This window comes from Acidithiobacillus ferriphilus (assembly GCF_018854775.1).
Classification (GTDB): Bacteria; Pseudomonadota; Gammaproteobacteria; order Acidithiobacillales; family Acidithiobacillaceae; genus Acidithiobacillus; species Acidithiobacillus ferriphilus.
On record NZ_JAAZTY010000028.1, the window covers coordinates 1 to 40,976 of the forward strand.

General features: G+C 55.8%; 37 protein-coding genes and 1 pseudogene. 3 read left to right on the top strand and 35 right to left on the bottom strand.

The features are described from left to right. Positions 1 to 161: 161 nt before the first annotated feature. From HF921_RS02380 to rfbA, 15 genes are all read right to left on the bottom strand, one after another. A complete protein-coding gene (locus HF921_RS02380; RefSeq protein WP_215893236.1) occupies positions 162 to 1,448 on the bottom strand; it encodes an NAD(P)/FAD-dependent oxidoreductase in 1,287 nt (428 codons plus the stop codon). A gap of 8 nt (positions 1,449 to 1,456) precedes the next feature. After that, the gene (locus HF921_RS02385; protein ID WP_215849431.1) at positions 1,457 to 2,410 is read right to left on the bottom strand and encodes an NAD-dependent epimerase/dehydratase family protein; all 954 of its coding nucleotides are present in this window, start codon (positions 2,408 to 2,410) and stop codon (positions 1,457 to 1,459) included. Beyond that, the gene (locus tag HF921_RS02390) at positions 2,407 to 4,836 is read right to left on the bottom strand and encodes a hypothetical protein (RefSeq protein WP_215893237.1); all 2,430 of its coding nucleotides are present in this window, start codon (positions 4,834 to 4,836) and stop codon (positions 2,407 to 2,409) included. The genes HF921_RS02385 and HF921_RS02390 overlap by 4 nt, the downstream gene beginning before the upstream one ends. A 28-nt stretch (positions 4,837 to 4,864) precedes the next feature. Beyond that, on the bottom strand, positions 4,865 to 5,602 hold the full coding sequence (locus tag HF921_RS02395; protein WP_215849429.1) for an SDR family oxidoreductase: 738 nt from the start codon (positions 5,600 to 5,602) through the stop codon (positions 4,865 to 4,867). Between the two features lie 2 nt (positions 5,603 to 5,604). Beyond that, a complete protein-coding gene (locus HF921_RS02400; RefSeq protein ID WP_215849428.1) occupies positions 5,605 to 6,909 on the bottom strand; it encodes an FAD-binding oxidoreductase in 1,305 nt (434 codons plus the stop codon). Next, positions 6,906 to 8,336, bottom strand: coding sequence for a UbiA family prenyltransferase (locus HF921_RS02405; RefSeq protein ID WP_215849427.1), 1,431 nt, complete (start codon positions 8,334 to 8,336; stop codon positions 6,906 to 6,908). Before HF921_RS02405 ends, HF921_RS02400 begins: the two co-directional genes overlap by 4 nt. Then, positions 8,326 to 12,150, bottom strand: coding sequence for a glycosyltransferase (locus tag HF921_RS02410; protein WP_215893238.1), 3,825 nt, complete (start codon positions 12,148 to 12,150; stop codon positions 8,326 to 8,328). Before HF921_RS02410 ends, HF921_RS02405 begins: the two co-directional genes overlap by 11 nt. A 205-nt stretch (positions 12,151 to 12,355) precedes the next feature. Beyond that, positions 12,356 to 13,105: an ABC transporter ATP-binding protein gene (locus HF921_RS02415; RefSeq protein ID WP_215849425.1), complete on the bottom strand. Its 750-nt coding sequence runs from the start codon at positions 13,103 to 13,105 to the stop codon at positions 12,356 to 12,358. Further along, positions 13,105 to 13,914: an ABC transporter permease gene (locus HF921_RS02420; RefSeq protein ID WP_215893249.1), complete on the bottom strand. Its 810-nt coding sequence runs from the start codon at positions 13,912 to 13,914 to the stop codon at positions 13,105 to 13,107. The genes HF921_RS02415 and HF921_RS02420 overlap by 1 nt, the downstream gene beginning before the upstream one ends. 121 nt (positions 13,915 to 14,035) lie before the next feature. Beyond that, positions 14,036 to 14,362, bottom strand: a complete 327-nt coding sequence (locus HF921_RS02425; protein WP_215861009.1) for a type II toxin-antitoxin system PemK/MazF family toxin — start codon at positions 14,360 to 14,362, stop codon at positions 14,036 to 14,038. Further along, the gene (locus tag HF921_RS02430) at positions 14,349 to 14,579 is read right to left on the bottom strand and encodes a hypothetical protein (protein ID WP_035192016.1); all 231 of its coding nucleotides are present in this window, start codon (positions 14,577 to 14,579) and stop codon (positions 14,349 to 14,351) included. Before HF921_RS02430 ends, HF921_RS02425 begins: the two co-directional genes overlap by 14 nt. Positions 14,580 to 14,766: 187 nt before the next feature. After that, positions 14,767 to 15,909, bottom strand: coding sequence for a dTDP-glucose 4,6-dehydratase (gene rfbB, locus HF921_RS02435; protein WP_215893239.1), 1,143 nt, complete (start codon positions 15,907 to 15,909; stop codon positions 14,767 to 14,769). A gap of 19 nt (positions 15,910 to 15,928) precedes the next feature. Then, positions 15,929 to 16,816: a dTDP-4-dehydrorhamnose reductase gene (gene rfbD / locus HF921_RS02440; protein ID WP_226834291.1), complete on the bottom strand. Its 888-nt coding sequence runs from the start codon at positions 16,814 to 16,816 to the stop codon at positions 15,929 to 15,931. A 5-nt stretch (positions 16,817 to 16,821) separates the two neighbouring features. Next, on the bottom strand, positions 16,822 to 17,370 hold the full coding sequence (rfbC, locus tag HF921_RS02445) for a dTDP-4-dehydrorhamnose 3,5-epimerase (RefSeq protein WP_065413268.1): 549 nt from the start codon (positions 17,368 to 17,370) through the stop codon (positions 16,822 to 16,824). Next, on the bottom strand, positions 17,367 to 18,251 hold the full coding sequence (gene rfbA, locus HF921_RS02450) for a glucose-1-phosphate thymidylyltransferase RfbA (RefSeq protein WP_215893241.1): 885 nt from the start codon (positions 18,249 to 18,251) through the stop codon (positions 17,367 to 17,369). The genes rfbC and rfbA overlap by 4 nt, the downstream gene beginning before the upstream one ends. Positions 18,252 to 18,459: 208 nt before the next feature. Between rfbA and HF921_RS02455 the strand changes: the two genes are divergently transcribed. Continuing rightward, positions 18,460 to 19,836: an MFS transporter gene (locus HF921_RS02455; RefSeq protein WP_064218177.1), complete on the top strand. Its 1,377-nt coding sequence runs from the start codon at positions 18,460 to 18,462 to the stop codon at positions 19,834 to 19,836. Positions 19,837 to 19,849: 13 nt separating this feature from the next. Here the strand turns inward: HF921_RS02455 and HF921_RS02460 are convergent, their stop codons facing one another. The 20 genes and pseudogenes from HF921_RS02460 to HF921_RS02555 all read right to left on the bottom strand — a co-directional run bounded on the left by HF921_RS02460 (position 19,850) and on the right by HF921_RS02555 (position 37,525). Then, entirely contained in the window at positions 19,850 to 20,551 is a 702-nt protein-coding gene (locus tag HF921_RS02460; protein WP_215861627.1) for a TonB C-terminal domain-containing protein, read from the bottom strand. Further along, complete coding sequence (gene hemB / locus HF921_RS02465) at positions 20,548 to 21,540, bottom strand: porphobilinogen synthase (RefSeq protein WP_215893242.1); 993 nt, start codon at positions 21,538 to 21,540, stop codon at positions 20,548 to 20,550. The genes HF921_RS02460 and hemB overlap by 4 nt, the downstream gene beginning before the upstream one ends. A 67-nt stretch (positions 21,541 to 21,607) precedes the next feature. Beyond that, entirely contained in the window at positions 21,608 to 22,396 is a 789-nt protein-coding gene (locus HF921_RS02470) for a uroporphyrinogen-III synthase (RefSeq protein ID WP_215893243.1), read from the bottom strand. Next, the gene (gene hemC / locus HF921_RS02475) at positions 22,393 to 23,313 is read right to left on the bottom strand and encodes a hydroxymethylbilane synthase (RefSeq protein WP_064218181.1); all 921 of its coding nucleotides are present in this window, start codon (positions 23,311 to 23,313) and stop codon (positions 22,393 to 22,395) included. Before hemC ends, HF921_RS02470 begins: the two co-directional genes overlap by 4 nt. Before the next feature lie 73 nt (positions 23,314 to 23,386). Next, the gene (locus tag HF921_RS13405; protein ID WP_308165014.1) at positions 23,387 to 23,638 is read right to left on the bottom strand and encodes a helix-hairpin-helix domain-containing protein; all 252 of its coding nucleotides are present in this window, start codon (positions 23,636 to 23,638) and stop codon (positions 23,387 to 23,389) included. Positions 23,639 to 23,699: 61 nt separating this feature from the next. Next, complete coding sequence (locus HF921_RS02485) at positions 23,700 to 24,095, bottom strand: HIT family protein (protein WP_064218182.1); 396 nt, start codon at positions 24,093 to 24,095, stop codon at positions 23,700 to 23,702. Then, positions 24,092 to 25,384, bottom strand: coding sequence for a glutamate-1-semialdehyde 2,1-aminomutase (gene hemL / locus HF921_RS02490; RefSeq protein WP_215893244.1), 1,293 nt, complete (start codon positions 25,382 to 25,384; stop codon positions 24,092 to 24,094). The genes HF921_RS02485 and hemL overlap by 4 nt, the downstream gene beginning before the upstream one ends. Before the next feature lie 2 nt (positions 25,385 to 25,386). Then, positions 25,387 to 26,040 carry a thiamine phosphate synthase gene (thiE, locus tag HF921_RS02495; RefSeq protein WP_064218184.1) on the bottom strand — a complete coding sequence of 218 codons (654 nt, stop codon included), beginning with the start codon at positions 26,038 to 26,040 and terminating at the stop codon, positions 25,387 to 25,389. A gap of 1 nt (position 26,041) precedes the next feature. Then, a complete protein-coding gene (gene thiD / locus HF921_RS02500; RefSeq protein WP_226834292.1) occupies positions 26,042 to 26,881 on the bottom strand; it encodes a bifunctional hydroxymethylpyrimidine kinase/phosphomethylpyrimidine kinase in 840 nt (279 codons plus the stop codon). 9 nt (positions 26,882 to 26,890) lie between these two features. Then, positions 26,891 to 27,346: a PH domain-containing protein gene (locus HF921_RS02505; RefSeq protein WP_064218185.1), complete on the bottom strand. Its 456-nt coding sequence runs from the start codon at positions 27,344 to 27,346 to the stop codon at positions 26,891 to 26,893. Positions 27,347 to 27,601: 255 nt separating this feature from the next. Continuing rightward, positions 27,602 to 28,036, bottom strand: a complete 435-nt coding sequence (locus HF921_RS13620) for a hypothetical protein (RefSeq protein WP_353736428.1) — start codon at positions 28,034 to 28,036, stop codon at positions 27,602 to 27,604. A gap of 301 nt (positions 28,037 to 28,337) precedes the next feature. Beyond that, positions 28,338 to 28,652 carry an iron oxidase gene (iro, locus tag HF921_RS02510; protein WP_064220211.1) on the bottom strand — a complete coding sequence of 105 codons (315 nt, stop codon included), beginning with the start codon at positions 28,650 to 28,652 and terminating at the stop codon, positions 28,338 to 28,340. A 59-nt stretch (positions 28,653 to 28,711) separates the two neighbouring features. Next, positions 28,712 to 29,410: a cytochrome c1 gene (locus HF921_RS02515; RefSeq protein ID WP_064220210.1), complete on the bottom strand. Its 699-nt coding sequence runs from the start codon at positions 29,408 to 29,410 to the stop codon at positions 28,712 to 28,714. Positions 29,411 to 29,432: 22 nt separating this feature from the next. Beyond that, a complete protein-coding gene (locus HF921_RS02520; RefSeq protein ID WP_064220209.1) occupies positions 29,433 to 30,647 on the bottom strand; it encodes a cytochrome b in 1,215 nt (404 codons plus the stop codon). Between the two features lie 27 nt (positions 30,648 to 30,674). After that, positions 30,675 to 31,295 carry a ubiquinol-cytochrome c reductase iron-sulfur subunit gene (petA, locus tag HF921_RS02525; RefSeq protein ID WP_215848758.1) on the bottom strand — a complete coding sequence of 207 codons (621 nt, stop codon included), beginning with the start codon at positions 31,293 to 31,295 and terminating at the stop codon, positions 30,675 to 30,677. Positions 31,296 to 31,312: 17 nt separating this feature from the next. Next, positions 31,313 to 32,131 carry an SDR family NAD(P)-dependent oxidoreductase gene (locus tag HF921_RS02530; protein ID WP_215893245.1) on the bottom strand — a complete coding sequence of 273 codons (819 nt, stop codon included), beginning with the start codon at positions 32,129 to 32,131 and terminating at the stop codon, positions 31,313 to 31,315. 5 nt (positions 32,132 to 32,136) lie between these two features. Continuing rightward, on the bottom strand, positions 32,137 to 32,820 hold the full coding sequence (locus HF921_RS02535; RefSeq protein ID WP_226834293.1) for a c-type cytochrome: 684 nt from the start codon (positions 32,818 to 32,820) through the stop codon (positions 32,137 to 32,139). A gap of 475 nt (positions 32,821 to 33,295) precedes the next feature. Then, complete coding sequence (locus HF921_RS02540) at positions 33,296 to 34,477, bottom strand: NAD(P)H-dependent flavin oxidoreductase (RefSeq protein ID WP_064219475.1); 1,182 nt, start codon at positions 34,475 to 34,477, stop codon at positions 33,296 to 33,298. Between the two features lie 17 nt (positions 34,478 to 34,494). Beyond that, a complete protein-coding gene (locus HF921_RS02545) occupies positions 34,495 to 35,226 on the bottom strand; it encodes an anaerobic ribonucleoside-triphosphate reductase activating protein (protein ID WP_215893251.1) in 732 nt (243 codons plus the stop codon). After that, positions 35,192 to 37,525 (bottom strand): annotated as a pseudogene (locus tag HF921_RS02555) (ribonucleoside triphosphate reductase). The gene HF921_RS02545 and the pseudogene HF921_RS02555 overlap by 35 nt, the downstream one beginning before the upstream one ends. Positions 37,526 to 38,397: 872 nt before the next feature. Here HF921_RS02555 and dnaA point away from each other — a divergent pair. Both dnaA and dnaN read left to right on the top strand, forming a co-directional pair. Beyond that, positions 38,398 to 39,753 (top strand): chromosomal replication initiator protein DnaA, encoded by a 1,356-nt coding sequence (gene dnaA / locus HF921_RS02560; protein ID WP_064219566.1) that lies wholly within the window; start codon positions 38,398 to 38,400, stop codon positions 39,751 to 39,753. Positions 39,754 to 40,036: 283 nt separating this feature from the next. Beyond that, the coding region (dnaN, locus tag HF921_RS02565) for a DNA polymerase III subunit beta (RefSeq protein WP_215893248.1) at positions 40,037 to 40,976 on the top strand (940 nt) is incomplete at its 3' end.

Here is a 40,976-nt window from a genome sequence, read left to right on the forward strand (position 1 = left end):
CCGTAACCATGCCGGTGAGATACGCGAAGGTGACCGCCATAGGGAAATCCACAAAGGTATTATAAAAAAAACGGCTAGAAAAATTCACGGCTGCGGCAAATCCACCCGTCAGAATGAACACGATGAATTGGCGGGAAAAGAAAATACGCATATCTCTGTACCTATAGCATCCGGGCGATATGGCGGCCCATCTGGACACTTTCAGATACGCCACGATCCTCGGGATAGTAGTAGGAAGTATCCGCCACATACAACCCTCCTATGGGGAGCTGGATAGCCGGCAGGGTATCCAGATAACCCGGACCGCAGATGGGTTGGGCGTAGCGATAACGGTTGGCGTGCATGGCCAGGATGTCCCCATCCTTCAGATCCGGATGGATGGTTTGGAGATAGTGGCGCACCTTGTCCATGAAGGTTTCATCAGAATCCTGGTACTTCGAATGCTCTCCCGGCATATAGAAGGGCACATAGGTGACGTGCTCTGGCAGTCCACACAAGTTTGTAAATTCCACCAGACCAGGAATATCCATTTGCGGATCATTAACGTTGAGCCAGAAGTTCGGGGTGATGGGCTTGGCGGTTTTGACGATCACGCAGACGACGGCGATATTCTTGAGCGCCCGGTACTGATTGAGCAAGGACTCTGGGAGGTCGGGGATCAGCCTAGGTACGAAGGGCACAGGTACGGTGCTCACGACGGCGTCGAAGTATACCGGTCGTCCCGCCACCTGCACCCCGGTGACCTTTCCGTTCTCGTGCAAGACACGTTCGACCGGGGTGTTCAGTCGAATGTTGCCCCCCGCCTGCTCGATGGCCACACGCAGGGCGCTCAACAGGGTTTCCGAACCGCCATCCAGGTAGCCAAGCTTCTCGCGCATCATGCTGTAGCGGGAGGTACCGACACGCTTGATTCGCGTCCAGATCCAGGCTGCGGATAGGGTGTTGGCGTAATCATAGAACTTGAGATCGAACAACCTGCGCCAGAGGACATCAAATGCCTCCGTACCGACCCATTTGCGGATCCATTGGGTGGCCTCCAGTTTATCCAGTGGGCGCCAGTCCTTGCGTTTGGTGGACAAGAAAGCATGCCCCCCATAGCGAATCTTGCCAATTACGCCAAGACCAGGGAATTGGAGTAAGGCGATGGGGTTTCCCCAAGGATGCACGACACCGCGATAGTAGTAACCCATACGGGTTTCCTTCCAGCGCAAGCGATCCTGAATCCCCAGTTCATCCAGGAGTTCAAACAAGGAATGGTCCGATGTGCAGATAAAATGATAGAAGCGCTCGATGGACAGGCCATCAAAGTCGAAGGCGGCGGTCATCCCGCCGATACGGTCATCTGCTTCAAAGACCGTAACCTGATGGCCATCCCTAGCGGCCTGATAAGCTACGGCCAGCCCCATGGGGCCTGCACCAATCACCGCTACGTTTTTGGGTTTTTCCATGGGATGGCCTAAAACTCCAGCTCAATTTTGCTGTAGGTGGGGTCGAGGAAGGTTTCCTGGATAGCGGCTGCAAACGGCGTGGCCTTCACCCCAAAGATGCCGGGCCAGTCGATCACCTCGAACACATCTGGGGTCACCAGAGCTTTGAGCTGGGACGTGGTGAACGGCGGGTCGCTGTCGAAGACAGCCCAGGTGCGCAGGAGGCCGGCAAAGAGCCAGTAAGGAATGTGTACGATCATAGTCCTCGCCCCAACGGCTTTGCGGATAGTACGGATGATATCGATATAGTTAATCTCTTCCATGCCCGTAATATGATAAACGCCACCGATCCGGCGTTGCTCGACGCAACTCACGATGATGTCGCAGAAGTCCCCCACATACAACGGCTGCCGCAGATACTTTCCATCACCGGGGATAGGGAATATGGGTACTCGCCGCATGAAGCGGGAGAGCCAGCCTAGGTGCTTGCGGTCAAACCAGCCAAACATGAGCGTCGGCCTCAACACGATATTGTCCACGCCGCTCGCCACGACCATATCCTCTTGCTCTTTCTTGGTCTGGGTATAATAGTCATCTGCCTTGGATTCCAGGACGGAAGAGCTGATGTGGACGATGTAGGGCACTTGGTACTTTTTTATCACATCTAGCACATGCCGGGTGGAGGTCACGGTGTTGCGAACGTAGGAGTCCCGTTCTTTGGCCCCGATCTGCGCCTGGAGCATAACCACGGTATCCGCCCCTTCAAAGTGCTTGGACCAAGGTCCAGGCGCAGCGAGATCAGCCCACTCCGCCGTGATGTCGGGGTGCATCTGCTGCAAAACGCCTAGATTGTGCCTGTGCTTGTCGAGCACCACAATGTTGGTGTACCCCTTGGCCTTGAGTCGGGGGATGAGATTCTGCCCAACCAGTCCAGCACCACCGGGGAGAACGAGTTTGCATTCCTTGCTATCAGTTTGATTCATTTTTGGTCCTGTACATGATATTTCAGGGCAATACGTATGGCCTTACCGGGGAGAGGTCCCTGCGGTCCAATCAATTCCTGCGGATATCCAACTTTTTCCGGCCAGACCCAGAGCGCGTCTGGCTTGTCTCCATCAAGGTGGCGAATGGTCAACTTCACCATTTCGTCGGGCTCTACCTTGAACGGCGATTTGAGCGGGATTGTGAAAAAAGAATTATCGTGGGATTCCGAAAGCGGCCTCCCCCCCTGCACACACGTTGATTTGTCGCAAACTTTCACTTCGAGCTTTCCGGTTGCTGAATTACCGTAGTTTCCTTGGTACACGCTCACTGAAGATACTTGTGCCAAAACATCTAACTGCTGCTTCGGTACAGAGAACTCAACCGTAGCCTTTTGATCGTTTTCAAGCGGCAAAGGTGTATTACCAATAGATTGAACGGTCGTTTTGATCTCGCCCCATAAGATTTTAAATTGGTGCGGCGGCATCACTGAAAAAAACCGAATTGAGATGTGCTTGGCGTAATCGATGGTTTTCGATGCTGTTACCAGTTTGAAAGCAACGATTCTCTGCAATCCGGATGCGTTTCCGGAAAATAATCGGCCAGCCTCATTCTGTGAGCCGATAAAATATTTCACGAATAGATGATCGCCGCCTAGCGGATAAATAAATCTATATGGTCCTTTTATTGACCCATCCGCAAGTCTGAATAGTATATGGACCTGATTCGGCTTGTATAAAATATTCATTATGTGCCCTGCTATAGTAGTCCGCACCCCCAGATCAACATAGCTCGAGTGTGCTGGCATCGGCACCCATTTATTAAATAACCCAATTTTTAGCCCATCAACCTTGGTCAATTTTGGTTTCACGCACTGATTACGGCTAAGAACAGTGTAGGGGTTGCTGGGATACTGTGTTTTATAGCATGTCAGAATCGCTCTGAATGTTGCCGGTTCATCAAATATCGGGTACCTACCATCAATACTTGCAAAGGTGTATAAAATCTTATTTGCACTTTTCCCTTTCCAAACCTGCTGTGCATTCAGATGATCGAGATATGGTGTATACACCGAATACGCTTGGAAGACAGGGCTTGCAACAAGATCCATACGGTAGCCCTGGGCCATCATGAGATTCCAGGGTATAATGCTCACTGAATGATTATTAACGGCACGCAGCAATGCTGAATTGAGGTGAAACTGACTCGCTATTGCGCTTGTTTCCTCATACTGTTGCACCTCTCTATGCGCTTTTGAGGAAATCAAGGATACGAAATTCTTATAATTATCTATCTCATTAACGGAAAACATGGATGCGCCGGACAGTGCGAACGTTAGAGCTAAAAGATATATACCTGCGACATTGATAGCGGTACTTCTTAGAGGCTCCTCGGAGAAAAGTACCAAGCCTACGGCAGCTACAAGCAGCACGGTTCCAAAAAACGCCATGGCATGCCCCCCACCGAATCCCGGGTCATAACGAGTAAATCCTTCCTTCCATGCCCAAAATACCATGACACCGAGAATTAAACTCTGAGACAGACGAGTATGCTCCTTTTTAATAAGAAGTATTAATGTGGCAATGATGAACAATAGCAGAATGATTAATGCGACTACAGTTTGGAGCCCTTTGCCATGAATGGACATGGCAGGTGTGTATCCACTAGCGATAGCCCATGTTCCTTGAACATATGCCAGAAGGTGGGTGATGTCCTGCCCAGCGAGCGCCCACAGTGCGCAAAACGAGATTATAAAACTGAGTAATGGAAGCAGTGAAAGAACGGATCTTCGCTTCTGTGGTTGAGCATACCACCAGAGAATCGGATAGCTAAATAATATAAAAATGGCAATAATGAGCGATGTAGATTTAATTAGAGATCCAAGCGCTAGGAGAATGCCAACAGTTAGCAAGGAAATGATGACTACTTTTTTATCTTTATCGCCAAGAGCAAGTACCAACAGGAGTATGCCGATAAAAGCAGACTGGGTCGCGAGATCTACCAAAGAAGCGCCGACCAGCCATGCAATTACTACAGGCAATGCAAATCTAGGAAATATTTTTGACTCAGGTCGCAAGCGTGAAAGAATCAGGACAAAGCCCAAACCGAAGATGATCCAACTTGCCATCCTAGCTAGGGCAGCCATACCCCACAGCATATGATCTGAGTAGAAGTATGGATTTGCTAGAAAGCCGAGTGGGCCGTAGGTGAAGAGAATAGATTGACCCCATTGCAGATGGTGCTGTAAGCCATAGCCTAACATCCATGCCCAGGACACGTCTAAGGTGTCCCCTGTAGGGGAAAATGATTCCATAAGCCAAGGCATCGTGAAGGCTAGCAAGATAGCAAATATGCCATAATAGAATAGCGTTTTTGCTAGCGTTGTCTGGCGCGGCATATAATCTTTAAACTGGTTGGGTTGCCACATGATATTTTCCTATAATTTTTGTGTGTCGTTATAGTTTCATTTTTTTGAAAAAGTTCTCTGGTATAAGTCGGATAACTACCATGATGAATTTCCAGAACCACGGAAGATAGACAACATCACTTTTCCTTTGAATGGCTCGGGAGATACCTTCGCTGATTTTCTCAGGCGACACCCACAACTTACCCTTGCGAAAACTTGCCGTCATAGGCGTATCCACGAAACCAGGCTTAATGGTGATGACTGTCACCCCAGAGCGATAGAGGCGATTTCTGAGACCTTGCAGAAAAGTCGAGACGGCGGCTTTGGCAGTGCCGTAGACATAATTACTCTGCCGACCACGATCCCCGGCAACGGAAGATATGACGACAATGGTGCCATGTTTCTGTTCTTCAAAACGATTGGCCACATGGGTCAGCAGCGAGATGAGACTGAGACAGTTCGTTTGCAACTCCTTCAGCGTTTCATCGAAAGATGACTCGCAAGCCTTTTGGTCGGAGAGCGTGCCGTGTGCGACAAGGATGGTGTCTAGTCCTCCCATCGTGGTTTCGGCCTGAGTGATCAGTTCCGAGTGCTTGGTCGTGTCGTTGGCGTCCAGCACCATAGTCTCCACCTGGGTGGCGCCACGGGTCTCGAGATCGCTGGCCACTGCAGCCAGACGCTCAGGATTCCTTGCGACGAGATAGAGCCGGTCGCCCTCTTGAGCAAACCGCCGAGCCGTGGCTTCGGCGATGGCGGACGTCGCTCCAACGATCAGTATATGGCGCATGTTTATGTCCTTGTAACGCGTCGCCAGAAGGATGACGAGAATCGTGGGTCGATGTAGCGCTGGAACTCCTCCCAGCGGGGAAAGTATTGCCGAAAATGCTCCCCGGACATCCGGGCATCCTTAGCCGGGTATACTGCGCCGCCCGCCGACGCGACGATAGTATCCAATTGATCCAATAAGTCCAAGGTGTGTTGTCCTTGGTTGGGAAAATCCAAGGCAAGTGTCGCGCCTGGGCGTGGGAAAGAAAGCAGGCCCGGCGAGAATCGGTTGCCGAAGACCTTGAGTACGGCTAGAAATGACCCGCTACGGGCGGTAGCGATTATTTCCAAAAGGGCTCGGATAGATTCTTTGGCAGATTCTGGAGGCACTACACACTGGTACTGGAGGAAACCGCGACGGCCATAGAGTCGATTCCAGTGTAGTACACCATCTAAGGGATAGAAGAATGGCTCATAGTGGGTAATGGTACGGCGCATTTTGGCAAACTGTTTACGGTAGTACAGGCTGTTGAAGGCCCGCAAGGACCAGACGTTGACCAAGGGAAACGGCATGTCTACCGGGAACCCGCGTGTCTTGCCCGGCGGGGCTGGCAACTTCTCTTGGGGAGTGGCATGGTTCCCTCGCATAAATAGACCTCTTCCCAGGAACTTTCCCTGAGCCAGACAATCGATCCAGGCAACCGTATATTCATAGTCCCGGTCTGATTCGCCCGACAGATCAAAGAAGGCATCCAGATTGGAGAAACGGATGGTTTCTGTATCCATGGCAGCGTTGGCAATGGGACGTAGCTGGATTTCCGCCCAAAGGATGGCACCAGTTAAGCCCAACCCCGCGATGGTGGCATGGAAGAGGTCAGCATTTTCGGTGACCGAGCATAGGACAACTCCCTGATCAGATCTACGCAAAGCCAATCGCTGTACATGCTGCCCGAAGGTGCCCGTGCGATGATGATTCTTCCCGTGAACGTCATTGGCGATGGCTCCACCTACCGTCACGAAGCGGGTACCTGGCGTGACGGGCAGGAACCAGCCCATAGGCACGACCAATGCCAAAATATCCGCCAGGAGGACTCCCGCTTCACAGCGCAGTATTCCTGTAGAATGATCGAAGGAGAGAAATCGGTCGAGGCCGCGCATATCCAGCAGGGCTCCACTATCATTCAAGCAACTATCTCCGTAACTGCGTCCGTTACCGTAAGGAAGCAGAAAGTGCGCATCTTTGGGGAACAGCTCATCAGCCCAGTGAGGACCATACACCATTGCAGGAATTGCCTTGGGATAACGGCCCCAGGAGGCATAGCCCTTCATATGGCGGCGAGCCAAATGAGCCCGCCAACAATTGCCGCCGTCACCCAACTACCCTTGTCTTTGGCGGCAAAGACCACGGGGTCATCGTGCATTCCCCCGCGATGGGTGATGAGCCAGATGCGGCTGATCCAGTAGAGCAAGATTGGCGGTACCAACCACAAAAATGCGGGATGGTGGTATAAGGTACGGACCTTGTCGCTGTCTATGTAAAAGGCGGACACCAACACGGCCATAAAGCCGCTGGCCACCCCAAAGCCCATCAGCATCACGAGATCTTCCACATGATAACCACGGCCATGAGTGGTCAACTGGCCACGTTGCTTCAGGACCAGCAGTTCCGAGTAACGTTTGACCAGCGCCAAGCTAAAGAACAGGAAGATGGAAAACGTTAGAAGCCAGAAAGATGGCCCTATTTGCGTTGCCGCCATGCCTCCGATGATACGAATAGTATAGAGACCGGCCAGCAGCAGGGCATCGAGCAGCACGATCGCCTTGAGCCAGAAGGAATAGCTGACGGTGAGAAGATAATAACCCACCAGCACGATGACAAAATCGGTGGGCAGCCATAAGGCGGCGATGGCAAGGGCGCAGAGCAGCAACAAGGGGATAAGGACCATCCCCTGGACCATGGATAGATCTCCTGACGCAAAAGGTCGAAGCCGCTTTCGTGGATGTAGCCGATCCGCCGACAGGTCAAGGAGGTCATTGAGCAAATAAACGCTGGAGGCACAAAGGGAAAAACTGATGAACGCCAATAATCCATTCGCCCATAAACTGACATGACTGATTTGGTGGGCCAGCAGCATGGGAATGAAGACCAGGATATTTTTCAGCCACTGATGGACGCGCAACGCCTTAGCGTAGGTGGATAAGGTCGGATGCTGATTTTCGAAAGTGTGTGAAACTGGGCACTGATTCGCCGCGCCGCGCAGGACGCCCTTTGCCGGGTTTACAACGATGGCTTTCCGGGCCATGCCCCATACCGGAAAATCCGCTCGGCTGTTACCTGCGTAATCAAAACCTTTCGCCCCATAGTGTTGGACGAGAAGGTCTCTTTTGGCGCGGCCGGAGAGGTTGTTACCCGCCTCGGTGGCATGAACACGAGTGAACACACCCAAATACCGTGCCACGCCATCTGCGAATTTACGATGGGAAGCTGTGGCGAGGACGATGGAACGGCCAGCTGCATGCTCTTTATTTAGGAAGTCCACAAAGCCAGCTTGATAAGGAAGCTTTTCAACGTCCAGGTCAACCCGCTCGGCAACTTTTTGCTTGAGTACCGATCGTCCCTGTAATAGCCAGAAGGGGATCAAAAAAGTGGTCCAGGGTCGTTGTTTCATTAGCAACAGAAGAGATTCCACCAATACATCCGAGCGGATCAGGGTGCCATCCAAGTCAACACAGAGCGGCGTTTTTTTATCGCTCATGAGCTTCCATGCCGTCCTCCATCACCTGCAGTACAATGCGTAGCGCCTGGTCCTCATGTCCCAATATCTGATGACCCCAGCGCTCGTCGAGCAGATAGGACCAGATTGCCACGGGATGGGTCGCGCCTTCCAGGCGCAGCCGGAAGAATAGACGTTCTTGACCGTGCAGAAGGATTTCGCCATGACTGAAGGTCAGTGGGAGCATGGCGTTATCCAGAGAGCTACTCAGGGTGCTATGCGCATGAGCCGTTTGATGATCCGCGTCCTGCAACCGCAAAATCAACGTGCCATTTGATGAGCCGGAGTAGTTGCCAATCAGCAAAGATATACCCTTCAGAGCACCACGAGTGCCAACAGGTACCGCAAAGCTCCCAGAAATCTCGCCACCAGGAGGCAATGTCAGTGGCTCAGAATTCGCCTGTGGAAGACCGTAAGGGATCTCTACGGATATGCATTCGGAACGCCAAGGGTGCCGCACTCTGGGCGGCCATGCCAAGGAAAAGTCTTCCCGTCCCAGTGTGAGATTCGGGTTGTAGGCGGGGTCGTTGCGGAGCACAAACCCCCAACGCCATTGCATATAGGCGTGCTCTAGCGCAAATCGGCGTAGTTTGTCAGGATGTATATCAGTGCCGCGTGATTTGGATTCGTGATGGTAGAGTAATGCCTGCGGAAGCCAGACATTCCGTAAGCCCGCTTCCCGCAAACGTAAGCACAGATCCACGTCATTGAAGGCCACAGTAAGTTCCTGCGCCATGCCCCCCACTCGATTCCAGTGATCCTTTTTCATCAACAGGCAGGCCGCAGTTACAGCACTGAAGTTTTGTACCAGAGCCGTTCGACTAAAATGTCCCCGACTTTCGCTGTGTTGCGATTTGTGCGCATGACCAGCTATGCCCCCTATGCCCAATAAGACACCCCCGTGCTGGATTGTCCCATCTGGATAAAGCAGCTTGGCGCCAACTACGCCGATATTACGACGCTGTCCCTGACCGAGCATTTCCGTCAACCACCGATCAGCAATCACCTCCGTGTCATTGTTCAGGAGGCAGACGTATTCGCCACGGGCCTGGGGAACCGCCCAATTGTGCATAGCGGCATAATCAAAAGGATGCGGATAGGACAGTACTCGTAGATTGGTGCGTCGCTGAAGCTCTGTGAGATATACCAACGTGCCGGGATCATCACTTTGATTGTCAATGACCAGTATCTCGGTATTGGGGTAATCCGTCCGATTCAAGCTATCGAGACATTGTCTGAGGTCGGACAGTCCATTGCGGGTAGGTATGATGATGCTGACCAAAGGATTTTCGTTGACTGTAAAACGAGGCAAGTGGAATGCACCATTGCAAGCGCTATCTAAAATGGCATCTTCATCCCGCCGCTCCAAAGTTTCGGTAATGGCCTTTTTCGCCGCGTCGACCACATAGGGTTTGGCCCCTAGATCACTCGCCGTAGACCCGCTGAGTATCCGCCAGTGATACAAGATGGCTGGGATATGGCGAATCTGCGCAGGGGCCAGGTCATCTGTGAAGCGAAGGACTAAATCCCAGTCCTGACTGCCTTCGAATCCTGGTCGGAATCCACCAATATTCAGCACTTGCTCCCGTTTATAAACTCCCAAGTGGCTAATATAGTTCTGACCCAAAAGGAGTTCGGGGTTCCAGTCAGGTTTGAAGTAAGGATCGCAGCGGCGGCCTTTTTCATCGATCTTGTCCTCATCGCTGTAAATCAGTTTCGCATCAGGATGACGAATAATCTCCGCCGCTACCCAATATAGGGCATGTTCGGCCAGCGCATCGTCATGATCAAGGAGTGCGATGTAGTCGCCGGTGGCCAAGGCGAGTGCATCGTTGGAGGTCGCCGATATATGGCCATTTTCAGAGCGATATGTCACCTTGATCCGTTCGTCTTCTTCGGCATACGCTTCAAGCACCCTGCGTACATCGGGCTGCGAAGAGGCATCGTCGGCGATACACAACTCCCAATGGGGATATATTTGCTCCCTGACCGACTCGATGGCCAGTCTCAGGAATTTCTCGGGTGCATTGTAGACCGGCAGAATGACGGAGATCTTTGGAGGATTCTCCCAAGTGGTGATCTGCAGATGGATAGCCTTTCGGTCCGTGTCGCTGAGCGTATCGTAGCGACGTATCCAGGTCTGGTAATCTTGTTCAGCGTGGGGTGAAAGCAGCCGTTTGCCGATGACGCGCAGCCGCCGTTTAGATCCAGCGGGTATGGAGAGTTTATGATACAGGGACCGCGCTAAGGCGTAGCGCCGCTCTTTTCCGTGCGCACCTGATGTGAACAGATAGCGAAGCATAAGAAACGGCTTTTTGATTGCGCGCAGTGGCTTGGTGATGCGCCAGGAACGTGAGCGGGTGATCATTGCCAATTCGTTGGTTAGCGCAGTATTTTCCTGCTGAAGCGCGTGTGATTGCGCTTGTAACTTGCGCGCCTGGATCTGCGTAGAATCAGCGAGATCGGTTACCTGCTTTAGCTGCGACTCTGTTTTAGCGAGTGTCATTTGGCTCTTCAGGTTGGCGTCCTCCAATGCTTTAGCGCGCTGGTGATATTGCTGCAAAAGCTGTTCGTCCTTGAAGCTGCGCGCCACTCGTTCAAGAGCGAACACATAGTCAGGCGACATGGGCCAGGACAACTCGACCTCCAGCCTGTCTGCACCGGAGATGGATGTGCTTGGAATAGGCAACACTACCCACGGATCTTCGGTTGTTGCCAGAAGGCTGATACCCAGGTCACCCAGTTGAACCGGCGAAGCCAGCAGATCGTGGTGCGCCCCGGAAATGAAACTGTCGATACCGCCATCCCAATGCCAGAGCCTTTCATCTCCCTGGAAGAGGCTGAGGCTGTACAGTCGGAGGAATCCGGGTTGATCCGATGGGTCGAGACGTAAAATATGCTTGTCGGATAAGGTCGGTAGGTCGAAACGCACAAGGCTCCGCTCTACCCCAAATGGGCGAGGAAAGGATAGACTCCGAGACACATCAAAATCTTCATCCTCCGTGCGCCAATAAGCCGAAACGTAGAAGCGGGGGCCTATGGGGGATGCTGTCTCTGCAATCGCGTCGTCAGCTAAGATCAAAGGGGCCTGTGCACCTGTAGGGATGGCCTCAACGATGAATTGGTAGGTGAGATTGTCCGTTATGCCCTGGATTTCGCGGAGTAGAGCGCCACCAATCCCTTGTGCTTGCCGGCTGGAAAACTCGGTGTGTTGGAGGTCCAACACGGTTCGGTCCACTATCTGCCCGGTGAAACCGTGGTCGGCCAATAGCCGCAGGAAGCTTTTCCGGGTGAAGAAGCGCAAATGGGTCTTGTCGAGCAGTCCTTCTTCACGATAGCGAAAGTCGCCGGACAGCAATTCCAGGAAGACGCCGATATGCCCGATGTTGGGTATGGAAATGAGGATTTTGCCGTCAGGTGTCAGATGATCCTTTAGCCGCTGGAGCACCTGGCCCGGGTCCCGCAGGTGTTCAAGCACGTCCGCACAGACAATCCGGTCATAACGTACCCCTTCCAATAGGTACCGAAGGTCTGCAGATTCCAGGTCGGTGACCATGATCCGGCGGTAAAAGGGCTGCGCGATCTTGGCGGCCTCAGCATTCCCCTCAATCCCGTCGACGCTACAGCCTTGTTGTTCGGTGAGATACTGACCCAGCACACCCACTGCGCAACCCACGTCCAGCACCGTGCTGCCGCGCGGAATGCGCCGGGCGATCTTGGCCAGGCTGTCCTCAGCACTCAGATTAAGTGGAAGACGGGAATATAGGTGTTGCTGTGCCTCTTTTCCGGTACTCATATTGAGTGATTCCGCGCCGCCCAGATAGTATTATGGCAGCTATTCGAGACCTGAAAAAATATTTTTTTCACTACAGTTTAGTTCCTTGTCGGTATTCAGTGACTCATTGGTGCTGAATTTCTATGGCCCAAGTAGCCCGGGGCGTGCGGTCTTGAAGGGCACCAGGATAGGCAATGCCGCCGAATTTGTAGTTTTTGCCACACAGTTACATGGTTGCGGAAATGGCCGAGATCGAAGCAACCACACTTTTATCAATCCGCCCCTCCTCCACCACCCGCCCCTGATCCAGACGCACATACTGGTCGCAAAATTTGCTGACCTGCTCCGCACTGTGGGAAACGAGGATGAGGGTCATGCCCTGGGCACGAAGTTCGGCGATCCTGGCGTGACATTTTTCCTGGAAGGGCTGGTCGCCCACGGCGAGGATCTCGTCGGCGAGGAGGATGTCGGGCTGCAGGTGCACCGCCACGGCGAAGCCCAGGCGCATCTGCATGCCGGAGGAGTAATTCTTGAGGGGAGTGTCGATGAAGTGGGCCAGCTCCGAGAATTCGATGATGTCCTTGACGCGCTTCTGGGTATCGCGGTTGCGAAAACCGTAGAGGCTGGCGTTGAGAAAGATGTTTTCATAGCCGCTGAGTTCGGGGTGGAAGCCGACGCCAAGCTGAATGAGTGGGGCGACGCGGCCACGGGTGATGACCCGACCCTGGCTGGGCTCCAGGATGCCGGCGATGATCTGCAGCAGGGTGCTTTTGCCGGAACCATTGTGGCCGAGCAGGCCCAGGGCTTCGCCCGGCTCCACGCGCAGGTTGATATCGTCCAGGGCGAGGAAATGCTCGCGGCGCTCGCGCTTGCTCTGGTGAAAAAGGGCGAGGAAGCGCGTCTTCAGGCCCATGGCGCGGTTGTGGCGGAGGATAAACTCCTTGCGAACGTGCTCGACGAGGACGGCGGGGAGCATCAGAGGTCTTCGACCAGATGACGGGCCTTGCGGCGGAAGAGGATCGTGCCGACGGTGAGCGTGCCGCCGGTCCAGGCGGTGGCGATAAGGACGTGACTCAGCGCGGGCAGGGTGCCGGCGTAGAGCAGGGCGTGGAAGAGGTCCATGAACTGGGTGAGGGGGTTGAGGGCGATGATTTCGCGGGTAGTAGGCTTGAGGACGTGGATGTCATAGCCGATGGGGGTGAGCCAGAAGCCGAACATCAGCGCGATTTCTACCAGGTGCTTGAGGTCGCGCAGTTCGACCTGCAGCACCGAGAAGGTCAGCACGATGCCCCAGATGAACGCGATATACAGCCCGAGCGCCAGCGGGTAGAGCAGCAGCCCCCAGTGATAGACGCCGCCCAGAAACGGATAGAGCACCACCAGGATCAGGATGGCGATGAGCCACAGCGCCAGCGTAAACAACAGGCTGGCGGTCGGCACCAGAATGCGCGGGAAGTAAATCTTCTGAATCAGACCCGAAGCGCTGGTGAGGCTCTCGCAACTCTGGCTCACGGCCTGTGAGAAGAGGTTGTAATGCAGGACGCCGATGACGAGGTAGAGGATATAGTTGGGCAGGTCGCTGCGAAAAATGTGCGTGAACACAAAATCATAGAGCAGGATGAGCGCGAGGGGGTTGCCCAGCGACCACAAAAAGCCCAGTGTTGCACCCTGATAGCGTACCTTGAGGTCTTTGATGACCAGATTGCGCACCAAATCGCGGTATTGCCAGTAACGGGCAAAGCCGGCGGCGGGGGCGCTGGACGGAGCGATGGTGTTGGTCTGCATGGTCAAAGATTGTGCTTGCTGCGGCGGGGCGGGTCAATGCCTATTACCGGCGGTGTCCTCCAGCAGCCATTGACCATTTTAGTGTTCCCGAGAATGACGACAGTGTCCGATAAAACCCCGTTCACCTGGGCATTCCCAGGTGGATCAGAATGGCGGTCTCCACGCCGGTCATATCCGCCTTGCTCAAGCTCCCCATCGGATTTTTCAGTCGGCTCTTGTCTGCCGCCATGACCTGATCCGCCATCGCCTTGCCCGGTTTGCCGGCCAGCGTGACCAACGCTTCCCCCGGATATTGGCGGCCCGTATTACTGGTAAGTGGCACCACGACCACCCGTGCCAGATTCCGGTTGGCCGCGTCATTGCTGACGATGACGGCGGGCCGGGTCTTGCGTATCTCGCTCCCTACGGACGGATCAAACTCCACCCACCAGACTTCACCGCGCTTCATCGGCCATATCCACCACCAGGGCGTTGCACCACACCAGCGCATCGGCCTCGCGCTCTTGATCCGCCGCCATCGCCTTATATCCCTCGTCCAGGGCGGTATCCAGGACATGGGGCCGGAGCAGGTCCTCGATGAACTGGCTCATGTGCCGCCTGCCGACAGTCCGGTAAAGCCCGTCGTACACGGCTTCATCCAGTGAAATGGTCATTTTCTTGTGCATGGCGTCCTCTTTTATACGTAATACTTAATACCATTATAGCACGCCTTGTCGCTTAACCTCACCTCACTCTTGGGTTTCCGCACGGCCCGCTGGCACGGTTTTCCGCCCAGCAGCGCATCCAGGGGCCACCCCAGACTAGGCAGGCGCCGCAGATACCCGTTCCTTTCAGGAATCGCGGGCATAGTCATCACGCCAATGCCCCGCCCTCGTACTGTCGTTCCAGCCATTGGCAGTAACTTCCGTCCATGACGGCGCGCCACCATTCCGGGTGCTCCAGGTACCAGAGGATGGTCTGGCGGATGCCGGTGGGGAAATCCACGGCCGGTTGAAACCCCAATTCGCGGGTGATTTTAGCGGCGTCGATGGCGTAGCGACGGTCATGACCGGGCCGGTCGCGCACATGCTGGATCAGGTCGGCACTTTTGCGGCCCTGCGCCGCCGCTGAATGCGGATAGGCCTGCAACCACCGGGGATCGCTCGCGAAGAGTTCGTCCATGATCTGACCGATCAGCAGGACGATGTCGATATTGGCCCATTCGTTGCAGCCGCCGATGTTGTAGCTCTCCCCTTCCCGACCCTGCTCCAGAATCGCGGCGATGCCTCGGCAATGGTCTTCCACATAAAGCCAGTCGCGAATCTGGCGACCATCGCCGTAGAGTGGCAGGGGCTTGTTATGCAGGATGTTGACGATGATGAGGGGAATCAGCTTTTCGGGAAAGTGATACGGTCCGTAGTTGTTGGAGCAGTTGCTGGTGGTGGTGCTGAGCCCGTAGGTATGTTGATAGGCGCGCACCAGATGGTCCGCTCCCGCCTTGCTGGCGGCGTAGGGGGAGTTGGGTGCATAGGGCGTCGCTTCGCGGAAAGGCGGGTCCTGAGGACCGAGGGTGCCGTAGACTTCATCCGTGGAGATATGATGAAAACGGTGGGGAATACGGCCTTGCGGACCATCCAGCCAGAGGCTTTTGGCCACCCGCAGCAGGTTATGGGTGCCGATGATGTTGGTCTGGATGAAGGCGTCGGGGTCGTGGATGGAGCGATCCACATGGCTTTCGGCGGCGAAGTGGACGACGACGTTGAGGTGATGGTCGGTCATCAGCCGCTCGACCAGCGGGGCGTCGTTAATGTCGCCCTGCACAAAGCGGAACCCTGCGTGCTGCTCCAACCCTTCCAGATTATGGCGATTGCCCGCATAGGTGAGGGCATCCAACGCCACCAGCGTAGTGCGCGGATGCTTGCGCAGCCAGTGGTGGCAGAAGTTGGCGCCGATGAAGCCGGCAGCACCGGTGACCAGCAGGCGTTTGTCTATAATAGGATCAACGGTGACGGACATCGGGTGCTCCTTATTGGAATCAGGCTTCTTTGGGTTCGGCCAGCATCTGCCGCAGTGCCGCCCGCCAGTGGGGCGCAGGTCCCAGCGTGGCGTAACTGGTGGACTTGTCGAGCACGGTATAGGCCGGGCGGCGGGCGGGGGTGGGATACCCGCTCGTTGGAATCATCTCTATGGGGATGCTGCGCTGCAGACGTCCCGCAGCCACGGCCTCTTCCTGAATCGCTACGGAGAAATCATACCAGGAAGCCACGCCCGCGTCGGTCCAGTGCTGAATGCCCGTAAAATCCGGGTGATCCAGCGCGCGCCAGAGCGCACCGGCGATGCCCGCGGCCCAGGTCGGGGTGCCGATCTGGTCGCCCACGACCCGTAGCACGTCGCGCTCGGCCAGAAGACGCAGCACGGTTTTGACGAAGTTGCTACCGTGGGCGCTATAGACCCAGGCGGTGCGCAGGATGAGGGCGGCGTCACCGAGGATTTCCCGTACCTGCTGTTCACCGGCGGCCTTGCTGGCTCCATAGACGCCGAGAGGAGCTGCCGGTGCGCCGGGTTGGTAGGGCGTGGATTGCGCGCCATCAAAGACGAAGTCGGTGGAAAGATGGATCAGGCGGGCGCCGCAGGCTTGGGCGGCCAGGGCACAGTGGGCGGCGCCATCGCGATTGATGGCATAGGCCATATCGGCTTCAGATTCGGCACGGTCCACGGCGGTGTAAGCGGCGGCGTTGATGAGGCAGTCGGGCCGGAAACTTTCCACCGCCGCACGCACCTTGCCGACATCACGAATATCCAGATCCTGGCGTCCCAGGGCACGCAGCATGACTGAGGGTGGCTGACTGCGTTGCAACTCCCAGCCTACCTGGCCTTGCGCGCCCAGCAGCAGCACGCGATATCGGTCAGCTTCTCCGGCCATGGGCGTCATGGAAAGGTCTCGCACGCGGACAAAGCCAGTCCTGCGGCGTCTTTACCGGCCAGCAGGGGTGGATTGCCGGCCAGCAACGGCCAGTCCACGGCGATATCCGGGTCATTCCAGAGCACGCAACGTTCCGCTTCCGGAACGTAAAACTCCGTGGTTTTGTAGAGAAAGTCGGCCGACTCGCTGAGCACATAAAAGCCGTGGGCAAAACCGGGAGGCACCCAGAGCATCTGTTGATTTTCGGCGGAGAGCGTGGCGCCAACCCATTGCCCGAAGTATGGGGAGGATCGGCGCAGATCTACGGCCACGTCAAAAACCGCGCCGCTCACGACACGCACCAGCTTGCCCTGGGGCTGACGAATCTGGTAATGCAGCCCACGCAGCACGCCCTGCTGGGAGCGACTGTGGTTGTCCTGCACGAAGTCGAGATCCAGTCCGGCATCAGCGAAGGCGCGCCGGTTCCAGCTTTCCATGAAAAACCCCCGGGCGTCCCCGAAAACTCTGGGGGTGATGAGGAAAACCTCCGGAATGGCGAGGGCTTCAATGTTCATGGCTGGCGTCCTTCGCTGAGAACGCGCAACAGATAATCGCCGTAGCCGCTCTTTTGCAAGGGGACGGCGAGACGGCTGAGGGCTGCGCCATCGATGTAGCCCATGCGGTAAGCGATTTCTTCGGGGCAGGCGACTTTGAGCCCCTGGCGTTCTTCCAGGGTGCGGATGAACTGGCCGGCATTGAGCAGATCCGCATGCGTGCCGGTGTCGAGCCAGGCCGTGCCGCGGCCAAGCACCTCTACTTGCAGGCGCCTTTCCTGCAGGTAGAGGCGGTTGAGGTCGGTAATCTCCAGCTCGCCCCGTGCCGAGGGGCGGATTTCCCGAGCCATCCTGCTGCCGTCGCCGTCGTAGAAGTACAAGCCGGTCACCGCATAGGAGGAGCGCGGAGTTTCCGGTTTTTCTTCGAGACCGATGGCCTGGCCGTCGGCATCGAACTCGACGACGCCATAGGCACGCGGGTTGGCGACATGGTAGGCAAAGACGGTGGCACCGGTATCGCGCGTATTGGCAGTCTGCAGCGTTGTGCTGATCTCGTGGCCGTAGAAAATATTGTCGCCGAGCACCAGCGCCGAGGGGCACCCCGCCAGGAACGCCTCGGCGATCAGCAGGGCTTGCGCCAGCCCTTCCGGACGTGCCTGCTCCGCATACTGGAAAGACAGGCCCCATTGGCTTCCGTCTCCGAGCAACTGGCGGAAACGCGGTAAATCGTCGGGGGTGGAGATGACCAGCATCTCCCGGATACCCGCCAGCATAAGGGTCGCCAGAGGGTAGTAAATGAGGGGCTTGTCATAGACTGGCATGAGCTGCTTGCTGACGGTCTGGGTCAGCGGATAGAGCCGGGTGCCGGATCCGCCGGCGAGGATGATCCCTTTACGATGCATTGCGCGGCCTCAAGTGAGAGAATTTATCAATGGACGGGGATACGTTGCCTATCACCTTGTTGCTGTCGCGGCAATTGTATGTGGCCGGGCGCGCCGGGGCAACCTTGGTGATGCCAGCCCGGCAGAATCGGGGTTGTCCCGGCTTGAGCGGTGGCACCTCAACGCATAAGCTAGCCCCTCTGTCCGGTCAACATAGCAAGGGATCATCATGAACAGACAGGGAGGCCTGTCCACCGCAAACGTCCGCAACCGGCCCGGGGCGGACAGGCAGCGCGGCCACGCGCTGGGTGCCGCCATGCTGGGGATGCTGCTGGACGGTTACGATCTCAGCATTATGGCCGTGGTTCTGCTCCCGTTGCACAGCGCCTGGCATTTGCACGCGACCGAAACCGGTCTGCTCATGGCCATGGCGTTACTCGGGTCTTTGCTGGGGGGCTTGGCGGGCGGCGTCTTCACCGACCGCTTCGGTCGCCGCAAACTGCTTTTCCCCAACATATTCCTCTATGTCATCGGCGCTCTGGTCAGCGCCTTCAGCCCGGATGTCTCCATACTGTTCCTGGGCCGCTTTCTGACCGGCCTGGCGATCGGCCTCGACTATCCGCTGGTGGCCACCATCGTTGCGGAATACAGCCAGCCCGCGAACCGGGGAAATCGTTTCGCCCGGGTAAACCTGGCCTGGTATGTTGGCGCTCTGCTGTCCACCGGTGTCGGCTGGGCCCTGCTGTTTACCGGCGCCGCATCCTGGCGCTGGATGCTGGGTAGCGCGGCCTTCCCCGCACTCGCTCTCCTGTGGTTGCGGCGCGGCCTCCCGGAATCGCCGCGCTGGTTGGCGCGTAACGGGCATCCCAGCGCGGCCCGTGCGGCCCTGGCCCGGCTTTACCCGGAGTACACGTCCGCCGAACTCGGCACGCAGTTGACGGCTTTTCAGGGGCATCGCCAGCCGTGGCGAGTGCTGCTGCATAGAGTCTGGCTGCGCCGACTGGTGCTCAGCATTTTCCCCTGGTTTTGCCTGGATGTGGTGGGTTTGGGCATTGGTCTGTATTTTCCCATGGTGTTGCGCAGCAACGGGTTGGCCGGCAGTGACGGGGCCGCCGCCGCCATCAACGCCGGCTTTGTGCTGATCTCCGCTCTGGGCATTGTTTATATTCTCTCCCGCCTCGACCGCTGGGGCCGGATTCCCCTGCAAAGCGCCGGCTTTGCCCTGATGTCCCTCGGGCTGGGATTATTCGCGCTGTGCTCCTGGAATGGCTGGATTGCCGGGATTTACGCGGGTGCCGCGGTCTATTCCCTGGGCGTCGGCATCGGTCCGTCGGTAACGGTGTTTGCGCTCGCCGTAGAAATTTTTCCGACGGAATTGCGGGCCAGCGCGGCCGGGTTGGCGACGGGGATTTCCCGCCTGGGTGCCTTCATTTCGGCGGTATTGTTTCCTGTTCTTGAAAAAAGCTGGGGAATACCCTTAGTCCTGGTGGTCATGGCCATCGTAGCCCTGCTGGGGATGCTCGCCACCCTGATCTATGGGGTGGAATCGCGGCAGAAAAGCCTGGAAGACCTGGAACGCGTGCATGATCGGGTGGCAACACCCTGATTGCATGGCTTTTCTACTCAAAGCTCCAGGTCCGCACTATGCGCAACGGCGTAGGCGGGGATTGCCAGATGGCGGGCAAAGCCGGAAAGGGCGCCGCCTCCCGAATGATCGTATCGACAGCGTTTACCAGCGCGACGTTCTTTGATCCCTGCCGCATCTCGATCTGCATCAGTTGCCCACCGGGGGCGATAGTGACGGCGACCACGACGCGCCCCCGCGGCAGGACGGGATGCCCTCCCGCAAAAAGATGTTTCTGAGCCAATGCCATGATTCGGCCTTCCCAGTCCTTCAGATAGGCATTCAACGCAACCGCCCGCGCTGCCGGCGACGCCGTTGACGGCGCGCCTTCCCGACGGACCGGAAGAATGCCGTCCGGGCTGCGCGACGCGGGTACCGCGGGCGAGGCAATCCGGGGGCGGAGCGGATTCGGCGTCAACGAAATCTCCACCAGCGAGCTGACCGGGGTTTTTACAGGCAGGGTTCCCGCCAGACCTCCCAACAACACGAGCCAGACCAGCACGTTGATGACCACGGAGAGCAAGACCCAGGGGAACAGGGTATCGAGGTCTTCCGGTCGCAAACGCAGGACGCGCATCATACCGACCAGTGCGGCGGCCCCAAACCAACGTATCCGGAACAGAAAACCCGATAGCGGCGCAAAAAATCCTATGGAGGGCGACGGCAGCGCGGTAGCTGCGCGTCGCGATGGCTTCATCCCAACCAATCGGCTGCAGCGAGGGCGTAATAGGTGATTATGGCGTCCCCCCCGGCTCTTTTGATGCCCAACAGCGATTCCAGGACACTGCTCTGCAGATCCAGCCAACCAGCCCGGGCAGCGGCCTGCAGCATGCTGTATTCACCGGATACCTGATAAGCCAGCACCGGCAGGTCGCAGCGCTCGCGGAGGTCACGGATGATATCCAGATACGCCATGGCGGGCTTCACCATCACCATATCGCAGCCGTCCTGAATATCCAGCGTCATCTCGCGAAACGCCTCACGCCGATTGGCCGGGTCCATCTGATAGCCTTTGCGATCCCCGAACTGCGGCGCGCTGTCCGCCGCATCGCGGAAAGGACCATAAAAAGCGCTGGCGTATTTGACCGCGTAGGAAAGTATGCCGACCTGCGGGTGCTGCGCAGCATCCAGCGCTTCGCGGATAGCCATCACCATGCCGTCCACCATGCCGGAAGGGGCGACGATATCCACGCCCGCCTCGGCATAAGAGATGGCCTGCCGTTGCAGGTTTTCCAGGGTGGCGTAATCGTCACGGTCACCGCCCGCATCCAGGACGCCGCAATGGCCGTGGGCGGTGTATTCGCAAAAGCAGGCGTCGGCGATGATCAGGAGTTGCGGATATTCGGCGCGAATGGCGCGAATGGCGCGTTGTACCAGCCCCTCCGCCGCCCAGGAGGCGGAGCCGGTGGCATCCTTGCAATGATCTTCAACGACGCCGAACAGCAGCACCCCGGAGACGCCCCGCGCTGCGGCCTCCGCGCAGAGTTGCAGCGCCGAGTCGATGCTGTGGCGAAAAACGCCGGGCATGGAGGAGATTTCCGTACGGACGCCGTCGCCTTCCACCAGAAAGACCGGCAGAATGAAATCCGCCGCACGCAGATGATGCTCACGCAACATCCGGCGCATGGCCGGGTGACGCCGCAGGCGGCGGGGCTCGTGGCGGGACGGCAGATTGGGCAGATTCATGTGAGGACAGTCCTTGAGCAGTTGGAATACGAATGCAGATCGTGGCGGGACGGCAGATTGGGCAGGTTCATGTGACAGGCTCCAGACCTTGCGCCCATACGGTCAGCGCCGTCAGCATACCAGCCGCACTGGCTTCCGGGGCAATCCAGGGGGCGGGCAGGCCGACCGTGCTGACGGCGGCGGCGGTGAGGGGACTGATGGCGATAATGGGCGTGTTCTTCAGCCAGCGTTGACCCAGCCCCCCCACCATCTGATAGAAATTATTGAAGATCTCCGGGCTGGTCACGGTGACGGCATCCAGTTCGCCGCGCGCCCAGGCATGCAATAATGGCGTCGGATTGGCGCCGGGAAGGCCGCGCCGGTAGCATAATACCTTGTCGATGACCGCACCGCGCTCGCCCAGCGTCTTCTCCAGCAACTCCCGGCCCTGATCACCGGCAAACAGCGCGATGCGCTGTCCCTGCACGGCCACCAGCTCCGGACTTTCCAGCAACCCCTCGGAGCTGAACCTCCGGGGGACCAGGTCGACCTGCAGACCAAACTCACGCAGCGCCTTGGCGGTTTCCCGTCCCACCGCCGCGATACGCGGCCCCGTCGGCCAGGACAGGTTGCGGCTCTGCAGGCGGCTGAGGGCAAAAGCGACGGCGTTGCGGCTGGAAAAAATCACCCAGTCATACGCCACCAGTTGATGCAAAGCGTCATCCAGAGACTGCCAGTTCTCCGGCGCCTCGATCTGTACGGCGGGGAACAAAATGGGGCGCGCGCCTTGCGCCTGCAACAGGGTCAGCATCTCGTCGGCCTGCGCGCGCGGCCGGGTGACCACGATGCCTTTGCCTTGCAGTGCGGTGCTGTTCATGTGTTTCGGACATCCGCGATGATCTCTGCCGCCCCCTGGGCGACGAGTGCCGCGGCGACGGTCATGCCGAGGGCAACGGGGTCGCTGCCCTTCGCCTCGGCATGGAGTACCCGGCGGCCGTCCGGAGTGGCGACCAGCCCGCGCAGGAGCATCTGCGGCCCCTGCCATTGCGCCAGTGCCGCCACCGGCAGCCGGCAGTCCCCCCCCAGCACCCGATTCATGCTGCGCTCTGCCAGCACGCAATTGTGGGTGTCGGCATCGGCCAGAGGTGCCAGCAGTTCCCGGGTCCGCCGGTCGTCGCCGCGCGCCTCGATGCCTATGGCCCCTTGTCCCACTGCCGGCAGAGAGTGGTCAATATCCAGCAGGTGGGTGATACGATCCGACAACCCCAGGCGTTTAAGGCCCGCGGCGGCGAGGATGATCGCCTCATAATGCCCCTCATCCAGCTTGCGCAGGCGCGTGGCGACATTGCCGCGCAGATCATCGACCCGCAGATGGGGGTAGCGCTCCAGCAATTGCGCCCGCCGCCGCAGGCTGGAACTGCCCACCCGTGCGTCCTTCGGCAGGGCATCAGGGTGGAGAAAGGCGTTGCTGACGAAGGCATCCCGGACGTCTTCCCGGGCCATGATGGCGACGATCTCCAGACCATCAGGCTGTTGGGCCGGCACATCCTTCATGGAGTGTACGGCAATATCCACCCGCTGCTGCTGCAGGGCGTCCTCGATTTCCTTGACGAAGAGGCCCTTACCGCCCAGCGCATGCAGGGGTGCGTCCAGAAGCGTATCCCCGCTGGTGGTCATGGCGATGATCTCGACGGTCATTTCCGGGTGCTGCCGCAACAGGGCGGCGCGGACATGCTCTGCCTGCCAGACGGCCAGCGGGCTGGCGCGGGTACCAATGCGAAGGGGGTGCGGCATATCTGGTCGGCGGCTCTAATGATGATCAGGGGATGGAATCAGGTTATTCACCTTAACAGCGCGGTTTTTTCTGTCAAGGGCGAGGCGGCGACACCCTTTGCGAAATGGCGCTCACCACCACCCTTTCGCGCAGCGACAGCGCCATCTTGGGACCCACCACCGCAGCCAGGGAGGCCGGGCCGGGAAAAGGGCCGTGCGCCGCCCGGAAAGCGACAATCGCCGCGGCCCGTTTCTCGCCGATGCCGCGCAAAGCGCGCAACCGGGCACTATCGGCGTGATTGATGTCGACGAGCGCCGGGCCATCTTTAGCCGCTGCGAACGCCACATTTGGCCCCGAAAGCGCGCAAGCAGCCCCTAGCAAAAGCCACCACCGCAACAATCTAATCCTAATCCCGCAACGCCGCGCGGACCTTATCCCCCATCGCCGCCAACACCTCCGTCGGCGTATCTTTGGCGTTGGCAAAATTCAGGTCGGGGATGGCGTTCATGGGAATCAGGTGCACATGGGCATGCGGTACTTCCAACCCCGCCACCATGACCCCGACCCGCTTGCAACCGGTCACCTGCTCCAGCGCCGGTACGACGCGCCGGGCAAAAGGCAGAAGACCGGCCAGCGTTTCGTCATCCAGCGTGAAAATATAATCATGCTCGATCTTGGGGATAACCAGGGTGTGCCCCGGCCGCACCGGGCGAATATCGAGAAAAGCCAGATAACGGTCATCTTCCAGCACTTTCTGCGCCGGAATTTCGCCGTTGATGATGCGGGTGAACAGGGTGCTCATGCGTCCTCCTTGAGAGTGGCCAGAACGGCTTCCGCGGCATCCAGGGTGGCGGCGATCTCGGCGTCGCCGTGGGCCGCCGAGAGGAAACCCGCCTCATAGGCACTGGGGGCGAGATGCACCCCGCGCGCCAGCAGGCCATGGAAAAAGCGGGCGTAGCGTTTACTGTCGGCGGCCATCACCGCATCAAAACCGCGCACCGGCTGCTCCGCGAAGAACCAGCCGAACATGCCCGGCACCTGGTTGATCTGCATCGGCACGCCCGCGGCTTCCGCCCGCTCGGCCAGGCCCTTGCAGAGCGCCACCGTCTGCGCCGCCAGGCGCTCATGGAAACCCGGCACCGTCAGCAGCCGCAGGGTCGTCAGTCCGGCGGCCATGGCCACGGGATTGCCGGACAGCGTCCCCGCCTGATACACCGGCCCGGTGGGTGCCAGGTATTCCATCATTTCCCGCGGACCACCGACGGCCCCCACCGGCAGACCGCCGCCGATGATCTTGCCCAGCGTGGTCAGATCGGGACGCACCCCGTAGAGTGCCTGCGCGCCGCCCACGGCCACCCGGAATCCGCTCATCACTTCGTCAAAAATCAACACGCACTCATATTGATCACATACGGCGCGCAATCCTTCCAGAAAGCCGGGCTCCGGCGGCACGCAACCCATGTTGCCGGCCACCGGCTCGACGATGATGGTCGCGACATCAAAGCCGAAGCGCGACATCATTTCTTCCACCGCGGAGAGATCGTTATACGGCAACACCAGGGTATCCTGACTTACCTCGCGCGGGATCCCCGCGCTCGAAGGCTGGCCGAGGGTCAGCGCCCCGGAACCGGCCTTTACCAGCAGGCTGTCGCTGTGGCCGTGATAATTGCCCTCGAATTTGATGATCTTATCGCGCCCGGTGTAACCACGCGCCAGACGAATGGCGGTCATCACCGCCTCGGTGCCGCTGGAAGTCATGCGCACCGACTTGATGCCCGGCACCAGAGAGCAAACCAGTTCCGCCATTTCCACCTCGATGGCGGTAGGCGCACCGAAGCCAAGACCCTTGTCCACCTGCGCATGCACCGCCGCCAATACTTCCGGGTGGCCGTGGCCGTGGATCATCGGCCCCCAGGAGCCCACATAATCGATGTAGCGCTTGCCTTCCACATCCCAGAAGAAGGGTCCTTCGGCATGGTCGATGAAAATCGGGTCACCGCCCACGCCGCGAAAGGCCCGGACCGGCGAGTTAACCCCTCCCGGAATGCATTGTTGCGCCACACTGAACAGCGCATGTGAAGTCTGCGTCATCATCACTCCTTACGGTCACCAAACAGAGCGGTAAAACGCCTTGCCGCCCCTTCCACGTCGTCCGCACCAAAAATGCCGGAAATCGCCGCCAGGGCATCCGCACCTGCCGCGATCAATACACCCCCATTCGCCTCCGTGATGCCGCCGATGGCAACAATGGGCAGATCAATAACCGCACGCGCCGCCATCAGGACATCCACACTGACCACCGGCGCCTGCGGCTTGCTGGGAGAGGCGAAAAAGGACCCGAAGGCCACATAATCCGCCCCCTGCGCCGCCGCCTCTTGCGCCTGCCGCACCGATCCATAACAGGAAACGCCGATAAGTATGGCGCGTCCCAACTGCACGCGCAACGCTGGCAGCGGCGCGTCTTCCGCGCCCACATGGAGGGCCGGTGCCCCGATGGCCTGCGCCAGTAGAGGATCATCATTGACGACGAAAAGGGCGTTGTACTGCGCGCAAAGTTCCCGCAACGCCCCCGCCTGCCGCCGCCGTCTCGGTGCCTCGGCCACAACGTCGCCCTTGTCCCGATATTGCAGAATACGCGCGCCTCCGCGCAGCGCTGCTTCGGCCTGCGCCAGGAAAACGGGCTCCGGCATCAGACGCGCTTCGGTGATCGCATAGAGTCCGGAAACAAGGGGCTTCTGCCCGGTCATCCTATTCCTCCCGATACCCGCGCGCCCAAAAGAACCGGTCCGGAAAATACTGTCCCTTTCCCAGCGGATGGGCATGGAGCAGGCAGGTATGGGTAAAATCCAGTGCCCGCGACACAGCCTCTTCCATGGCTAAACCGCGCGCCAGACCCGCCGCCAGCGCGGCGGCCAAGGTACACCCCGAACCGTGATAGTGGTGGGGCAGCCGGGGCTGCCGGAAGGTCCGCCGCAATACCTCACCGCGAAACAGCATATTCTCCAGCTCCGGCCCCTCGCCGTGCCCCCCGCTGATCAGTACCCACTCCGCCCCCTGGCGATTGAGCCAGGCACCCGCCGTGGGCAAATCGCTGGCGCCGGACAAGGCCAGCGCCTCAGGCCCATTGGGCGTCATCACCGTCACCTGTGGCAGCAATTGAGCAACCAAGGCTTCGCGTAATCCCGCCCCGGCCAGGGCCGCACCGCCTCCGGCCGCCAGCACCGGATCAAGCACCACGGGAATCCGCGGATAATCCGCCAGCAGCGCGCTCACCGCAGCCACCATGGACGCGCTTCCCAGCATCCCGATCTTGATGACCCGTACGGACATATCGTCGAGCACCGCACGGGCCTGCGCCACGGTATTCTCTGGACTCACCGGCGTATAGGCACGGACGTCCACCGAATCCTGAACGGTCAGCGCCGTCACTGCCGTGCAGCCATGCACGCCCAGGCTGGCCAGGGTCAGCAGGTCGGCCTGGGCGCCCGCGCCCGCACTGGGATCAGAGCCGGCGATACTGAGGACGACGGGCGGCGGCCCCCCTGCCTCCGGGTAACGGAATTCCATCCGGAACGGATCATCGCCCATTTTAGCCTTTCATGGCCATATATCGATGGATTTTTTAATCGCTTCCATTGCCGCCAACGGGTTTTTTATATACTGCAGCATAACTCCCAGATCATCACCAATAACGATTACCGAGCCGTATTTGAATAGCGAACCAAACCACGTTTGCTTGATTTTTATATCTCGAATGGACGGCGCCGGCATGGAAACATTCAGTCGCCGTGACAAACCGTATTTCATTACCAGATTACCATCGTTAACAAGACACTTTGTGGTTAACATCAATGTCGCAATATTTGCCGCATCAATGAATGACAAGACAATCATTACCGCCCCAACCATTACCAAGAACCCGTTACCAAAAACCACAAACGGAACACTGACAAAGAATATTAGCAGTGAACCTAACAAAGCAGATGGCGCCACGTTCACATCGTTCAATACCACGGCTGAAGTATTTTTCAAGCCATTCTGCTGCCCAGGCATACGCTATTCCCTCAACCCGTCTCATGGTTTTCCAAAGTAAAATAGAGCAGAGATTAATTACAAACAGTAGGAGGTCGTCCTCACCTTTTTGGATATTTCGTTGTCGTTTTTGTACACGCCATGGTGGCGCCATCATTAGTAACATGATCAGTATCGCATGGTACAACGATGGCGCACCTTAAGCCTTACCGTGTCAGCAGCCCCTCCTCATGATCCCATCACCCCGGAACGGGGGGGGGGGCGCTGACCTTCCGATCATTCCTTCACGCCTTGGATATCAACGGGCTTCCCTTGCGACAAGGATGTCAAGTAACTAACGAGCGCCACCATCTTTGGACCACTGGAGGATAACGGCATCCCGCCGAGGCCATTTGCTATACAGGAGTTGATCTGCATCTCCAGCGTGATTACCTTCCCAGCGCGTTTATTATATTTAGGGAAGGTAGCCGCGGCACCAAGAAGGCTTGGAATCTTTTTACCATTTGGGAGCATACCCTCTACGCGTCCGGCACCACGGTGACACGTCATACAGCTATTACCCTTAGTTCCCAGGGACGCCGCGGCGAACAACTGGCCCCCTTCATGAATAGCTGCTTGCATTGGCTGTTCAGCCGCCAAAGCGGGGGCTGTGAAAGCCAGTGCGCATACAGCCATCGCTACCGCAATACATGATGTCTTTCGTAAAGTCATAATATTACGCGGAGTCCCTGGCGCCTGCGCCAAGGCTGGGTAGCTCGCAAGTATTGCAAAATACCTGCCCTCCCCCGCACCTCCTTCTTTCTAGAGCTACCTTTCGGTTATAACGGCTTCCGGCGCCTTTCAGGTGGTGGCGCTGCACCTTGCTTCCACCCTCCAAACCCCACCGGTCCAAGTGTAGCTCCGCACCTCACTAATATCCACTCCGCATGGTTCGTACGCCATCGCCTATATGATTGGTACACATGGAATACTCCCCTCTCAACAGAGAGGGGAAGCCACACAATATAAGTTTTTATGCCGACTTGAGAATAAATGCCATACAGTACCCCTCAGGCACCACCGATCCAGCCACGACCTTGCAGCAGTGCGGCGCGATAAAATTCGCGCAAACAGAGCATTGCTCCTTGCCCTTGGGATGTGGCTGATATTGCAGGGAAGCCTTCGGTGTGATTCCTGGACACTTTCCAGCCGCATGCGCCGCGCCGATGGGATTTACCCCGACCACTGCCCCGGCAGCCACTACACCGGCCGTTATGGCGATGCCTTTTAAGACATCGCGCCGACTCGGGTTCTGGGGTTTTTCGGTTCCATTTTGTTCCTTGCTCATGATATTACTCCTTATATATTGACAAAAATTAAGATGTAACAGATCCAAATAACGGTTATTTATTTCACGTCTCTCCAGTACTCCTTTTTGAGGAAATAAGCAAATATAATAAACAGCGCAAGCAAGCCGAGCACCCAAGGCCCCGCGTCGTGCCGTTGTACAACAGACGGATCAGATACAAACCTTAAAAAGGCGACGATGTCAGAAACCTGCTCCTTGAATTGCTGAGGAGACTCGTCACCCGCACGAAGCACCTTCCCTTGTTCATTCACGAACCCACTATGCAGTGCAAGCACATCTGGCATTGCCACATTGGGAAATACATGATTATTCCAGCCGGATGGGCGCTGGGGATCAAGGTAGAACGAGAGCAGATAGGTATATACCCAGTTCTGACTCTTATAGCGAACTATTTGACTCAAGTCCGGCGGGGGAAGGCCAAACCATTTGTGCGCCATGTCGGTTGGCATCGCTGACACCATGTTCCCTTTATAGTTGGAACCGGTCGGCAACATGATGTACTTATGCACATCCGCCTTGGACATTCCCAGGTCATTCGTCAGAAACTCGTAACGCATAAATTTAATGGAATGACAAGCCATACAGTCGGTTGCGAACAACTTCGCCCCTGCAATTATAGTCTTTGCGTTGTAGGTATAATGCGGTGCCATCATCTTGGGCCCGTTATCTGCAAATGCTCCAGGCGCACTGGCAAGCAGCCCCAAGGCCATGCCTGCCCACACAACATATTTTTTCATAACGCCTCCTCTCTGCGCAATATCAGTGGGCACGGAAACGGACTCGCGCGGGTGGCGTCCGGGTCGGCTCAAACTTGCTCACGAATGGCAGTAAAATGAAGAATGCCACATATATAACCGCCCCCACTCGCTCCAGGATAAAATATTTAGGCAACGGCGGTTGCTCTCCAAGATAGGCAAGCATGAGGAAGTTGGCAAAAAAGATAATGAGCATAATACGAGTAATCGGGCGATACCGCGTCGATATCACCGGATTTCTATCCAGCCATGGGAGTATGAACGGGAACACTACGGCTACCACCATCAATATAATGCCACCATTCTTATTCGGTATAGCCCGCAACATGGCGTAAAATGGCGACAAATACCATGGCGGGGTAACATCAGGCAGGCTTTTCAATGGGTTCGCCGGCGTGGACATGGTGCGCTCCAGAAAAATATGATGCACCGTCGGCGCATAGAAAATAATCGCCGCAAAAATGAATAGCCATACACCGAATCCAAAGAGATCTTTCACGGAATAGTAGGGGTGAAAGGGAATGGCATCTACCGGATGTCCGTCTGGCCCTTTATTGGCCTTTATCTCAAGGCCATCCGGATTGTTAGAACCAACTTTGTGTAGATACAGAATATGGAACACGATCAATCCGACAATGACCATAAACACCACCGTCACATGCAGTGCCATGAAGCGATCCAGGGTGTCTCCGCTCATGCCGGAGCCACCGCGCACCAATGTGGTGACCCACTCCCCGATGAATGGAATAGACTTGAACAATGAGGTAATTACCGTTCCAGCCCAATATGACAGGTTTGAATAAGGCAATATATATCCAAAAAATGCCTCCGCCATAAAAGCCAGATAGATCGTATAGCCGATGACCCATACGAGTTCTCGCGGTGCACGGTAGGAGCCGTAAAGCATGCCTCTTGCCATATGTATATACAGAAGCACAAATATCAGGGAGACGCCATCGACATGCATATACTGCATAAGCCAACCATAATGCACGTCGTACATGATTCCGTATACGGAGTCATAGGCATCACGAACAGATGGTATGTAGTGTGCCAGAACCAAAAATCCTGACAGGAACTGCAGCACCACCATCAGTAAGAGCAGGGACCCGGCGTAATAAAAGATGTTGAAATTTTTTGGCGCGTAGTATTCAGCCATGTGCTCCCGCCACATCTCCGGCAATGGCGAACGTTTGACAAACCAGGTTTTGAAACTCATCTCAGCCTCCTTTATCGGCTACCACACTCAGCACAAATGCGCGAGCGGATACATGTTGGTTACAACGACGCTTTTCTTTTCCACATCGATGTCATATTCAGGGACTGCCATATTGTGAGGAGCGGGTGACCCTTTGATTACGCGGGCGGAAAGATCGTACATGGATCCATGGCAAGGACAATGAAATCCGCCGAGCCACCACGGCGCGACACTGGCTTTTTTGGGCCGGTAATGCGGTATGCAGCACAGGTGGTTGCATATCTTTATGCCGACATACCATTCCGCCACCCGTGACCTATACTTGTTTTTGCAATAGGGGGGTTGCTGCGGAATATTACAGTGGGGATCCTTCAATATGCCCTTCTGCTCCGCCTCATCCAGCGAGGCCAGCATTTCCGGGGTTCTGTTTACCACAATAACGGGCTTCTCCTGCCACAATGCCACCATTTGCATGCCCGGTTCTATGGGGCTCAGATCAATGGTCGTAGTGGCTAATGCGGCGGCGGCGGCGGTTGGATCCAGCGACTTGACCATGGGAACCGCGATAGTGCCCGCCACCGCGACACCAGATACCGTCACCAGCGCGGTAAGAAAGCGACGGCGTGTTATATTTGGAGCTTGTTTGTTGTCTTGCGCTTCGTCTGACATGATATTGGTCCTATGTGCTATTTGGTGGATTCTATTGAGATCGCCAGATCCCTTGCAGTTCTGTCATCCAAGTCGGGATTGATAAAATCTTGGGCATAAAACAACTCTCCGTTATGACTCAACACGTCACAATCCATTAATCTCGTATAGATACTGGTGATTGCTTCGGGAGGCGCATATCGCTTCATCGGCATGCCGGGATGCGTCATCAGGCGAAGCCCTGTTCTACAGGGTCCGGGATCTACGATATTCACCCGAATATTCGTTTTGGCATACTCTATCGCCCACATGCGCGCCATATGCAAAATGGCGGCCTTGCTCACCCCGTAGGCGCCCCAATAGCCTTTGGGCTTTACGCCAGACTCATCCGTTGTGAAAATGATGGAGGCGTACGCGGCCTCTTTCAATAATGGAAGGCACTGCTGCGTCACGAGAATGGGAGACTTTACGTTGACCTGAAATACATGATCCCATAGGGCCCCTTCATAGTTCTCCAGTGGAGTTAACATCCCGAGCTCTGCCGCATTATGCACTATGCCGTGCAGCTGTTTAAATTCGCTGGAAATAGCCGCGCCTATGGTTTTAAATGCATCGGCTGTCGGATCGGCGAGATCCACCACGAGAATAGCCGGCTCCGGGTACCCATAGTCGGTGATTTCATCGTAAACCCCCTCCAGATTACGCTTCGTTTTCCCCAACAAAACCACCGTGGCGCCCTGCCTGGCATACTCAATGGAGACTGCCTTACCAATGCCATCTCCCGCACCGGTTACGAGTATGGTTTTCCCTTCCAGAGTACCGTCACCCTTCGCTTTGGTGTATTCATTTTCAGTCATGGCGCTCACCGAGACCTTATATAGGCGGCCAGCGCGACGATTTGTTTTTGATCCAACCTGGTGGCTATATACTGCATAATGCCTTTATGCGTGGCGACCCGCTGTCCGGACTTGAAATAGGTTAGTTGATTGATCACATAAGTGCGCTTTTGTCCTGCCAACATCGGGAAGAAGGGAGGCAAACCTGCCAGCGTTGTACCATGACATGCCATGCACGCCGGCATTTGCATCTTGGGCAACCCCCCGAAGTACAGCTTTTTCCCCTCGGCGACGAGCTTGGGATCATAGACATGTCCTGACGCGGGCTTCTGGGAAGAAAAGTATTCGGCAACCTGTTGCGTCTGCGCGGCAGTCAACGGGGCCACCATGGCCCACATAATGGGAGATTGTGGATCCGCTCGTGTATGCGCCTTGAAATGGTCTAATTCGCGCAACATGTAGGTTTTCCATTGCCCTGCCAAATTGGGGAACATACCGCCATCTGGCGAAATACCCTGCAGGCCATGACAGGCCATACAAGAGCTCTGCACCACTGTGGGAACACCGCCTGAAGTAACCGACGAAGTGGCAGCGGTGGGAGAGCTCACTGAGGCCGTTTTAGCAATAGTGGATCCATAGGCTACCGACGTCACGGCCATAGCTATCGTTAGCACGGAAATAGCTGGTAAAAACGGTTTTTTTTGTAGCATATGTGGCACCTTAGTTGATCGGGCCAGCAACCACCAAGCTCCTATTGCAGGCTCTCGATAGTTATTAGCCGGTTATGAATAAAACCCCATGTTAATACGCCAGCGTGATCATATTGTATGAATATTGTCTGCCTATGTATCATTCAGATTTCTAGCGAATACATACATCCGTTTTATCGATTACAAAATTAATACCAGAACTTCTTTTAAGACCGTGGTTGCGCACCGCATCCACCAACCATGATGAAGTTGCAACCGTATTCAAATCCCGTCACCTCTCCATGCAAAAACGCGAACACTTTCATCTATGCGTCGATCCCAGCGGAGGCCAGATTGCCCACACCGAGACAGGGCAAGCTTTATGCCAGATCCATAGATGTTTTGGCATAAAGTAACATTATGATTAGCTGATGTATTTTGGCAAAAAATAGTGCTGTGCCCAGCGAAGACTGCCATTTTTGGCATGACCATTCCGTCATACTGCCATCACTGGCATACGGTTCTCTGTGCTTGTCCACACCGCTTCGCATAGCAGCGTCGCCACAAGGTCGCGAACGCTTCTAATTTGTTGACCAAAGGGTAGCTGTCCGGCGCCGCGAAAAAACAGCCCATGCTGCACATCACCGCGTTGTGCGGCAGCCAACTGGGCCTCAATGCAGAATTGCCCGGAGGACGAATTACCATCCTTGAACCCGCAATGTACCAAGCACTCCGTCTGACTTGGGCACAGCGAATGGTCTTGACTCGCGCAAGCACGCAGATTTTCCTCGCGTCCCAAGTAACGGCGCAACCAGGGAGTAAGCACTGCACGCGCGGGCAGACCTGCCGAGCTCATAAATGTCACGAGGTCTTTAGGCGTCGCATCGGCCAGGACACGCTTAAAATTGATGTGCGCATCGCCCTCGGTGCTTACAGCGAACGGGGTGCCCAACTGGGCCCCGCTCCCGCCGAGGGAAAATATCTCGCGCATTTCCTGAACCGAAGAGATTCCTCCAGCGGCGACGAGCGGGATCTGGTCGGCTTTCAGACCCAATTCTGCAAAGAGTTTGCGGATCGCGGGCAGGACATTTGCAAAACCATACTTGGGATTTGAAACATCCTCCAATCTGGTAGCTCCCAAGTGCCCGCCAGCGAATTGGGGATTCTCGATAACGATCGCGTCTGGAAGACGTTTCTGGCGCATCCAACGGCGCAGAACCAGCTGAACGCCGCGACCTTCGGAAAGAATCGGGATCAGCGCGACCTTGGGGAACTCCGCTGCCAGCGTTGGCAAATCCATGGGCAGGCCAGCGCCCACGACCACCGCGTTAACCCCGCTCTTGATAGCTTGAAGCACATGCTCCCGATAACCAGAAATGGCATGCATGACATTAACGGCGATAAAGCCCTCTTTTCCTGCGATCCGGCGCGCTTCCCGGATCTCGCGATCCAACGCGATCAGGTTTGCCTTGGCCGAAGCTGCTGGATCTCTCAGGCGCCGCAAGGGTCGCATCAGATCCTCGTGTAAACGTCGTAGCTCCACGCTTGCGATGGTTCCAACAGCCCCCTCCGCCGCCACAGCCCCGGCTAAGCTATGTGCTGAAACACCAATGCCCATACCGCCCTGTATCACAGGGAGCAGGGACCGTCCTTTGATCTTTAGGTATGGCAAATCCATGTCAACCACCTCATTCGCTATCTAACCAATATATTTGGTACATAGGCGCGCAACCGAGCAACCAGATCACCATCTATTGTGGTGGGACTGGCAATCAACTCCAAATCTGCACATCCTGCCTTGTTAAAGCGTTGCAACACCCACCGAGATACACCAATCATTCGCAGTTCCTGAGCCATAAGAACAAGATCCGCGCCACTTAAAATAGTATTATGTATCGTTGTTCTGATCTCGCATGAAACATTTCTGGACAGCATCCGTTCGAGAGATTCTTTTACCTTGCCACCGCTTCCTGGTATGCGGGTGATATCGGGATAACGCGCAAATGGCGCCTTGACATCAAACCCAACCCAATCCAGATGGGGGAGCAGATTTGCAAAGTTGTGTGGATACAATCCCGACGTGTGCAGAGCGACATTGAATCCCAATGCCTTTACTTGCTTAATTGCCAATAGCAACGATTTATGGACCGTTGGTTCGCCGCCACAAAAAGTTACCGCATCCAGTAATCCCTTGCGGGTAGTCAGCCACCCCATGATGGTAGACCATGACATAACCGACGATCCCTGCCCCGGCTGCAGGCTTGTATTATGGCAATAACGACAGCGACATGGACAACCTTGAGTATATATTACAGCACATAAATACCCCGGGTAATCTACCGTACTAAACTGGGAGAGACCAGCAACCGTCGGCAATGACATTGATTTATTGTCAATTATAATGAGTCGATGGAGCGCCGCCCCCATCAAAACGCTTGGTCTCGATGAAATATTTACGTTCCAAATGCTCTCCCTGCTTACCGATATTAAACGACGAGGTCGGGCGATGATATCCCATAACCCTTGTCCAAACCTCACAGGGTTGCCTTTCGCTATCACTCAATTCAACTTCTATTAATCTTTCGTTGGATATCTCAGGATACATAATATTCTCCTTTTTAGGTTACGCAGAACGCCGCCGCTTTTCTGTGATGCGTTCCTGATCACAGATGGGACAAAATGGATGCTCACCCGCCAGGTATCCATGCACCGGACAGATGGAAAAAATAGGGGTAACTGTAATGTACGGCAACCGAAATCGCTCCAGCGCGCGCCGCACCAGACGCTTGCAGCTTTCCGCACTAGCGAGACGTTCGCCCATATACAGGTGAAGAACGGTCCCCCCCGTGTATTTGGCTTGCAAAGCCTCCTGTCGTTCCAATGCCTCAAACGGATCGTCCGTAAATCCAACCGGCAGTTGCGAAGAATTCGTGTAATAGGGTTTATCCGCCGTCCCGGCCTGTAAGATATCGGAAAACCGCTTGCGATCTTCTTTGGCGAAACGATAGGTAGTCCCCTCCGCAGGTGTGGCCTCCAGATTGTACATATGACCTGTTTCCTCCTGAAAGGCGACCATGCGATTCCTGATATACTCTAAAAATTCCAAGGCGAACGCATGACCCCAGGTCGTTGTGATATCCTCCCGATCCTCCGTAAGGTTGCGGATCATTTCATTGACCCCATTAATCCCAATGGTAGAAAAATGATTGCGCAGCGTGCCCAAATAACGTTTGGAGTAGGGAAACAATCCCGTGTCCATATGGCGCTGGATGATCTTACGTTTGATCTCCAGACTGCTTTTCGCCAACGCCAACAGATCATCGATGCGCTGGTAGAGACCATTGCCATCGTTTTTATGGAGGTAACCCAATCTGGCGCAATTAATCGTCACCACGCCAATGGAACCCGTCTGCTCCGCTGAGCCGAAAAGCCCATTACCGCGTTTGAGCAATTCACGCAGGTCGAGTTGGAGCCGACAGCACATAGAGCGCACCATATTGGGCTGGAGTTCAGAATTGATGAAATTCTGAAAGTAGGGCAGACCGTACTTTGCCGTCATGGCAAACAGTCTTTCGGCGTTTTCAGAATCCCACGAAAAATCAGCGGTTATGTTGTAGGTTGGGATGGGGAAGGTGAAAACGCGACCCTTGGCATCCCCTTCGCTCATCACCTCGATATAGGCGCGGTTGATCAAATCCATCTCCACCTGCAAGTCGCCATAGTGAAACGGCATCTCCTTTCCACCGATGACCGGAACCTGTTCCCGAAGATCTTCAGGACAGACCCAATCGAACGTTACGTTGGTAAAGGGGGTCTGGCTTCCCCAGCGGGAAGGCACGTTCAGGTTATAAATAAACTCTTGAATATTCTGGCGTACCGCGTCATAGGAAAGCCCATCCTTGCGGACAAACGGTGCCAGATAGGTATCAAATGAACTAAAAGCCTGCGCACCTGCCCATTCATTCTGCAAGGTGCCCAGAAAGTTTACCATTTGCCCCACCGCACTGGACAAATGACGGGGAGGTGCCGCTTCCACCTTCCCTGGCACGCCGTTAAAACCCTCATGCAACAAGGTTCGCAGCGACCACCCGGCACAATAACCGGCCAGCATATCGAGATCATGGATATGAATGTCCGCCTCACGGTGAGCGGCACCAATTTCATCCGGATAGACATGACTCAGCCAGTAATTGGCGGTTACCTTCCCCGCGACGTTCAGAATCAGGCCACCCAACGAATAACCTTGATTGGCATTCGCGTTGATTCGCCAATCCTCCCGATCCAGGTACTCATTTACCGAGGAAACGGCATTCACCGCGGTCAGACGATCCCGGCGCAAGCGTTGATGCTGTTCACGGTAAGCGATATAGGCGCGGGCCGTGCGGTAAAAGCCTTCATCCATCAATGTTAATTCGACATGATCTTGAATCAGCTCAATCGTGGGGTCACGGTCGATAACGAGGGGCTGCAACTTGTTCAAAACCACTTCCGTAATTCGCCCAGCGACACTGGCATCAAATTCACCCGCCGCACGTCCCGCCCTGGTGATGGCTGCGCAAATTCGATCTGGATCGAAAGGTGTTCTTGTACCGTTTCGCTTAATTACCAACGGTCCCACGCCGGCGGCTGTAAACCAGTCTGTATTGCGCATTAGGATACCCCCGCATGTGGTGAAAAACTCCATCCAGCAAAGACGGTTAGCCTGCACATGTAAATATAACAGCATGTGTATATATTTTTAGTATCTTCCACCAGATATTGCGCCTTTGTCAATGCCTGTATCCGTCGCTGCCAGCGCTCATCCGGCAGGGGATTTTCTGGAACAAGGATCCTGAACAGCCTGTGGATAACTTTGTGGATATTTTATTGGCCAAGGCGTTCCGTCATGCCCGTGGAGTACCAACGCCGAACGGAACACTTCACGTAACAAAAAATATTTATATAATACAATAAATTAAACAATCTACTGAAACATGATTCAGAACAAGTTCACGTAACTGCCGTTTAATCTTTTTGTGGAAAACTTTATCAAGCCGGGCAGGATCTTGGCTGTCAGCGCGGTTAAGATTCGTCCAGGTCCATGCCTGTTTTGTGCGTTTTTCCTACCGCCGGAGCAGCGCCCCGGTCATGGCTCGCCGCATCTTTGCCGCCACCTGGTCCGCCGACAACCGTCTCGCCGTCGGCTAGCGCATGGTGCCGCGCCCAAAATTCGTTTCATTAATAGAAAAATCGTATTCGTATAAATCATCATAAAAATCATACAGAAAATATCTAATAAATTATATTACATAATAATTTTAAATAAATAAATATAATTAAAATATCATATAAACAATATGTTGAAAAATATATGGCAAGTTTACGGCTTGATAATGCCGCTATTTCATCAGAAAATTCGTCTCCGCCGAAAAATCGCCCATGCGGAGGATATGCTGGCATGCACCGCCACTCTTGGATATACTCCATCGACGGAGAATTATGATGAAATGCCCTTCCCGTTGCGGGGAGTGAGCCCACTCCGCTACCGCATGGCACAGAATATGGTAGCGACAGAGGGCACGGCACTGTTCACCTTTAGACCCTCTGACCAGGTTACGCATGAGTAGTCATCCAGCGCCATCCGCGCTGCGCAACGGCGATGCCTTATGGGCGGCGCTGTGTGTGCAGTTGCAAGAACAAACCACCGCCCAGCAGTTCAATACCTGGCTGCGCCCCCTTCGTGGCGAGTTGCATGGTAACGAGCTGCACCTTTTCGCACCCAATACCTTCGTCATGGAATGGGTGCGGGAAAGGCTGATAGATCTACTGGAAACGGTACTCGGCGAGCTTGCACCCGGAATGATGCTTCGCCTGGAACTCAGCACCGACGGCGCGGCGGCCCTAGCCCCGGCGGCGGCTACTCCAGTCACTACTGCGATCACCGATCCTCGCAATGGCAACCGGCTCAACCCGGGCTTTTCCTTCAAGTCCTACGTCGCAGGCAAATCCAATCAGTTGGCCGTGGCAGCGGCCCTGCAGGTCGCCAAAAATCCGGGGAAATCCTACAACCCTCTGTATATCTATGGCGGCGTTGGGCTGGGCAAAACGCATCTCATGCAAGCGGTAGGAAATGCCATTCTCCAACGCGATGCCGATGCCAAGGTGCTCTACGTTACTTCCGAAGGCTTCATCATGGACATGGTGCGTTCTCTGCAACACAACACCATCAATGATTTCAAGCAGCGCTACCGCAAGCTGGATGCCCTGCTCATCGACGACATCCAGTTTTTTGCGGGCAAGGATCGTACCCAGGAAGAGTTTTTCCACACCTTCAATGCCCTTTTTGACGGCGGTCGGCAGATTATTATCACCTGCGACCGCTACCCAAAAGAGGTGGATCGCCTGGAAGAGCGACTGCAATCACGCTTCGGCTGGGGGCTGACGGTCGCCATCCAACCCCATGACCTCGAAACCCGCATGGCCATTGTCCTCTGCAAAGCGGAAGAAAGCGGCATTGATCTGCCTGAAGAAGTGGCCTTTTTCATCGCCGAGAAAATCCGCTCCCATGTCCGCGAACTGGAAGGGGCGCTGCGTCGGATCATCGCCCATGTCAACTTCACCCACAAGCCTTATAACCTGGATACCGCCCGGGAGGCCCTGCGTGACCTGATCGACGTGCAGAAGCGCATGGTCAGCCTCGACAACATCCAGAAAGTCGTGGCCGAGTATTTTCATATTCGCGGCTCCGACATGCAGTCCAAACGACGCAGTCGCAACATCGCCCGACCGCGCCAGATGGCCATGTGCCTGACCAAGGAACTTACCAACCATAGCCTGCCGGAAATCGGCGAGGCCTTCGGCGGACGCGATCATACCACCGTCCTCCACGCCTGCCGCCAGATCGACAAATTACGTCAGGAAGACACCCAGATGGATGAAGATTACCGCAATCTGCTACGGATTCTTGGCGCATGATCCAGCACGCGCACAAACTGTGGATAAGGCCCTGTATAACTTATGTGCCAACTCTGTATGAAAAAGAGGGCCCTTTTTTATCCCCAAGCATACCGGCTTATCCACAACTTTCCGACAACTTGCCAAAGCCCATTCGTCTATCAAAAGTAATGGGTTATAACACCTTTCCACAAGCTAGCTGGCCATTAATAATAACAGTAGTTAAAAGGAAAAATATAAATTTTATATATAAAGCGGCCCGATCAGCCCCCTTTCAGACCTGGCACTCAAGGAGCAAACCCTGATGAAAATCACCATAGATCGCGAAGATCTCCTGCCTATTCTGGCGAATATGGCAAATATTGCCGACCGGCGACCGGTACAGCCTATTCTTGCCCATGTCCTCATCGAAGCCGCAGGGCAACATTGCCGATTCGTCGCCACGGACCTGGAAGTGCAGCTTTCCGCCGACCTGGATCATCCGGTAAATGCTCCAGGCACCTGTGCTGTACCGGCCCGCAAGCTCTATGACATCTGCCGCGCTTTACCCGAACACACACCCATAGAATTTCACAAGGACGGGGAAAAGCTGCTCCTGAAAGCCGCTAAAAGTCGTTTCACCCTGCATGTGTTGCCCGCCGATCAATTTCCCTATCTCAGTACTCACAGCAGTCGTTGTCAGGGTAACTGCAATGCCAAAGCCTTTCGCGAAGCGCTTGCCGTCACCGCCAACACCATGGCACAGAATGATGCGCGGCTTTTTCTGAACGGCGTCCTCATCGAGGTCGAAGGCCAGGAACTGCGTCTCGTAGCCACGGACGGTCATCGCCTGGCCATGATGACCCTGCCTTTTGCCAACAGTCTGGAAAGCGGAAGCTACCAGGCCATTCTGCCGCGCAAAGCCGTTCTCGAACTGCTGCGGATTCTCGATGATGGTGATATCGCATTGGAAATGTCGGACACCGGTTTCCTACTCAACGATGGCATGCAACAATTCGCCTGCAAACTCATCGACGCCAAATATCCCGATTACCGGCGGGTGATTCCTCAAGGACATCCTCGCTTCGCCATACTTAATCGCCAGACCTTCAAAAGCGCCTTGCAACAAAGCGATGTCCTGGTGAGCGACCGTAATCCGACCACCCATCTACACCTCAGCAACAACCAGATGACCCTGCGCAGTTGCAATGAGGAACAGGAGGAAGGCGAGATCCAAATCCCCGTCGAGTACCAGAATGATACTC

Bases quoted from the DNA above. Each gene is read 5' to 3' on its own strand.
- HF921_RS02380 (WP_215893236.1), bottom strand. From the start codon at position 1,448: ATGGAAAAACCCAAAAACGTAGCGGTGATTGGTGCAGGCCCCATGGGG.
- HF921_RS02385 (WP_215849431.1), bottom strand. From the start codon at position 2,410: ATGAATCAAACTGATAGCAAGGAATGCAAACTCGTTCTCCCCGGTGGT.
- HF921_RS02390 (WP_215893237.1), bottom strand. From the start codon at position 4,836: ATGTGGCAACCCAACCAGTTTAAAGATTATATGCCGCGCCAGACAACG.
- HF921_RS02395 (WP_215849429.1), bottom strand. From the start codon at position 5,602: ATGCGCCATATACTGATCGTTGGAGCGACGTCCGCCATCGCCGAAGCC.
- HF921_RS02400 (WP_215849428.1), bottom strand. From the start codon at position 6,909: ATGAAGGGCTATGCCTCCTGGGGCCGTTATCCCAAGGCAATTCCTGCA.
- HF921_RS02405 (WP_215849427.1), bottom strand. From the start codon at position 8,336: ATGAGCGATAAAAAAACGCCGCTCTGTGTTGACTTGGATGGCACCCTG.
- HF921_RS02410 (WP_215893238.1), bottom strand. From the start codon at position 12,150: ATGAGTACCGGAAAAGAGGCACAGCAACACCTATATTCCCGTCTTCCA.
- HF921_RS02415 (WP_215849425.1), bottom strand. From the start codon at position 13,105: ATGCTCCCCGCCGTCCTCGTCGAGCACGTTCGCAAGGAGTTTATCCTC.
- HF921_RS02420 (WP_215893249.1), bottom strand. From the start codon at position 13,914: ATGCAGACCAACACCATCGCTCCGTCCAGCGCCCCCGCCGCCGGCTTT.
- HF921_RS02425 (WP_215861009.1), bottom strand. From the start codon at position 14,362: ATGAAGCGCGGTGAAGTCTGGTGGGTGGAGTTTGATCCGTCCGTAGGG.
- HF921_RS02430 (WP_035192016.1), bottom strand. From the start codon at position 14,579: ATGCACAAGAAAATGACCATTTCACTGGATGAAGCCGTGTACGACGGG.
- rfbB (WP_215893239.1), bottom strand. From the start codon at position 15,909: ATGTCCGTCACCGTTGATCCTATTATAGACAAACGCCTGCTGGTCACC.
- rfbD (WP_226834291.1), bottom strand. From the start codon at position 16,816: ATGGCCGGAGAAGCTGACCGATATCGCGTGCTGCTGCTGGGCGCGCAA.
- rfbC (WP_065413268.1), bottom strand. From the start codon at position 17,370: ATGAACATTGAAGCCCTCGCCATTCCGGAGGTTTTCCTCATCACCCCC.
- rfbA (WP_215893241.1), bottom strand. From the start codon at position 18,251: ATGCATCGTAAAGGGATCATCCTCGCCGGCGGATCCGGCACCCGGCTC.
- HF921_RS02455 (WP_064218177.1), top strand. From the start codon at position 18,460: ATGAACAGACAGGGAGGCCTGTCCACCGCAAACGTCCGCAACCGGCCC.
- HF921_RS02460 (WP_215861627.1), bottom strand. From the start codon at position 20,551: ATGAAGCCATCGCGACGCGCAGCTACCGCGCTGCCGTCGCCCTCCATA.
- hemB (WP_215893242.1), bottom strand. From the start codon at position 21,540: ATGAATCTGCCCAATCTGCCGTCCCGCCACGAGCCCCGCCGCCTGCGG.
- HF921_RS02470 (WP_215893243.1), bottom strand. From the start codon at position 22,396: ATGAACAGCACCGCACTGCAAGGCAAAGGCATCGTGGTCACCCGGCCG.
- hemC (WP_064218181.1), bottom strand. From the start codon at position 23,313: ATGCCGCACCCCCTTCGCATTGGTACCCGCGCCAGCCCGCTGGCCGTC.
- HF921_RS02485 (WP_064218182.1), bottom strand. From the start codon at position 24,095: ATGAGCACCCTGTTCACCCGCATCATCAACGGCGAAATTCCGGCGCAG.
- hemL (WP_215893244.1), bottom strand. From the start codon at position 25,384: ATGACGCAGACTTCACATGCGCTGTTCAGTGTGGCGCAACAATGCATT.
- thiE (WP_064218184.1), bottom strand. From the start codon at position 26,040: ATGACCGGGCAGAAGCCCCTTGTTTCCGGACTCTATGCGATCACCGAA.
- thiD (WP_226834292.1), bottom strand. From the start codon at position 26,881: ATGGGCGATGATCCGTTCCGGATGGAATTCCGTTACCCGGAGGCAGGG.
- HF921_RS02505 (WP_064218185.1), bottom strand. From the start codon at position 27,346: ATGCCTGGGCAGCAGAATGGCTTGAAAAATACTTCAGCCGTGGTATTG.
- HF921_RS13620 (WP_353736428.1), bottom strand. From the start codon at position 28,036: ATGACTTTACGAAAGACATCATGTATTGCGGTAGCGATGGCTGTATGC.
- iro (WP_064220211.1), bottom strand. From the start codon at position 28,652: ATGAGCAAGGAACAAAATGGAACCGAAAAACCCCAGAACCCGAGTCGG.
- HF921_RS02515 (WP_064220210.1), bottom strand. From the start codon at position 29,410: ATGAAAAAATATGTTGTGTGGGCAGGCATGGCCTTGGGGCTGCTTGCC.
- HF921_RS02520 (WP_064220209.1), bottom strand. From the start codon at position 30,647: ATGAGTTTCAAAACCTGGTTTGTCAAACGTTCGCCATTGCCGGAGATG.
- petA (WP_215848758.1), bottom strand. From the start codon at position 31,295: ATGTCAGACGAAGCGCAAGACAACAAACAAGCTCCAAATATAACACGC.
- HF921_RS02530 (WP_215893245.1), bottom strand. From the start codon at position 32,131: ATGACTGAAAATGAATACACCAAAGCGAAGGGTGACGGTACTCTGGAA.
- HF921_RS02535 (WP_226834293.1), bottom strand. From the start codon at position 32,820: ATGCTACAAAAAAAACCGTTTTTACCAGCTATTTCCGTGCTAACGATA.
- HF921_RS02540 (WP_064219475.1), bottom strand. From the start codon at position 34,477: ATGGATTTGCCATACCTAAAGATCAAAGGACGGTCCCTGCTCCCTGTG.
- HF921_RS02545 (WP_215893251.1), bottom strand. From the start codon at position 35,226: ATGGGGGCGGCGCTCCATCGACTCATTATAATTGACAATAAATCAATG.
- dnaA (WP_064219566.1), top strand. From the start codon at position 38,398: ATGAGTAGTCATCCAGCGCCATCCGCGCTGCGCAACGGCGATGCCTTA.